The sequence below is a fragment of the Atlantibacter sp. MEI4A-1023 genome (assembly GCF_056155425.1).
The window spans coordinates 3,733,828-3,791,498 of record NZ_CM149568.1 but is presented as its reverse complement, the minus strand read 5'-3'; the positions used below and the strand labels follow the sequence as shown (position 1 = coordinate 3,791,498).

At 54.1% G+C, this 57,671-nt stretch carries 51 protein-coding genes, 3 tRNA genes and 3 rRNA genes (2 of these 57 only partly in view); 39 read left to right on the top strand and 18 right to left on the bottom strand.

Annotation, left to right across the window (positions count from 1 at the left end):
* From dgt to ACVV26_RS17970, 3 genes are all read left to right on the top strand, one after another.
* Positions 1 to 1,248, top strand: the 3' portion of a protein-coding gene (gene dgt / locus ACVV26_RS17980) for a dGTPase (RefSeq protein WP_474798571.1). Its footprint begins 267 nt before the window's first position; the window shows 1,248 of its 1,515 coding nt (coding positions 268-1,515); its start codon lies off the left edge, out of view; it ends in the stop codon at positions 1,246 to 1,248.
* Between the two features lie 138 nt (positions 1,249 to 1,386).
* Positions 1,387 to 2,817 carry a serine endoprotease DegP gene (gene degP / locus ACVV26_RS17975; RefSeq protein ID WP_474798570.1) on the top strand — a complete coding sequence of 477 codons (1,431 nt, stop codon included), beginning with the start codon at positions 1,387 to 1,389 and terminating at the stop codon, positions 2,815 to 2,817.
* Between the two features lie 126 nt (positions 2,818 to 2,943).
* Entirely contained in the window at positions 2,944 to 4,101 is a 1,158-nt protein-coding gene (locus ACVV26_RS17970) for a CdaR family transcriptional regulator (RefSeq protein ID WP_312984877.1), read from the top strand.
* 39 nt (positions 4,102 to 4,140) lie between these two features.
* On the opposite strand, the gene ACVV26_RS17965 is transcribed toward ACVV26_RS17970, so the two are convergent.
* From ACVV26_RS17965 to map, 4 genes are all read right to left on the bottom strand, one after another.
* Positions 4,141 to 4,527 carry a DUF3461 family protein gene (locus ACVV26_RS17965; protein ID WP_125293607.1) on the bottom strand — a complete coding sequence of 129 codons (387 nt, stop codon included), beginning with the start codon at positions 4,525 to 4,527 and terminating at the stop codon, positions 4,141 to 4,143.
* A gap of 108 nt (positions 4,528 to 4,635) precedes the next feature.
* A complete protein-coding gene (dapD, locus tag ACVV26_RS17960; RefSeq protein WP_161660827.1) occupies positions 4,636 to 5,460 on the bottom strand; it encodes a 2,3,4,5-tetrahydropyridine-2,6-dicarboxylate N-succinyltransferase in 825 nt (274 codons plus the stop codon).
* A gap of 31 nt (positions 5,461 to 5,491) precedes the next feature.
* Positions 5,492 to 8,167 carry a bifunctional uridylyltransferase/uridylyl-removing protein GlnD gene (gene glnD / locus ACVV26_RS17955; protein ID WP_474798568.1) on the bottom strand — a complete coding sequence of 892 codons (2,676 nt, stop codon included), beginning with the start codon at positions 8,165 to 8,167 and terminating at the stop codon, positions 5,492 to 5,494.
* Between the two features lie 177 nt (positions 8,168 to 8,344).
* Positions 8,345 to 9,139 (bottom strand): type I methionyl aminopeptidase, encoded by a 795-nt coding sequence (map, locus tag ACVV26_RS17950; protein ID WP_474798567.1) that lies wholly within the window; start codon positions 9,137 to 9,139, stop codon positions 8,345 to 8,347.
* A gap of 318 nt (positions 9,140 to 9,457) precedes the next feature.
* On the opposite strand from map, the gene rpsB reads away from it, so the two are divergent.
* The 21 genes from rpsB (at position 9,458) to ACVV26_RS17845 (ending at position 33,186) form a co-directional block, all read left to right on the top strand.
* Positions 9,458 to 10,183: a 30S ribosomal protein S2 gene (gene rpsB, locus ACVV26_RS17945; RefSeq protein ID WP_312984869.1), complete on the top strand. Its 726-nt coding sequence runs from the start codon at positions 9,458 to 9,460 to the stop codon at positions 10,181 to 10,183.
* A gap of 119 nt (positions 10,184 to 10,302) precedes the next feature.
* Positions 10,303 to 11,154 (top strand): translation elongation factor Ts, encoded by an 852-nt coding sequence (gene tsf / locus ACVV26_RS17940; protein WP_008501911.1) that lies wholly within the window; start codon positions 10,303 to 10,305, stop codon positions 11,152 to 11,154.
* A 138-nt stretch (positions 11,155 to 11,292) separates the two neighbouring features.
* Complete coding sequence (pyrH, locus tag ACVV26_RS17935) at positions 11,293 to 12,018, top strand: UMP kinase (RefSeq protein WP_125293603.1); 726 nt, start codon at positions 11,293 to 11,295, stop codon at positions 12,016 to 12,018.
* A 169-nt stretch (positions 12,019 to 12,187) separates the two neighbouring features.
* Positions 12,188 to 12,745 carry a ribosome recycling factor gene (gene frr, locus ACVV26_RS17930; RefSeq protein WP_002436957.1) on the top strand — a complete coding sequence of 186 codons (558 nt, stop codon included), beginning with the start codon at positions 12,188 to 12,190 and terminating at the stop codon, positions 12,743 to 12,745.
* A gap of 126 nt (positions 12,746 to 12,871) precedes the next feature.
* On the top strand, positions 12,872 to 14,068 hold the full coding sequence (gene ispC, locus ACVV26_RS17925; RefSeq protein WP_474798566.1) for a 1-deoxy-D-xylulose-5-phosphate reductoisomerase: 1,197 nt from the start codon (positions 12,872 to 12,874) through the stop codon (positions 14,066 to 14,068).
* A 188-nt stretch (positions 14,069 to 14,256) separates the two neighbouring features.
* Entirely contained in the window at positions 14,257 to 15,015 is a 759-nt protein-coding gene (gene ispU / locus ACVV26_RS17920; RefSeq protein WP_312984864.1) for a (2E,6E)-farnesyl-diphosphate-specific ditrans,polycis-undecaprenyl-diphosphate synthase, read from the top strand.
* A 12-nt stretch (positions 15,016 to 15,027) separates the two neighbouring features.
* Positions 15,028 to 15,885 carry a phosphatidate cytidylyltransferase gene (gene cdsA, locus ACVV26_RS17915; RefSeq protein ID WP_312984862.1) on the top strand — a complete coding sequence of 286 codons (858 nt, stop codon included), beginning with the start codon at positions 15,028 to 15,030 and terminating at the stop codon, positions 15,883 to 15,885.
* A gap of 11 nt (positions 15,886 to 15,896) precedes the next feature.
* Positions 15,897 to 17,249: a sigma E protease regulator RseP gene (rseP, locus tag ACVV26_RS17910; RefSeq protein ID WP_474798565.1), complete on the top strand. Its 1,353-nt coding sequence runs from the start codon at positions 15,897 to 15,899 to the stop codon at positions 17,247 to 17,249.
* 31 nt (positions 17,250 to 17,280) lie between these two features.
* Complete coding sequence (gene bamA, locus ACVV26_RS17905; protein ID WP_474798564.1) at positions 17,281 to 19,677, top strand: outer membrane protein assembly factor BamA; 2,397 nt, start codon at positions 17,281 to 17,283, stop codon at positions 19,675 to 19,677.
* A 119-nt stretch (positions 19,678 to 19,796) separates the two neighbouring features.
* Positions 19,797 to 20,291, top strand: coding sequence for a molecular chaperone Skp (skp, locus tag ACVV26_RS17900; protein ID WP_312984856.1), 495 nt, complete (start codon positions 19,797 to 19,799; stop codon positions 20,289 to 20,291).
* A 3-nt stretch (positions 20,292 to 20,294) separates the two neighbouring features.
* Positions 20,295 to 21,320, top strand: coding sequence for a UDP-3-O-(3-hydroxymyristoyl)glucosamine N-acyltransferase (lpxD, locus tag ACVV26_RS17895; RefSeq protein ID WP_474798562.1), 1,026 nt, complete (start codon positions 20,295 to 20,297; stop codon positions 21,318 to 21,320).
* Positions 21,321 to 21,434: 114 nt separating this feature from the next.
* Entirely contained in the window at positions 21,435 to 21,890 is a 456-nt protein-coding gene (fabZ, locus tag ACVV26_RS17890; protein WP_002436969.1) for a 3-hydroxyacyl-ACP dehydratase FabZ, read from the top strand.
* A 3-nt stretch (positions 21,891 to 21,893) separates the two neighbouring features.
* On the top strand, positions 21,894 to 22,682 hold the full coding sequence (gene lpxA / locus ACVV26_RS17885) for an acyl-ACP--UDP-N-acetylglucosamine O-acyltransferase (RefSeq protein WP_474798561.1): 789 nt from the start codon (positions 21,894 to 21,896) through the stop codon (positions 22,680 to 22,682).
* Positions 22,682 to 23,830: a lipid-A-disaccharide synthase gene (gene lpxB, locus ACVV26_RS17880; RefSeq protein WP_474798560.1), complete on the top strand. Its 1,149-nt coding sequence runs from the start codon at positions 22,682 to 22,684 to the stop codon at positions 23,828 to 23,830. Before lpxA ends, lpxB begins: the two co-directional genes overlap by 1 nt.
* The gene (gene rnhB, locus ACVV26_RS17875) at positions 23,827 to 24,423 is read left to right on the top strand and encodes a ribonuclease HII (RefSeq protein ID WP_312984848.1); all 597 of its coding nucleotides are present in this window, start codon (positions 23,827 to 23,829) and stop codon (positions 24,421 to 24,423) included. Before lpxB ends, rnhB begins: the two co-directional genes overlap by 4 nt.
* A 31-nt stretch (positions 24,424 to 24,454) precedes the next feature.
* Positions 24,455 to 27,937: a DNA polymerase III subunit alpha gene (gene dnaE, locus ACVV26_RS17870; RefSeq protein WP_474798559.1), complete on the top strand. Its 3,483-nt coding sequence runs from the start codon at positions 24,455 to 24,457 to the stop codon at positions 27,935 to 27,937.
* A 12-nt stretch (positions 27,938 to 27,949) separates the two neighbouring features.
* Entirely contained in the window at positions 27,950 to 28,909 is a 960-nt protein-coding gene (accA, locus tag ACVV26_RS17865) for an acetyl-CoA carboxylase carboxyl transferase subunit alpha (protein ID WP_125293592.1), read from the top strand.
* A 117-nt stretch (positions 28,910 to 29,026) separates the two neighbouring features.
* On the top strand, positions 29,027 to 31,162 hold the full coding sequence (locus ACVV26_RS17860) for a lysine decarboxylase LdcC (RefSeq protein ID WP_474798558.1): 2,136 nt from the start codon (positions 29,027 to 29,029) through the stop codon (positions 31,160 to 31,162).
* Positions 31,163 to 31,199: 37 nt separating this feature from the next.
* Positions 31,200 to 31,589: a VOC family protein gene (locus tag ACVV26_RS17855; RefSeq protein ID WP_312985922.1), complete on the top strand. Its 390-nt coding sequence runs from the start codon at positions 31,200 to 31,202 to the stop codon at positions 31,587 to 31,589.
* Positions 31,586 to 32,869: a tRNA lysidine(34) synthetase TilS gene (gene tilS / locus ACVV26_RS17850; RefSeq protein WP_474798557.1), complete on the top strand. Its 1,284-nt coding sequence runs from the start codon at positions 31,586 to 31,588 to the stop codon at positions 32,867 to 32,869. The genes ACVV26_RS17855 and tilS overlap by 4 nt, the downstream gene beginning before the upstream one ends.
* A gap of 2 nt (positions 32,870 to 32,871) precedes the next feature.
* Positions 32,872 to 33,186 carry a c-type cytochrome gene (locus tag ACVV26_RS17845; protein WP_409515075.1) on the top strand — a complete coding sequence of 105 codons (315 nt, stop codon included), beginning with the start codon at positions 32,872 to 32,874 and terminating at the stop codon, positions 33,184 to 33,186.
* Positions 33,187 to 33,229: 43 nt separating this feature from the next.
* Here the strand turns inward: ACVV26_RS17845 and rof are convergent, their stop codons facing one another.
* Both rof and ACVV26_RS17835 read right to left on the bottom strand, forming a co-directional pair.
* The gene (rof, locus tag ACVV26_RS17840; protein WP_165460344.1) at positions 33,230 to 33,490 is read right to left on the bottom strand and encodes a Rho-binding antiterminator; all 261 of its coding nucleotides are present in this window, start codon (positions 33,488 to 33,490) and stop codon (positions 33,230 to 33,232) included.
* Complete coding sequence (locus tag ACVV26_RS17835) at positions 33,477 to 33,677, bottom strand: YaeP family protein (protein ID WP_474798556.1); 201 nt, start codon at positions 33,675 to 33,677, stop codon at positions 33,477 to 33,479. Before ACVV26_RS17835 ends, rof begins: the two co-directional genes overlap by 14 nt.
* A 212-nt stretch (positions 33,678 to 33,889) precedes the next feature.
* Between ACVV26_RS17835 and ACVV26_RS17830 the strand changes: the two genes are divergently transcribed.
* Genes ACVV26_RS17830 through nlpE form a run of 3 tightly spaced genes read left to right on the top strand, consistent with a single transcriptional unit; the run spans position 33,890 to position 35,586 of the window.
* Positions 33,890 to 34,435: a YaeQ family protein gene (locus tag ACVV26_RS17830; protein ID WP_474798555.1), complete on the top strand. Its 546-nt coding sequence runs from the start codon at positions 33,890 to 33,892 to the stop codon at positions 34,433 to 34,435.
* On the top strand, positions 34,432 to 34,854 hold the full coding sequence (gene arfB, locus ACVV26_RS17825) for an alternative ribosome rescue aminoacyl-tRNA hydrolase ArfB (protein WP_474798554.1): 423 nt from the start codon (positions 34,432 to 34,434) through the stop codon (positions 34,852 to 34,854). The genes ACVV26_RS17830 and arfB overlap by 4 nt, the downstream gene beginning before the upstream one ends.
* A 33-nt stretch (positions 34,855 to 34,887) precedes the next feature.
* Complete coding sequence (gene nlpE, locus ACVV26_RS17820) at positions 34,888 to 35,586, top strand: envelope stress response activation lipoprotein NlpE (RefSeq protein ID WP_474801895.1); 699 nt, start codon at positions 34,888 to 34,890, stop codon at positions 35,584 to 35,586.
* A 41-nt stretch (positions 35,587 to 35,627) separates the two neighbouring features.
* Here nlpE and proS read toward each other — a convergent pair whose 3' ends face one another.
* The 6 genes from proS to metN all read right to left on the bottom strand — a co-directional run bounded on the left by proS (position 35,628) and on the right by metN (position 41,202).
* Positions 35,628 to 37,346 carry a proline--tRNA ligase gene (gene proS, locus ACVV26_RS17815; RefSeq protein WP_474798553.1) on the bottom strand — a complete coding sequence of 573 codons (1,719 nt, stop codon included), beginning with the start codon at positions 37,344 to 37,346 and terminating at the stop codon, positions 35,628 to 35,630.
* 106 nt (positions 37,347 to 37,452) lie between these two features.
* Positions 37,453 to 38,160 (bottom strand): tRNA (N6-threonylcarbamoyladenosine(37)-N6)-methyltransferase TrmO, encoded by a 708-nt coding sequence (gene tsaA, locus ACVV26_RS17810; protein WP_474798552.1) that lies wholly within the window; start codon positions 38,158 to 38,160, stop codon positions 37,453 to 37,455.
* A complete protein-coding gene (rcsF, locus tag ACVV26_RS17805) occupies positions 38,157 to 38,561 on the bottom strand; it encodes an Rcs stress response system protein RcsF (protein ID WP_474798551.1) in 405 nt (134 codons plus the stop codon). The genes tsaA and rcsF overlap by 4 nt, the downstream gene beginning before the upstream one ends.
* 115 nt (positions 38,562 to 38,676) lie before the next feature.
* The gene (metQ, locus tag ACVV26_RS17800) at positions 38,677 to 39,492 is read right to left on the bottom strand and encodes a methionine ABC transporter substrate-binding lipoprotein MetQ (RefSeq protein ID WP_474798549.1); all 816 of its coding nucleotides are present in this window, start codon (positions 39,490 to 39,492) and stop codon (positions 38,677 to 38,679) included.
* 32 nt (positions 39,493 to 39,524) lie between these two features.
* Positions 39,525 to 40,178 carry a methionine ABC transporter permease MetI gene (locus ACVV26_RS17795; RefSeq protein WP_002437008.1) on the bottom strand — a complete coding sequence of 218 codons (654 nt, stop codon included), beginning with the start codon at positions 40,176 to 40,178 and terminating at the stop codon, positions 39,525 to 39,527.
* Complete coding sequence (metN, locus tag ACVV26_RS17790) at positions 40,171 to 41,202, bottom strand: methionine ABC transporter ATP-binding protein MetN (protein WP_474798547.1); 1,032 nt, start codon at positions 41,200 to 41,202, stop codon at positions 40,171 to 40,173. The genes ACVV26_RS17795 and metN overlap by 8 nt, the downstream gene beginning before the upstream one ends.
* Before the next feature lie 188 nt (positions 41,203 to 41,390).
* Here metN and gmhB point away from each other — a divergent pair, with 188 nt between their 5' ends.
* The 6 genes from gmhB (at position 41,391) to ACVV26_RS17760 (ending at position 47,510) form a co-directional block, all read left to right on the top strand.
* Positions 41,391 to 41,963 (top strand): D-glycero-beta-D-manno-heptose 1,7-bisphosphate 7-phosphatase, encoded by a 573-nt coding sequence (gmhB, locus tag ACVV26_RS17785; RefSeq protein WP_474798545.1) that lies wholly within the window; start codon positions 41,391 to 41,393, stop codon positions 41,961 to 41,963.
* A 371-nt stretch (positions 41,964 to 42,334) separates the two neighbouring features.
* Positions 42,335 to 43,876, top strand: a 16S ribosomal RNA gene (locus ACVV26_RS17780).
* Between the two features lie 80 nt (positions 43,877 to 43,956).
* Positions 43,957 to 44,032, top strand: a tRNA-Glu gene (locus tag ACVV26_RS17775).
* A 210-nt stretch (positions 44,033 to 44,242) separates the two neighbouring features.
* Positions 44,243 to 47,151, top strand: a 23S ribosomal RNA gene (locus tag ACVV26_RS17770).
* Between the two features lie 112 nt (positions 47,152 to 47,263).
* Positions 47,264 to 47,379: ribosomal RNA gene (gene rrf / locus ACVV26_RS17765) — 5S ribosomal RNA — on the top strand.
* Together the 16S, 23S and 5S rRNA genes with 2 tRNA genes alongside form the textbook arrangement of a ribosomal RNA operon.
* A gap of 54 nt (positions 47,380 to 47,433) precedes the next feature.
* Positions 47,434 to 47,510 (top strand) — tRNA-Asp (locus ACVV26_RS17760).
* Positions 47,511 to 47,586: 76 nt separating this feature from the next.
* Here ACVV26_RS17760 and yafC read toward each other — a convergent pair.
* Complete coding sequence (yafC, locus tag ACVV26_RS17755) at positions 47,587 to 48,486, bottom strand: DNA-binding transcriptional regulator YafC (protein WP_474798544.1); 900 nt, start codon at positions 48,484 to 48,486, stop codon at positions 47,587 to 47,589.
* Positions 48,487 to 48,755: 269 nt separating this feature from the next.
* On the opposite strand from yafC, the gene ACVV26_RS17750 reads away from it, so the two are divergent.
* Positions 48,756 to 49,559 carry an endonuclease/exonuclease/phosphatase family protein gene (locus ACVV26_RS17750; protein ID WP_125295176.1) on the top strand — a complete coding sequence of 268 codons (804 nt, stop codon included), beginning with the start codon at positions 48,756 to 48,758 and terminating at the stop codon, positions 49,557 to 49,559.
* Between the two features lie 68 nt (positions 49,560 to 49,627).
* Positions 49,628 to 50,395: a class I SAM-dependent methyltransferase gene (locus ACVV26_RS17745; protein ID WP_474798543.1), complete on the top strand. Its 768-nt coding sequence runs from the start codon at positions 49,628 to 49,630 to the stop codon at positions 50,393 to 50,395.
* 51 nt (positions 50,396 to 50,446) lie between these two features.
* Here ACVV26_RS17745 and mltD read toward each other — a convergent pair whose 3' ends face one another.
* Together mltD and gloB are read right to left on the bottom strand one after the other, a co-directional pair.
* Positions 50,447 to 51,811 carry a murein transglycosylase D gene (mltD, locus tag ACVV26_RS17740; RefSeq protein ID WP_474798542.1) on the bottom strand — a complete coding sequence of 455 codons (1,365 nt, stop codon included), beginning with the start codon at positions 51,809 to 51,811 and terminating at the stop codon, positions 50,447 to 50,449.
* A 71-nt stretch (positions 51,812 to 51,882) separates the two neighbouring features.
* Complete coding sequence (gene gloB / locus ACVV26_RS17735; RefSeq protein WP_474798541.1) at positions 51,883 to 52,638, bottom strand: hydroxyacylglutathione hydrolase; 756 nt, start codon at positions 52,636 to 52,638, stop codon at positions 51,883 to 51,885.
* A 33-nt stretch (positions 52,639 to 52,671) separates the two neighbouring features.
* On the opposite strand from gloB, the gene ACVV26_RS17730 reads away from it, so the two are divergent.
* Positions 52,672 to 53,391, top strand: a complete 720-nt coding sequence (locus ACVV26_RS17730) for a class I SAM-dependent methyltransferase (RefSeq protein ID WP_312985827.1) — start codon at positions 52,672 to 52,674, stop codon at positions 53,389 to 53,391.
* On the opposite strand, the gene rnhA is transcribed toward ACVV26_RS17730, so the two are convergent.
* Positions 53,384 to 53,959, bottom strand: a complete 576-nt coding sequence (gene rnhA / locus ACVV26_RS17725) for a ribonuclease HI (protein ID WP_474798539.1) — start codon at positions 53,957 to 53,959, stop codon at positions 53,384 to 53,386. The genes ACVV26_RS17730 and rnhA overlap by 8 nt on opposite strands.
* Between rnhA and dnaQ the strand changes: the two genes are divergently transcribed.
* The 3 genes from dnaQ (at position 53,913) to ACVV26_RS17710 (ending at position 56,293) form a co-directional block, all read left to right on the top strand.
* A complete protein-coding gene (dnaQ, locus tag ACVV26_RS17720; RefSeq protein WP_474798538.1) occupies positions 53,913 to 54,644 on the top strand; it encodes a DNA polymerase III subunit epsilon in 732 nt (243 codons plus the stop codon). The genes rnhA and dnaQ overlap by 47 nt on opposite strands.
* Before the next feature lie 130 nt (positions 54,645 to 54,774).
* Positions 54,775 to 54,851 (top strand) — tRNA-Asp (locus tag ACVV26_RS17715).
* 179 nt (positions 54,852 to 55,030) lie between these two features.
* Complete coding sequence (locus ACVV26_RS17710; protein ID WP_474798536.1) at positions 55,031 to 56,293, top strand: pyridoxal-phosphate-dependent aminotransferase family protein; 1,263 nt, start codon at positions 55,031 to 55,033, stop codon at positions 56,291 to 56,293.
* On the opposite strand, the gene ACVV26_RS17705 is transcribed toward ACVV26_RS17710, so the two are convergent.
* Positions 56,290 to 57,063: an amidohydrolase gene (locus ACVV26_RS17705; protein ID WP_474798535.1), complete on the bottom strand. Its 774-nt coding sequence runs from the start codon at positions 57,061 to 57,063 to the stop codon at positions 56,290 to 56,292. The genes ACVV26_RS17710 and ACVV26_RS17705 overlap by 4 nt on opposite strands.
* A gap of 161 nt (positions 57,064 to 57,224) precedes the next feature.
* Positions 57,225 to 57,671, bottom strand: the 3' end of a protein-coding gene (gene fadE / locus ACVV26_RS17700) for an acyl-CoA dehydrogenase FadE (protein WP_474798534.1). 1,998 nt of this gene lie beyond the right edge of the window; 447 of the gene's 2,445 nt are visible here — the last part of the coding sequence; its start codon lies off the right edge, out of view; its stop codon occupies positions 57,225 to 57,227.

Here is a 57,671-nt window from a genome sequence, read left to right as displayed (position 1 = left end):
GAGCGCAGGCTGCTGGCGGAATATGGGCTTGATGAACTCACCGGCCCGTTCGAAAGTATTGTTGAAATGTCCTGTCTGATGCATGACATCGGCAATCCGCCGTTCGGGCATTTTGGCGAAGCGGCGATTAACGACTGGTTTCGCCAGCGCCTGGTGCCTGCCGATGCTACCAGCCAGCCGCTCAGCGGCGATCGCTGCCAGGTGGCGGTGCTGCAATTGCATGAAGGCGAAGAAGCGCTCAATACGCTGCGGCGCAAGGTGCGTAATGACATCTGCCAGTTTGAAGGCAACGCACAGGGCATTCGTCTGGTGCACACGCTGCTGCGCATGAACCTGACTTGGGCGCAGGTTGGCGGCATTTTAAAATATACCCGCCCGGCGTGGTTTACCGGCCCCACGCCGGAAAGCCACAGTTACTTAATGAAAAAACCGGGCTTTTACCTCTCGGAAGAAGAGTACATTGTACGGTTACGTAAAGAACTCTCACTGGACGACTATTGCCGCTTTCCATTGACGTGGATTATGGAAGCCGCTGACGACATCTCTTACTGCGTGGCGGATTTAGAAGATGCAGTAGAGAAACGCATCTTCAGCGCCGAACAGCTTTACCAGCATTTGCGCGATGCCTGGGGCGACCACCAACCCGGCGATCTGTTTGCCCAGGTGGTGCAAAACGCCTGGGATAAATCGATGACCAATTCCATGCAGCGCAGCGTTGAAGATCAGTTTTTTATGTATTTACGGGTGAATACGCTGAATAAACTGGTGCCTTACGCCGCCCAGCGTTTTATTGATAATTTGCCGACCATTTTCCCCGGCTGTTTTAATCACGCGCTGCTGGAAGATGACAGCCCATATAGCCGTCTTCTGAAACTTTATAAAAACGTCGCGATTCGCCATGTATTTAGCCATCCTGATGTTGAACAGCTCGAATTACAGGGTTACAGGGTGATTAAAGGGCTGTTAGATATATATCAGCCGCTGTTGCTGCTGGGCGCGGACGACTTCCGGCTATTAGTGGAAGAGGCCAATGGGCGACGGTTACCTATTGAAACCCGGCTATTTCATAAGTTGTCGGGTCGGCACCGCCTGGCCTATATTGAGGCGATGAGCCACGTTAATCGTAATGATGCTGATTTTCCGATTTGGGAATATTATTATCGCTGCCGTCTTATCCAGGATTATATTAGTGGTATGACCGATCTTTATGCATGGGATGAATACCGTAAGCTGATGGCGGTAGAATAATATCCGAAAGTTTTGTAAAGACGACCAATAAATTTTTACTTTTCAAGAAATTCAGGCGTGGAACTTCACGCGCTAAAATCACTCTGATAGTCACGATCACAGCAATTTTGCCTGACTAATTAATTGAGAATGAAACAGATGAAGAAAACCACGTTAGCATTGAGTGCGCTGGCTCTGAGCATGGGCCTGGCGCTGGGTCCTGTCTCCGCTGTCGCTGCTGAAACCGCTTCGGCGGCACCGGTTGTTCAACCGATGCCAAGCCTGGCGCCGATGCTTGAAAAAGTCATGCCTTCAGTGGTGAGCATTAATGTGGAAGGAACGACAGCGGTAAACAATCCGCGTCTGCCGCGTAACTTCCAGCAGTTCTTTGGCGATGATTCCCCGTTCTGCCAGGACGGTTCGCCGTTCCAGAGCTCGCCGTTCTGTCAGGGCGGCGGTGCCGGTCCGCAAGGCGGCCAGCAGCAGAAATTTATGGCGCTGGGTTCCGGGGTAATTATTGATGCCGCTAAAGGCTATGTGGTGACCAATAACCACGTGGTGGATAATGCCACCAGCATTAAAGTGCAGCTTAGCGATGGCCGTAAGCTGGACGCCAAAATGGTTGGTAAAGACCCGCGCTCTGATATCGCGCTGATCCAAATCCAGGATCCGAAAAATCTGACAGCGATTAAACTGGCCGATTCTGATGCCCTGCGTGTCGGTGACTATACCGTGGCGATCGGCAACCCGTTCGGCCTGGGGGAAACCGTAACGTCCGGGATTGTGTCGGCGCTGGGCCGTAGCGGCCTGAACGCTGAAAACTACGAAAACTTTATCCAGACCGATGCGGCGATTAACCGGGGTAACTCCGGCGGTGCGCTGGTCAACCTGAACGGCGAACTGATCGGGATTAACACCGCGATCCTCGCGCCGGACGGCGGCAACATCGGTATCGGCTTCGCCATCCCGAGCAATATGGTGAAAAACCTGACCAGCCAGATGGTGGAATATGGCCAGGTACGCCGCGGCGAACTGGGCATTATGGGGACTGAGCTGAACTCCGAACTGGCGAAAGCGATGAAAGTTGACGCCCAGCGCGGCGCATTCGTCAGCCAGGTAATGCCAAACTCTTCTGCGGCGAAAGCGGGCGTGAAAGCGGGCGACGTAATCGTCTCGCTGAACGATAAGCCCATTAACAGCTTTGCGGCGCTGCGTGCCCAGGTCGGCACCATGCCGGTGGGCAGCAAACTCACCCTGGGCCTGCTGCGCGACGGCAAGCCGACGTCAGTGACGCTGGAACTCCAGCAGAGCAGCCAGAATCAGGTCGACTCTTCTTCCATCTTCAACGGGATTGAAGGCGCGGAGATGAGCAACCAGACCGGAAGCAACGCGGGCGTGGTGGTGAATAGCGTGAAAACCGGTTCTCAGGCGGCGCGTATCGGCCTGAAAAAAGGCGATGTCATTCTGGGCGCTAACCAGCAGCCGGTGAAAAACATCGCTGAACTGCGCAAAATTCTCGACAGCAAGCCGTCTGTACTGGCGCTGAACGTGAAACGCGGCGATACCACGCTTTACCTGCTGATGCAGTAATTGTTGAAGGGTTTTTTGTGACCCTTCCCACAACTCCATAGTCTGACCCCGCGCATTGTGCAATTGCCCAATGCGCGGGTTTTTTTTGTGCCTTATTCTGAATCATTGATATGAGGAGGGGGCACAATGGCGGGTTGGCATCTTGATACCAAAATGGCGCAGGATATCGTGTCACGCACGATGCGGATCATTGATACCAATATCAACGTTATGGATGCCCGGGGACGGATTATCGGCAGCGGCGACCAGGAGCGTATTGGTGAATTGCACGAAGGCGCGCTGCTGGTGCTTTCGCAGGGCCGCGTGGTAGACATTGACGATGCGGTGGCCCGCAGCCTGCACGGCGTGCGCCAGGGGATTAACCTGCCGCTGCGTATTGAAGGTGAAATCGTCGGTGTGATCGGCCTGACGGGCGATCCGGTGCATTTGCGCAAGTACGGCGAGCTGGTGTGTATGACGGCGGAGATGATGCTCGAGCAGTCCCGTCTGATGCACATGCTGGCGCAGGATACGCGTCTGCGCGAAGAGCTGGTAATGAACCTGATCCAGACGGAAGAGCACACCCCGGCGCTGATGGAATGGGCACAGCGTTTAGGCATCGATCTGAATCAGCCGCGCGTGGTTGCTGTCGTCGAAGTGGACAGCGGGCAGCTCGGCGTCGACAGCGCGATGGCGGAACTGCAACAGTTGCAAACCGCGCTAACTACGCCTGAACGCAATAACCTGGTAGCCATCGTCTCGCTAACCGAAATGGTGGTGCTGAAGCCTGCGCTGAATGCGTTTGGCCGCTGGGATGCGGAAGACCACCGCCGCCGCGTTGAGCAGCTTATCGCCCGGATGAAAGAGAGCGGGCATTTGCGGTTTCGCGTGGCGCTCGGTAACTACTTTACCGGGCCAGGCAGCATTGCACGCTCCTGGCGTACCGCGCGCACCACCATGATGGTCGGCAAACAGCGTATGCCTGATGTGCGCAGCTATTTCTATCAAGATTTGATGCTGCCGGTGCTATTGGACAGTTTGCGCGGCGGCTGGCAGGCCAACGAGCTGGCGCGCCCGCTGGTCAAGCTGAAAGCGATGGACAACAATGGCCTGCTGCGCCGTACATTGACCGCGTGGTTTCGCCACAATGTGCAGCCGCTGGCGACCTCAAAGGCGCTGTTTATCCACCGTAATACCCTGGAATATCGCCTGAACCGGATATCGGAACTGACCGGGCTGGATTTGGGGAATTTTGACGACAGGCTGCTGCTGTATATTGCGTTACAGCTTGATGAGCAGCGCTAGACAAGAAAGCAGGGCGGGGGAGAGCCCGCCCTGAGAGAATTATTTACGGGTGAGTTTTTCCAGATCGGCTTCGATTTCGTTGATCTTATTGGTAACCACGCTTTCGAGATGACGCAAATCGTCGAGGATCTTACGTTTTAAATCCACTTCAGTACGGTCGCGCATGCAGATCTGATCCAGCTCATCGATCACGTAACGCAGATTTGGGCTGATCTCCTGTACTTCTTTGTAACCTTGCCCTACGCCATCAGCCACCACGGTTTTGCGCTGGCGTGGATATTTAAACTTCACGCTCTTGGCAAAAAACTCGCCTTTATCCTTACGAAAGTAGATTTTCAGGATGTCGTTGTTGGCTTCCTGCCGGAGGCTGTACCGGTCAATCTCTTCAGGATTGGTGATCCCCAGACTCTTCAGATTATCGTACATAGCGGTATCCTTAGCGAAACATTAACCCAGAAATAATTAATGAAATAATCCGTTAATGCCACAACCGGGTACAAAAAAGGCGGGTTATCCCGCCTTTTTTATTCATCTTTAGTCGATAGTGCGAAGCAGCTCATTAATGCCCACTTTGCCGCGCGTTTTGGCATCGACTTTTTTGACGATTACCGCACAGTATAGGCTGTATTTGCCGTCTTTCGAAGGCAGGTTGCCGGAAACCACCACGGAGCCCGCCGGTACGCGGCCATAATGCACTTCGCCGGTTTCACGGTCGTAAATACGGGTGCTCTGGCCGATGTACACGCCCATGGAAATCACTGAACCTTCTTCCACGATCACGCCTTCTACTACTTCTGAACGCGCGCCGATAAAGCAGTTGTCTTCGATGATGGTCGGGTTGGCCTGTAAAGGCTCCAGTACGCCGCCGATGCCCACGCCACCGGACAGGTGAACGTTTTTACCGATCTGCGCGCAAGAGCCCACAGTCGCCCAGGTGTCTACCATCGTGCCTTCATCCACATACGCCCCGATGTTGACATAAGACGGCATCAGCACGGTGTTGCGGGCAATAAACGCGCCCTGGCGCACCGCAGCGGGCGGCACCACGCGGAAACCTTCTTTCTGGAAACGCGCCTGGTCGTAATCCGCGAATTTCATCGGTACTTTATCAAAGTAGCGGCTTTCCGCGCCGTCGATCACCTGGTTGTCATTGATGCGGAAAGAAAGCAGCACCGCTTTTTTCAGCCATTGATGCGTCACCCACTGACCGTCGATCTTCTCCGCCACGCGCAGCGCGCCGGAGTCAAGAAGCGCGATCACTTGGTTCACCGCTTCACGGGTTACGGTATCCACATTCGCGGGTGTGATGTCGGCGCGACGCTCGAAAGCGGCTTCAATAACGTTTTGTAACTGCTGCATTGTCTCTATCCATATTGCGTAAAAAAATTCGTTACCCTTTATCGTTTGGATTGAGGGCGGCTGTCAACCGTTGTTGCACCTCTTGCTGCAGGGCATTATTAAGGGCACGCCGGTCCGCATTCGCGATTATAAATAAATCTTCTACTCGCTCGCCAATTGTCGTAATTCTCGCCCCGTGAAGCGAAATTCCCAGGTCCGCGAACACCTGGCCGACGCGCGCCAGAAGCCCTGGCTGATCGAGGGCGATCAATTCCAGAAACGATTTTCGGTCGGTATGGGTCGGCAGAAAATTAACCTCGGTATCCACGGTAAAGTGGCGCAATTTGGCCGCCTGGCGACGTGGCTGCGGTGGATGCCAGGTACGCTGGGTAATCGCCTGCTCCAGGCCGTAGCGAATCGCTTCGTGGCGATCTGCCGCCAGCGGTTTGCCGTCCGGCTCCAGCACAATAAAGGTATCCATCGCCATGCCGTCGCGGGTGGTGAAGATCTGCGCGTCGTGCACGCTGAGGTTGCGCCGGTCGAGTTCCGCACAGACGGCGGCAAACAGATAAGGACGGTCCGGGCTCCAGATGAATATTTCGGTGCCGCCGCGCGTGGCCTGCGGGCTCAGCAGGATTAACGGCTTGCTGAGATCGTGTTGCAACAGGTGGCGCGCGTGCCAGGCAAGCTGGTTTGGGCTGTGGCGAACAAAGTAGTTGGCCCGGCAGCGAGCCCAGATGCGGTGCAGCGCCTCTTCATCAATATTATCCATGCGCAGCAGCGCCAGCGCCTGAAGCTGGTGATGGCGCACCCGCTCGCGCATATCCGGCGTGTTCTGCATCCCGCGCCGCAGTTGTTTTTCAGTGGCGAAATAGAGTTCGCGCAGCAGGCTTTGCTTCCAGCTGTTCCACAGGGTTTCGTTGGTGGCGCAAATATCCGCCACCGTCAGGCAAACCAGGAAGCGCAGACGGTTTTCGGTTTGTACCTCTTCGGCAAATTGCTTGATCACTTCCGGATCCTGAATATCCCGGCGCTGGGCGGTAACCGACATCAGCAGATGATGACGTACCAGCCACGCCACCAGTTGCGTTTCCCGCGAGTTCAGGCCATGAAGTTCGGCAAACTTCAGCACGTCCTGCGCGCCCAGTACCGAATGGTCGCCGCCGCGGCCTTTGGCGATATCGTGGAACAGCGCGGCGATCAGGATCAGTTCCGGGTGCGTCAGGCGCGGCCAGAGCTCCACGCATAAAGGATGCTTCTGGCGCGTCGCTTCCAGCGCGAAGCTTTCCAGTTTTTGCATCACCCGGATGGTGTGTTCATCCACCGTATAGGCGTGGAACAGATCAAACTGCATCTGGCCGACGATATGCGACCACTGGGGCATATAGGCGCCGAGCACGCTGTGGCGGTGCATTGGCAGTAGTCCACGGCTCACCGCGCCCGGATGGCGCAGCATCGATAAAAACAGGCTGCGCGCCTCGGGGATATAACACAGCGGCTCCGTTAAATGACGGCGCGCGTGGCGCAGATGGCGCAGTGTGGTGGAGTAAATGCCGGTGATATCGCGGTTGCGCACCATGGCATAGAACATCCGCAAGATGGCCTGCGGCTCGCGGATAAACAGGCTTTCATCACGCAGATCGATAAGCGTGCCGCGTAACTGGAAATCATCATCCAGCGGACGCGGCTTTTCATCGGCGGGCAGCGCCAGAATTGCCTCATCAAACAGCTGCAACAGCATATGGTTCAACTCGCCGACCCGGCGCGTTACCCGGTAAAAATCTTTCATCATCTGCTCGACAGGCTCATTGCCGTCGCCCTGATAGTGCAGACGCTGGGCCACGCTCAGCTGGCGATCGAACAGCAGGCGGTTGTCATAGCGATTGAGTTCCAGATGCAGCGCGAAGCGAATGCGCCACAGCACGTGTTGGCACTCATCCAGCTCGTTGCGCTCGGCCTCGGTCAAAAAGCCGAAGCCAACCATTTCGCTAAGCGACGTCGCGCCGAAGTGCCGCCGCGCCACCCACTGTAAGGTGTGGATATCGCGCAGGCCGCCAGGGCTGCTTTTAATGTCGGGCTCAAGGTTGTAGCTGGTGCTGTGGTAGCGTTTGTGGCGCTCCTGCTGCTCGTCGACTTTGGCGGCAAAAAAGCGCTCGGAAGGCCAGAACCCTTCTGAAAAGATATGCTTATGAAGTTCAAGAAACAGCGCCACGTCGCCGGTTAACAGCCGGGATTCAATCAGATTAGTGGCGACGGTGAGATCGGACAGCCCTTCCAGCAGGCACTCTTCAAGGGTGCGCACGCTGTGACCTACTTCCAGTTTTACGTCCCATAGCAGGGTCAGTAGCTCGCCGACTTTCTGCGACTGCGCCTCGCTTAACCGCTTGCGGCTCAGGATCAGCAAATCGATATCGGATAAAGGATGCAGTTCGCCGCGCCCGTAGCCGCCCACCGCGACTAACGCCGCTTCGCTCAGTTCGCCGAAACCGTATTCAATCCACAGGCGCTGTAGCAACTGGTCAATGAATTCAGTACGCGCCTCAATCAGCGTTTCTGCGGATAGCCCGCTGTCGAAGGCGCTTGCCAACCACTGCTGGAATTCATCGATATGCGCTTTGATGGCCTGGCAGTGCAGGTCCGCCTGCGGCCAGACGCCAGGGTTATCAGGCTGACCGGGCAGGGTGGGGATAATGGTGCTGACAAAGGGTTCAGGTAAGGTATTACTCATGGCGCCACCCTAAAGAAAATAAGTTTGCCCAAGGGTTCAATGAACCCGGGTCTATGACAACAAAGTAAAAAAGTTACGCGAAAATAGAAAGGATCATTTTGTGATGGGCGAGGGCAACGGCGGAATACGGGGTTAAAGATAAAAAAATGGCCCTGAAACAGGGCCATTTTTGTGCGCTTACGCGTCGGCGGTCAGCACGGCTGGGATAGTGTCATCCTTACGCAGCGTCAGGATCTCACAACCGGTGTCGGTCACCACAATCGTGTGCTCATATTGTGCTGACAGGCTGCGGTCTTTGGTTTTCACCGTCCAGCCATCTTTCATCGTCCGAATGCGGTAATCGCCCGCGTTAACCATCGGTTCGATAGTAAACGTCATGCCGGCCTGCAATACCACGCCGCCGTCGTCAGCATCATAGTGCAGCACCTGCGGCTCTTCATGGAACACGCGGCCAATGCCGTGACCGCAATATTCGCGCACCACGGAGAAACCCTCCGCTTCGACGAATTTTTGGATCGCCGCGCCAAGGGTGCGCAGACGAATGCCCGGTTTCACCATGCGCAGCGCCAGGTAGAGGCTCTCCTGGGTGACGCGGCACAGGCGCTCGCCCAGAATGGTCGGTTTGCCGACGATAAACATTTTTGAGGTGTCGCCGTGGTATTCATCTTTGATCACGGTAACGTCGATGTTGACGATGTCGCCGTCTTTTAGCACTTTTTCATCGTCGGGAATGCCGTGGCACACCACTTCGTTAATCGAGATACAGACCGATTTCGGAAAACCGTGGTAATCGAGGCACGCGGAAACCGCATTTTGGGTGTTGACGATATAATCGTTGCAGATCCGGTCGAGTTCGCCGGTACTGATCCCTGGCTTAACGTGAGGTTCGATCATCTCCAGCACCTCGGCGGCGAGGCGGCCGGCGATGCGCATTTTTTCGATTTCGTCAGGGGTTTTAATAGAAATAGCCATGAATAAAGTCCGCTGTTGTCGTTGCATCGACAAGAATTATGCAAGTAATAGCAATGTTAACAGGGCGGCTGGGTTGAGCCAAATTCAGTTTATCGGGACTAACGCAGCGTGAACTACTGTTGGTGTCTTAACGGGTTTTATGGTATAAAGCGCGCCGGACTTCTGTTCCGCATTTACTACACGCTGCGGCGCAGAAGCGACACTCTCACTATGTGTAACAACACACACGTATCGGCACATATTCCGGGGTGCCCTTCGGGGTCGGTAATATGGGATACGTGGAGGCATAACCCCAACTTTTATATAGAGGTTTTAAACATGGCAACTGTTTCCATGCGCGACATGCTCAAGGCTGGTGTTCACTTCGGTCACCAGACCCGTTACTGGAACCCGAAAATGAAGCCGTTCATCTTCGGTGCGCGTAACAAAGTTCACATCATCAACCTTGAGCAAACTGTACCGATGTTCAACGACGCCCTGGCTGAGCTGAACAAAATTGCTGCTCGCAAAGGCAAAATCCTGTTCGTTGGTACTAAACGCGCTGCAAGCGAAGCTGTGAAAGAAGCTGCCGAAAGCTGCGACCAGTTCTTCGTAAACCACCGCTGGTTGGGTGGCATGCTGACTAACTGGAAAACCGTTCGTCAGTCCATCAAGCGCCTGAAAGATCTGGAAACTCAGTCTCAGGACGGTACTTTCGAAAAGCTGACCAAGAAAGAAGCGCTGATGCGCACCCGTGAGCTGGAAAAACTGGAAAACAGCCTGGGCGGTATTAAAGACATGGGTGGCCTGCCGGACGCTCTGTTTGTTATCGATGCTGACCACGAACACATCGCTATCAAAGAAGCAAACAACCTGGGTATCCCGGTATTTGCTATCGTTGATACCAACTCCGATCCGGATGGCGTTGATTTCGTTATCCCGGGTAACGACGATGCGATCCGTGCTGTTACCCTGTACCTGAACGCTGTAGCGACTACCGTTCGCGAAGCACGCTCTCAGGACCTGGCTTCTCAGGCTGAAGAAAGCTTTGTAGAAGCTGAATAATAAGGTTTTAGCCCTTATTTGACCGTGTATAGATAGGGGCCTTTTTATGGCCCCTTTTTCTCTTTTATATTTGCCTGGCGTTAGCCGCCGGGTAAATCAAATCTCCCGAGGATTTTAGAATGGCTGAAATTACCGCATCCCTGGTAAAAGAGCTGCGTGAGCGTACTGGCGCAGGCATGATGGATTGCAAAAAAGCGCTGACTGAAGCTAACGGCGACATCGAGCTGGCAATCGAAAACATGCGTAAATCCGGCGCGATCAAAGCGGCGAAAAAAGCAGGTAACGTTGCCGCTGACGGCGTGATCATCACTAAGATCGACGGCAACTACGGTATCATTCTGGAAGTTAACTGCCAGACTGACTTCGTTGCTAAAGACGGTGGTTTCCAGGCGTTCGCGAACAAAGTTCTGGACGCAGCGGTTGCAGGCAAAATCACTGACGTTGAAGTTCTGAAAGCACAGTTCGAAGAAGAGCGTGTTGCCCTGGTTGCTAAAATCGGTGAGAACATCAACATCCGTCGCGTTGCTTCCCTGGAAGGCGACGTTCTGGGTTCTTACCAGCACGGCGCGCGTATCGGCGTTCTGGTTGCTGCTAAAGGCGCTGACGAAGAGCTGGTTAAACAGCTGGCTATGCACATCGCTGCAAGCAAGCCGGAATTCGTTAAGCCGGAAGACGTGTCTGCTGAAGTGGTAGAAAAAGAGTACCAGGTTCAGCTGGACATCGCCATGCAGTCTGGCAAGCCGAAAGAAATCGCAGAGAAAATGGTTGAAGGCCGCATGAAGAAATTCACCGGCGAAGTTTCTCTGACTGGCCAGCCTTTCGTTATGGATCCGAGCAAATCCGTTGCCCAGCTGCTGAAAGAGCACAACGCTGACGTAACTGGCTTCATCCGCTTTGAAGTGGGCGAAGGCATCGAGAAAGTTGAAACTGACTTCGCAGCAGAAGTTGCTGCAATGTCCAAGCAGTCTTAATGCAGTAAGGAGCCGCCTGAGGGCGGCTCTGTTTTATCAGTAGAATATTCAGTTTGCTCCCAATGCGCGCGAACTGAAAAGCGGCATATCATGTCGCCTCCAAACCATCCCATTCGTTGACAGTTCCAGGAAAGAAACATGGCTACCAATGCAAAACCCGTCTATAAACGCATTCTGCTCAAGCTGAGTGGCGAAGCACTGCAAGGGGCAGAGGGCTTCGGTATTGATGCGAGCATACTGGATCGCATGGCGCAGGAAGTTAAAGAGCTGGTTGAGCTCGGCGTCCAGGTCGGTGTGGTGATCGGCGGCGGTAACCTGTTCCGTGGAGCAGGGCTGGCGAAAGCGGGCATGAACCGTGTGGTTGGCGATCATATGGGTATGTTGGCGACTGTGATGAATGGCCTGGCGATGCGCGACGCGCTGCACCGCGCCTATGTTAACGCGCGCCTGATGTCCGCCATTCCGCTGAACGGCGTATGCGATAATTACAGCTGGGCGGAAGCCATCAGCCTGTTGCGCAACAACCGCGTGGTGATCCTGTCTGCGGGCACCGGCAATCCGTTCTTTACCACCGACTCCGCAGCCTGCCTACGCGGCATCGAAATCGAAGCCGATGTGGTACTGAAAGCCACCAAAGTGGACGGCGTGTTCTCCGCCGACCCGATGAAAGATCCAGCGGCGACTCTGTACGATCAGTTGAGCTATCAGGAAGTGCTGGAAAAAGAACTGAAAGTCATGGATTTAGCAGCGTTTACGCTGGCCCGTGACCACAAAATGCCAATCCGCGTGTTCAATATGAACAAGCCGGGCGCGCTGCGCCGGGTGGTGATGGGCGAAAAAGAAGGCACATTAATCACGGAATAATTTCCGTAAGCGACAATTCCGGGTAAAATTCCGTTTCATTGTCGGTTCAGTTGGCGGATTATCTGCCGGGTGCCATGAATTAATCGGGCTATACTTATCACACTGCGTTTCACGTCGTCAGGCGAGCGTGTGTGGCCTGCCCAACTATCAGTTTTCAAGGACTCGTAACGTGATTAGCGAAATCAAAAAAGATGCTGAAGTGCGTATGGAAAAATGCGTCGAAGCATTCAAAAACCAAATCAGCAAAATCCGTACTGGCCGTGCTTCCCCAAGCCTGCTGGATGGTATCATCGTAGAATACTACGGCACGCCAACGCCTTTGCGTCAGCTGGCGAGCGTTACTGTAGAAGACACCCGTACACTGAAGATCAACGTTTTTGATCGTTCAATGGGGCCTGCAGTTGAGAAAGCGATTATGGCGTCTGACCTCGGTCTGAATCCAAGTTCTGCAGGTTCTGATATCCGTGTTCCGTTGCCTCCGCTGACCGAAGAGCGTCGTAAAGACCTGATTAAAGTGGTGCGCGGCGAAGCCGAGCAGGCGCGTGTTGCGGTACGTAACGTGCGTCGTGACGCCAACGATAAAGTGAAAGCGCTGCTGAAAGATAAAGAGATCAGTGAAGACGACGATCGCCGTTCCCAGGACGACGTTCAGAAAGCTACTGATGCCGCTATCAAGAAAGTAGATGCCGCGCTGGCAGAGAAAGAAACTGAGCTAATGCAGTTCTAATTTCTCGCCTTGCGAATGTGAACGCCGTACAGGAAAGCCGCTTAGCGGTGTTTTCTTACGGCGTTTTGCATTTAATCCACGCCTAAAACGCGTGATGACTTTTCCCTTTTCCTCACCGAGCGCCTGATGAAGCATTTGACCATTCTTGGCTCTACCGGATCTATCGGTTGCAGCACTCTTGACGTTGTTCGCCACAATCCACAACAGTTTGCCGTTACCGCGCTGGTGGCGGGTAAAAACGTAACGCGTATGGCCGAGCAGTGCCTGGAATTCACCCCGCGCTTTGCGGTAATGGATGATGACGCCAGCGCGATGGCGCTGAAATCGTTGCTGCGTGAGAAGGGGAGTGCGACCGAGGTGCTGTCCGGGCGGCAGGCGGCCTGCGATATGGCCGCGCTCGATGACGTCGATCAGGTGATGGCGGCGATTGTCGGCGCGGCGGGATTATTGCCCACGCTGGCGGCGATCCGTGCCGGTAAAGCGATCTTATTGGCGAATAAAGAATCGCTCGTTACCTGTGGCCGATTGTTCATGGATGCCGTTAAGCAGAGCGGCGCCCGCCTTCTGCCGGTAGACAGCGAGCATAACGCCATTTTTCAGAGTTTACCGGAAACAATCCAGCGCCAGCTGGGGTACGCTGACCTTGAGGAAAATGGCATTTCGTCGATTATCCTTACCGGGTCGGGCGGGCCTTTTCGCGAAACCGCACTGGCTGAACTGGCAGGTATGACGCCGGATCAAGCCTGTCGGCATCCGAACTGGTCAATGGGGCGTAAAATCTCCGTTGATTCCGCCACGATGATGAACAAAGGTCTCGAATATATTGAAGCCCGCTGGTTATTCAATGCGCCAGCCAGCCGTATGGAAGTGCTGATCCATCCGCAGTCTGTGATTCATTCGATGGTTCGCTACGTGGATGGCAGCGTGCTTGCACAACTGGGGGAACCGGATATGCGCACCCCTATCGCCCATACCATGGCCTGGCCGGCGCGCGTCAGTTCCGGCGTGAAACCGTTGGATTTCTGCAAAGCGGGCCCGTTAAGTTTCATTGAGCCTGACTACCAGCGTTACCCGTGCTTAAAACTGGCGATGGATGCATTTGAGCAAGGCCAGGCGGCAACCACCGCCCTGAACGCCGCGAATGAAATTACCGTGCAGGCTTTCCTCGAACAGCAGATTCGCTTCACTGACATCGCTGCGCTTAACGCCCAGGTTTTGGGCATGATGGCGTTGTCAGAACCCACCTCGGTGGACGCGGTATTAAGCGTTGATGAGGAAGCGCGCAAGGTTGCGCATCAGGAAGTGATGCGCTTCGCAAGCTGATGATTATTCATCCCACAAAGGCCGTGCTATTTGTTAGCGTCTGGCTTCAGTGATATAGTCTGCGCCACCCTAATAGGGGGTAAAAGGCTGTAAAGGCCGGGTTCGCCGTGGTAAACACGGCGTTTTTGTGTAGAGGCTTCAGTATTTCTGAGTACCGTTTACTCCTTATCGGGAAATAAGAACGCGTTATGTTGTCTGCGAATCAACCAGTAAACGAAAATCTGCCTGCTTCAGGGGCCCGCCACGTCGCTATTATTATGGATGGCAACGGGCGCTGGGCGAAACGGCAAGGAAAAATCCGCGCCTTTGGCCATAAAGCGGGGGCGAAGTCGGTTCGCCGCGCCGTTTCGTTTGCTGCGAATCATGGTATCGATGCGCTGACTCTGTATGCATTCAGCAGTGAAAACTGGAATCGACCGGCTCAGGAAGTGAGCGCCTTGATGGAGCTTTTTGTCTGGGCGTTAGACAGTGAAGTGAAGAACTTACATCGTCATAACGTTCGCCTGCGCATTATTGGCGATACCCGTCGATTCAACACCCGTTTGCAAGAGCGAATTCATAAAGCCGAAGCCTTAACCAGTAAAAATACCGGCCTTACGCTCAACATCGCCGCGAATTATGGCGGACGTTGGGATATTATTCAGGGAGTGCAGCGTTTAGCTGAGCAAGTGCAGGAAGGGCTGTTACGCCCCGATCAGATTAGTGAGGATTTGCTCAGCGAGCAGATCTGCATGCATGAGCTGGCTCCCGTTGATTTAGTGATTAGGACAGGGGGAGAGCATCGTATCAGTAACTTTCTGATTTGGCAGATTGCCTATGCGGAACTTTATTTTACCGATGTTCTTTGGCCTGATTTTGATGAACAAGACTTTGAAGGTGCATTGAATGCCTTTGCCAATCGTGAGCGTCGGTTTGGTGGGACTGTGTCCGGTGACAATGAAGCCTGATGGGGGTAGCTTTTGCTGAAGTATCGCCTGATTTCTGCTTTCATTTTAATTCCGGTCGTCATTGCCGCACTTTTCTTATTGCCGCTGATTGGCTTTGCTATCACCACGCTGGTGGTGTGCATGCTGGCGGCATGGGAGTGGGGGCAACTGAGCGGGTTTGTTAACCGTACGCAACGGGTATGGCTAGCGGTGCTTTGTGGCCTCTTGCTTTCATTGATGTTGTTCACACTGCCTGAGTATTCCCATGGGGTCGACCTCGCGGTGGTACAGGGTTCCTTGTGGCTTTCGCTTTTCTGGTGGGTTGCTGCTTTACTGTTGGTGCTTTTTTATCCAGCCTCTGCCGCCTTCTGGCGTAACTCTAAAGCCTTGCGACTCGCTTTCGGATTAATGACCATCGTGCCTTTCTTCTGGGGTATGGTGGCGTTGCGCGGCTGGCATTACGATACCAATCATTACTATGGCGCAGTATGGCTACTGTACGTGATGATCCTGGTATGGGGTGCGGATTCCGGCGCGTATATGTTTGGTAAATTGTTCGGCAAACATAAGCTTGCACCCAAAGTTTCCCCGGGGAAAACCTGGCAAGGCTTTATCGGCGGGCTGTTTACTGCAGCGGTGATCTCCTGGATTTACGGCATGGTGTTCAATCTTGAAGTCACGCTGTCTACCCTGCTTATCTGCTCGGTGGTTGCCGCGCTGGCTTCGGTATTGGGCGATTTAACGGAAAGCATGTTCAAGCGCGAAGCCGGGATTAAAGACAGTGGAAATCTGATCCCCGGCCACGGCGGTATTCTCGATCGTATTGATAGCCTGACGGCTGCCGTACCGGTGTTCGCGTGTCTGATGCTGTTAGTTTTCAGAACGATTTAACGGAATAATCTATGCTGAGCATTCTCTGGAATTTGGCCGCTTTCATCATCGCACTGGGTGTTCTGATTACCGTGCATGAGTTTGGTCATTTCTGGGTGGCTCGCAAAGCGGGCGTACGTGTTGAACGCTTCTCTATCGGCTTCGGTAAAGCCCTGTGGCGCCGTACCGACCGCCAGGGCACAGAATACGTTATTGCCGTTATCCCTCTCGGGGGATATGTCAAAATGCTGGATGAGCGCGTTGAAACGGTTATTCCGGAAATGCGCCACCAGGCTTTCAACAACAAAACCGTCGGTCAGCGCGCAGCGATTATCGCAGCAGGTCCGATAGCGAACTTCCTGTTTGCTATCTTCGCTTACTGGTTGGTTTTCATGATCGGCATTCCCAGCGTTAAACCGGTAATTGGCGAAATAACACCCAACTCCATCGCGGCCCAGGCACAAATTACGCCTGGCATGGAACTTAAATCCGTTGAGGGTATCGAAACGCCTGATTGGGATAGCGTTCGTCTTGAACTGGTGGCAAAAATCGGCGATGACAGCGTTAAGTTAGGCGTAGGGCCGTTTGGCAGCCACCAACAAACCGACAAAACGCTGGATTTGAAGAACTGGCATTTTGAGCCCGATAAAGAAGATCCGGTGGCTTCTTTAGGCATTCGTCCCTACGGGCCGAAGATTGAACCAGTGCTGGCTGAAGTCCAACAGGATTCCGCTGCCAGCAAAGCGGGTTTGCAAGCGGGCGACAGGATCGTTAAAGTCGATGGTCAGCCGCTGGCGAACTGGATGGCTTTCGTCACGTTGGTGCGCGATAACCCCGCGCAGAAGCTGGTGGTAGAGATTGAACGGCAGGGGAGTCCCTTGTCGTTAACCCTGATCCCGGAAACAAAAGCCGGTGATGGGAAGGCAGAAGGGTTTGCCGGCGTGGTGCCGAAAGTGATCCCGCTGCCAGAAGAGTATAAAACAGTGCGCCAGTATGGGCCGTTTGCCGCTATTATCGAAGCCACGGACAAAACCTGGCAGTTGATGAAGCTGACGGTCAATATGCTGGGGAAATTGATAACCGGTGATGTCAAACTGAACAACCTCAGTGGGCCAATTTCGATTGCTCAAGGGGCAGGGATGTCAGCGGAGTATGGGTTGATCTATTACCTGATGTTCTTAGCGCTGATTAGCGTGAACTTAGGGATAATCAATCTGTTCCCGTTACCCGTTTTGGACGGTGGGCATTTGCTCTTTTTAGCGATAGAGAAGCTGAAGGGCGGGCCGGTTTCCGAGCGAGTTCAAGACTTTAGTTATCGCATTGGCTCTATTTTGCTGGTGCTGTTAATGGGGCTTGCACTTTTCAATGATTTCTCTCGGTTATAGAGAGCCAGGTTAGGAAGAGCGCATTACAACGATGGCGATTAAAAAATTGCTCATAGCGTCGCTGCTGTTCAGCAGCGCTACTGTATACGGTGCAGACGGTTTCGTAGTGAGAGATATTCATTTCGAAGGGCTGCAGCGAGTCGCCGTTGGTGCGGCCCTCCTCAGCATGCCGGTCCGCGTCGGTGATACGGTTAATGATGAAGACATCAGTAACACGATCCGTTCGCTCTTTGCCACAGGCAACTTTGAAGACGTTCGCGTACTGCGCGACGGCGATACGCTGCTTGTCCAGGTAAAGGAACGGCCTACCATTGCCAGCATCACGTTCTCCGGCAACAAGTCGGTTAAAGACGACATGCTGAAGCAGAACCTGGAGGCTTCCGGTGTGCGCGTCGGCGAATCTCTTGACCGCACTACCCTTGCCGACATCGAAAAGGGCCTGGAAGATTTCTACTACAGCGTGGGTAAATACAGCGCCAGCGTAAAAGCCGTTGTCACTCCGCTGCCGCGTAACCGCGTGGACTTGAAACTGGTCTTCCAGGAAGGCGTTTCCGCTACCATCCAGCAAATCAACATCGTGGGTAACCACGCGTTCACCACCGAAGAACTGATTTCTCACTTCCAGTTGCGCGACGAAGTGCCGTGGTGGAACGTGGTGGGCGACCGTAAATACCAGAAGCAAAAACTCCAGGGCGACCTTGAAACCCTGCGCAGTTACTATCTGGATCGCGGCTATGCGCGTTTCAACATTGATTCGACCCAGGTTAGCCTGACGCCGGACAAGAAGAGCATCTACGTGACCGTTAACGTCACCGAAGGCGATCAGTACAAAATTGCCGGCGTTGAAGTGAGCGGTAACCTGGCCGGTCACTCCGCTGAAATCGAAACGCTGACCAAAATGCAGCCGGGCGAGCTCTATAACGGCACCAAAGTGACTAAAATGGAAGATGACATTAAAAAGCTTCTTGGTCGCTATGGTTACGCCTACCCGCGCGTGCAAACCCAGCCTGAAATTAACGAGAATGATAAAACGGTTAAACTGCATGTGAACGTCGATTCGGGCAACCGCTTCTACGTGCGCAAAATCCGTTTTGAAGGTAACGACACGTCTAAAGATGAAGTTCTGCGCCGCGAAATGCGCCAGATGGAAGGCGCATGGTTGGGCAGCGATTTGGTCGACCAGGGTAAAGAGCGTTTGAACCGTCTGGGCTACTTTGAAACCGTGGATACCGACACCCAACGTGTGCCGGGCCAGCCGGACCAGGTAGACGTGGTCTATAAAGTGAAAGAGCGTAACACCGGTAGCTTCAACTTTGGTGTGGGCTACGGTACCGAAAGCGGCGTCAGCTTCCAGGTGGGCGTGCAGCAGGATAACTGGTTAGGTACGGGCTATTCTGTCGGCATTAACGGCACCAAAAACGACTATCAGACCTATTCTGAATTCTCCGTCACTAACCCGTACTTCACGGTAGATGGTGTTAGTCTTGGCGGACGTATTTTCTATAATGACTTTAAAGCGGACGACGCCGATCTGTCCTCCTACACCAACAAAAGTTATGGTGTGGATGGCACGCTGGGCTTCCCGATCAACGAATACAACACGTTGCGTGCAGGTGTAGGCTACGTCCATAACGACCTGTCCAACATGCAGCCGCAGGTTGCGATGGATCGTTATCTTGATTCGCTTGGCCAGAAAGACGGTAGCGATCGCGGCTTTACCGCCGATGATTTCACCTTCAACTACGGTTGGACCTATAACAAGCTGGACCGCGGCTTCTTCCCGACCGAGGGTTCGCGCGTTAACCTGAACGGTAAAGTTACGATCCCGGGCTCGGATAATGAGTTCTATAAGCTTACTCTCGATACGGCGACCTATGTGCCGATTGACGATGACCACAAGTGGGTGGTTCTGGGCCGTACCCGTTGGGGCTATGGCGATGGACTGGGCGGCAAAGAGATGCCGTTCTATGAAAACTTCTATGCGGGTGGTTCCAGCACCGTACGTGGCTTCCAGTCTAACAACATCGGTCCTAAAGCGGTTTATAAAGGCCCGAACGAAGATAACTGCGAAAATAGCGCATACTGTTCATCTGACGATGCGGTAGGTGGGAACGCGATGGGTGTCGCCAGCCTCGAATTCATCACCCCGACGCCGTTCCTCAGCGATAAATATGCGAACTCGGTACGCACTTCGCTGTTTGTTGATGCGGGTACCGTGTGGGATACCAACTGGGATAACACCGCTGATATGCGTGCGGCAGGCGTCCCGGACTACAGCGATCCCGCCAACATCCGTATGTCTGCAGGTATTGCCTTGCAGTGGATGTCACCATTGGGTCCGTTGGTGTTCTCTTACGCGCAGCCGTTTAAAAAGTATGATGGAGACAGTGCAGAACAGTTCCAGTTTAACATCGGTAAAACCTGGTAATTGTTTGTTGCGAAGGAATGCATTAGCAGTGTAGCGATGACTTGAGACGGGTGTTTCACCCGTCAAGCCACGCAAAGAACGGTACCTTCGGGTACTAATGGGATGGTAAGGAGTTTATTGTGAAAAAGTGGTTATGTGCTGCAGGTCTCGGTTTAGCAATGGCAGCGTCCGCTCAGGCGGCAGATAAAGTTGCTGTTGTGAACATGCAAAGTCTGTTTCAGCAGGTTGCTCAAAACACTGGCGTATCTAAAACGCTGGAAAATGAGTTCAAAAGCCGCGGAAGCGAACTGCAACGTCAAGAAAGCGATCTGCAGACCAAAATGCAGCGTTTACAGCGTGACGGTTCCACGATGAAAGCGAGCGATCGTACCAAGCTGGAAAAAGACATCATGTCTCAGCGCCAGGCTTTCGGTACTAAAGCCCAGCAGTTTGAGCAGGACCGTGCGCGCCGTTCTAACGAAGAACGTGGCAAGCTGGTTTCCCGTATTCAGGCAGCAGTGAAAAAAGTTGCAGCCGACCAGGATGTCGATTTGGTGCTGGACGCCAATACCGTTGTGTATAACGGTAGCGATGTAAAAGACATCACCGCTGATGTACTGAAACAGGTTAAATAAGTAATGCCTTCAATTCGACTGGCTGATTTAGCCCAACAGTTGGATGCAGAACTGCACGGTGATGGCGATATCGCCATCACCGGCGTTGCTTCAATGCAATCTGCGGGTGAGGGGCAAATCACCTTCATGGTAAACCCCCGTTACCGTGAACATCTGGCTGCATGCCAGGCGTCTGCCGTTGTGATGACCGCAGACGATCTTCCTTTCGCCAAAAGCGCGGCGCTGGTAGTAAAAAATCCCTACCTGACCTATGCGCGCATGGCCCAAATTCTTGATACCACGCCTCAGCCTGCGCAGAATATTGCGCCCAGCGCAGTCATTGACGCCAGCGCGAAGCTGGGCAACAACGTCTCCGTTGGCGCGAATGCGGTTATCGAATCCGGCGTAGAGCTGGGCGATAACGTGATTATTGGTGCGGGTTGCTTCGTGGGTAAAAATACACGCATTGGCGCGGGTTCGCGTCTGTGGGCGAATGTCAGCATCTATCATGAGATCCAGATCGGTGAACAGTGCCTGATCCAGTCCAGCACCGTGATCGGCGCGGATGGCTTTGGCTACGCTAACGATCGCGGCAACTGGATTAAGATCCCGCAGCTTGGCCGGGTAATCATCGGCGATCGCGTTGAGATCGGCGCATGCACCACCATTGACCGTGGCGCGCTGGATGACACCATTATCGGCAACGGCGTGATCATTGATAACCAGTGCCAGATTGCGCATAACGTCGTGATTGGCGACAATACCGCGGTTGCGGGTGGCGTCATTATGGCGGGTAGCCTGAAAATTGGTCGTTACTGCATGATTGGCGGTGCCAGCGTAATCAACGGTCATATGGAAATTTGCGACAAAGTTACCGTGACCGGTATGGGCATGGTGATGCGTCCTATTTCTGAGCCTGGCGTGTATTCTTCAGGTATTCCGCTACAGCCTAATAAGGTTTGGCGTAAAACAGCAGCGTTGGTAATGAACATTGATGAAATGAATAAACGCCTGAAAGCTGTTGAGCGGAAAGTCATTAAAGAAGACTGACCCTCTCTGGCTAACGCCTGCATACGACAAAGTTAAGCGGCCTGTTGGCATTCTCTGGATTGCCGCAGGCCGTGTTATTATTGCCATTTAGTATATTTAGACAGGACCAGTATCTTGACTACTGACACTCATACTCTGCACATCGAAGAGATTTTAGAGCTTCTGCCGCACCGTTTTCCGTTCCTTTTAGTGGATCGCGTGCTGGATTTTGAAGAAGGTCGCTTCCTGCGGGCAGTCAAAAACGTTACGGTAAACGAACCGTTTTTCCAGGGCCATTTCCCTGGTAAACCGATTTTCCCAGGTGTGCTGATTCTGGAAGCGATGGCGCAGGCCACCGGTATCCTGGCATTTAAAAGCGTGGGTAAACTGGAACCGGGCGAGCTTTACTACTTTGCGGGTATCGATGAAGCACGTTTTAAACGTCCGGTAGTGCCGGGCGACCAGATGATTATGGAAGTCACCTTTGAGAAAACCCGCCGTGGCCTGACGCGCTTTAAAGGCGTCGCTCTGGTCGATGGCAAAGTTGTCTGCGAAGCGACGATGATGTGCGCGCGCAGCCGGGAGAGCTGATACGTGATTGATAAAACTGCCTTTGTTCATCCCTCTGCCATTGTGGAAGACGGTGCCGTTCTCGGCGCTAACGTTCACATTGGTCCGTTTTGCATCGTCGGTCCACACGTTGAGATCGGTGAAGGTACTGTTCTGAAGTCTCATGTCGTCGTTAACGGCCATACCAAAATTGGTCGTGATAATGAGATCTATCAGTTCGCATCCATTGGCGAAGTAAACCAGGATTTAAAATACGCTGGCGAACCAACCCGTGTGGAGATCGGCGACCGTAACCGCATCCGCGAAAGCGTAACCATTCATCGTGGAACCGAGCAAGGCGGCGGCCTGACGAAGGTAGGCAGCGATAACCTGTTGATGATCAACGCACACGTTGCGCATGATTGTACTGTAGGTAACCGCTGTATCCTGGCTAACAATGCGACGCTGGCCGGGCACGTATCGTTGGGTGATTTCGCTATCATCGGCGGCATGACAGCGGTGCATCAGTTCTGCATCATTGGCGCCCACGTGATGGTCGGCGGCTGCTCCGGCGTTGCCCAGGACGTCCCGCCGTATGTGATTGCCCAGGGTAACCACGCGACGCCGTTTGGCGTCAACATTGAGGGGCTTAAGCGCCGCGGCTTTAGCCGTGAAGCAATTATCGCGATCCGCAACGCGTATAAACTGCTGTACCGCAGCGGGAAAACGCTGGATGAAGCAAAACCGGAGATCGCCGCGCTGGCGGGGCAACATCCCGAAGTGCAGGCGTTCACCGAGTTCTTTGAACGTTCAACGCGCGGTCTGATTCGTTAATGGCTGTAAAACGACCCTTAACGATTGCCCTCGTCGCCGGAGAAACCTCCGGCGATATTCTTGGTGCTGGCCTGATCCGCGCATTAAAAGCGCGCGTTCCGGATGCGCGCTTTGTCGGTGTTGCGGGTCCCCGTATGCAGGCAGAAGGCTGTGAAGCCTGGTACGAAATGGAAGAGCTGGCCGTGATGGGCGTGGTGGAAGTATTAGGCCGCCTGCGCCGCCTGCTGCATATTCGTGCCGATCTCACTCGCCGTTTCACCGAGCTTAAGCCGGACGTGTTTGTCGGCATTGATGCGCCGGATTTCAATATTACCCTTGAAGGGAACCTGAAAAAGCAGGGCATCAAAACCATTCATTACGTCAGCCCATCAGTGTGGGCGTGGCGTCAAAAACGGGTTTTCAAAATCGGCAGAGCAACCGACCTGGTGCTGGCGTTTCTGCCTTTCGAAAAAGCGTTTTACGATCGCTTCAATGTGCCGTGCCGTTTTATTGGTCATACTATGGCTGATGCGATGCCGTTGGACCCGGATAAACAGGCGGCCCGCGCGGTGTTGGGCATTCCTGAGGATGCTCACTGTCTGGCGCTGTTACCGGGTAGCCGTGGCGCAGAAGTGGAAATGCTTAGCGCTGATTTTCTGAAAACGGCGCTGCTGCTGCGCGAACGCTTCCCCGATTTGCAGGTGGTCGTTCCGCTGGTCAATGCGAAGCGCCGCGAGCAGTTTGAAAAAATTAAGCAAGACGTCGCGCCAGATATGCAAATCCATTTGCTGGATGGCAAGGGGCGCGAAGCGATGATCGCCAGCGATGCCGCGTTGCTGGCATCCGGCACCGCCGCGCTGGAGTGTATGCTGGCGAAGTGCCCGATGGTGGTGGGCTATCGCATGAAGCCGTTCACCTTCTGGCTGGCGAAGCGCCTGGTCAAAACCGATTATGTCTCGCTGCCTAATCTGCTGGCGCGGCGCGAACTGGTTAAAGAACTGCTTCAGGATGAATGTACCCCGCAAAATCTGTACGCCGCGTTGCTGCCATTATTAGACCGCGGCGCGAAGAGCGAACAGATGCATGAAACCTTCCGCCAGTTGCATCAGCAAATTCGTTGCAATGCCGACGAGCAGGCAGCGGATGCGGTACTGGAGCTAGCCCAATGATCGAATTTATCTATCCGCATACCCAACTTGTAGCGGGTGTGGATGAAGTCGGACGCGGCCCGCTGGTGGGCGCAGTGGTTACGGCGGCGGTGATTTTAGATCCCAGCCGGCCGATCCCCGGGCTGGCCGACTCCAAAAAGTTATCTGAAAAGCGTCGTTTGGCGCTGTTTGATGAAATCACAGAAAAAGCGCTGTGCTGGAGCCTGGGCCGGGCTGAACCGCATGAAATCGACGAGCTGAATATTCTGCACGCTACCATGCTGGCGATGCAGCGCGCGGTTGCCGGGCTGTCGGTTACGCCGGAGTATGTGCTGATCGACGGAAACCGTTGCCCGCAACTGCCGATGCCGTCAATGGCAGTAGTGAAAGGCGATAGCCGGGTGGCGGAAATCAGTGCAGCATCAATACTTGCCAAAGTCACGCGCGATGCGGAAATGGCGGCGTTGGATATCAGCTTTCCGCAATACGGTTTTGCTCAACACAAGGGCTACCCTACCGCCTTCCATCTGGAAAGGCTGGCTGAGCACGGCGCGACAGAACATCATCGCCGCAGTTTCGCGCCGGTGAAACGCGCTCTCAATCTGGTGTCTTAAGCACCACGCACAGAATTATTCGGATACTGAGATGGCTGAACCTCGTTTTGTGCACCTGCGAGTGCACAGTGACTATTCCATGATCGATGGGCTTGCCAAGACGGGGCCGCTGGTGAAAAAGGCGGCCTCTCTGGGGATGCCTGCGCTGGCGATCACCGACTTCACCAACCTGTGCGGTCTGGTTAAGTTTTACGGGGGCGCACATGGCGCGGGCATGAAGCCGATTATCGGCGCGGATTTCAACGTTCATAACCCAATCATGGGCGATGAGCTTAATGAAATTACCGTCCTGGCCGCCAACAATGACGGCTACCAAAATCTTACGTTACTTATCTCGCGCGCTTACCAGCGCGGCTATGGTGCCGCCGGGCCGTTTATCGACATCGACTGGCTGGCGGAACTTAATCATGGCCTGATCCTGCTCTCTGGGGCGCGCAACGGCGACGTCGGGAAAAGTTTGCTGCGCGGCAATATGGCGCTGGTGGATCAGTGCCTGGGTTTCTATCAGCAGCATTTTGCCGACCGGTTTTATCTGGAGCTGATCCGCACCGGGCGTACCGATGAAGAGCGCTACCTGCACGCCGCCGTCGCGCTGGCGGAAGAGAAGGGCGTGCCGGTTGTCGCCACTAACGATGTGCGTTTTATCGATGCCGGTGATTTTGACGCCCATGAAATTCGCGTCGCCATTCATGACGGTTTTACCCTTGATGACCCTAAACGCCCGCGCAACTACTCAACGCAGCAATATATGCGCAGCGAAGAGGAAATGTGCGAGCTGTTCGCGGATATCCCGGAAGCACTGGAAAACAGCGTAGAGATTGCCCGGCGCTGTAACGTCACGGTGCGCCTCGGCGAGTATTTCTTGCCGCAGTTCCCCACCGGCGACATGACCACCGAAGATTTCCTGGTGGCGAAGTCAAAAGAAGGTCTGGAAGAACGTCTGGAATTCCTGTTCCCGGACCCGGAAGAACGAGCGAAGCGCCGTCCTGAATACGATGAACGTCTGGACATTGAACTCCAGGTGATCAACCAGATGGGTTTCCCTGGCTACTTCCTGATCGTGATGGAGTTTATCCAGTGGTCGAAAGATAACGGCGTGCCGGTTGGCCCTGGCCGTGGCTCCGGCGCAGGTTCGCTGGTGGCCTATGCGCTGAAAATCACCGACCTCGACCCGCTGGAATTCGACCTGCTGTTCGAGCGCTTCCTGAACCCGGAACGTGTCTCGATGCCCGACTTCGACGTCGACTTCTGTATGGAGAAGCGCGATCAGGTTATCGATCACGTAGCGGAGATGTACGGGCGCGAGGCGGTATCGCAGATTATCACCTTCGGAACCATGGCCGCGAAAGCGGTGATCCGCGACGTGGGCCGCGTACTGGGCCACCCGTACGGCTTCGTTGACCGCATTTCCAAGCTGGTGCCGCCCGATCCGGGTATGACGCTGGCGAAAGCGTTTGAGGCCGAGCCGCAGCTGCCTGAAATTTATGAAGCCGACGAAGAGGTCCGGGCGCTGATCGACATGGCGCGCAAGCTGGAAGGGGTCACCCGTAACGCCGGTAAACACGCGGGCGGCGTGGTGATTGCGCCGACCAAAATTACCGACTTCGCGCCGCTGTATTGCGACGAAATGGGCCAGCATCCGGTCACCCAGTTCGATAAAAATGACGTGGAATACGCGGGCCTGGTGAAGTTCGACTTCCTGGGGCTGCGCACGCTGACCATCATCGACTGGGCGTTGAAGATGATCAACCCGCGCCGGGCGAAGCAGGGCCTGGAGCCCATCGATATCGCCGCCATCCCGCTGGATGACAAGAAAAGCTTCGACATGCTGCAACGCTCGGAAACCACGGCGGTATTCCAGCTTGAATCGCGCGGCATGAAAGATCTGATTAAGCGTCTTCAGCCTGACTGCTTTGAAGATATGATCGCACTGGTGGCGCTGTTCCGTCCGGGGCCGCTGCAATCGGGTATGGTGGATAACTTTATCGACCGTAAACATGGCCGTGAAGCCATCTCCTACCCGGATATCCAGTGGCAGCATGAAAGCCTGAAGCCAGTTCTGGAGCCGACCTACGGCATCATCCTGTACCAGGAACAGGTGATGCAGATTGCTCAGGTGCTGTCGGGTTATACCCTGGGCGGCGCGGATATGCTGCGTCGCGCCATGGGTAAAAAGAAACCCGAAGAGATGGCCAAACAGCGCTCGGTATTTGAAGACGGTGCGAAAAATAACGGCGTTGACGGCGAACTGGCGATGAAAATCTTCGACCTGGTGGAGAAATTCGCGGGTTATGGATTTAACAAATCGCACTCGGCGGCCTATGCTCTGGTATCCTACCAAACGCTTTGGCTGAAGGCGCATTACCCGGCGGAGTTTATGGCGGCGGTAATGACGGCGGATATGGATAACACCGACAAAGTGGTGGGACTGGTGGATGAGTGCTGGCGCATGGGGCTCAAAATCCTGCCGCCGGACATCAACTCCGGACTGTATCATTTCCACGTTAACGATGACGGGGAGATTGTTTACGGCATCGGCGCGATTAAAGGCGTGGGCGAGGGGCCGATTGAGGCCATCATCGAGGCGCGTAACAAGGACGGTTATTTCCGCGAACTGTTTGACCTGTGCGCGCGTACCGACACCAAAAAGCTCAACCGCCGGGTGCTGGAAAAGCTGATTATGTCCGGGGCATTTGACCGTCTGGGCCCGCACCGTGCCGCGCTGATGAATTCATTGGGCGACGCGTTAAAAGCGGCGGATCAGCACGCTAAAGCCGAAGCCATCGGTCAGGCGGATATGTTTGGCGTTCTGGCGGAAGAGCCGGAACAGATTGAAAAATCTTACGCTAACTGCCAGCCGTGGCCGGAGCAAACGGTACTGGACGGCGAGCGGGAAACCCTGGGTCTTTACCTGACCGGGCACCCCATCAACCAGTATCTGAAAGAGATCGAACGCTATGTCGGTGGCATGCGTCTGAAAGATATGCACCCGACAGAGCGTGGTAAAGTTATCACGGCTGCGGGGCTTGTGATTGCTTCGCGGGTTATGGTCACCAAGCGCGGCAATCGTATCGGCATCTGTACCCTGGATGACCGCTCCGGGCGTCTTGAGGTGATGTTATTCACCGATGCGCTGGAGAAATACCAGCATCTGCTGGAACAAGACCGGATCCTAATCGTCAGCGGACAGGTCAGCTTTGATGACTTCAGCGGAGGCCTTAAAATGACCGCCCGCGAAGTGATGGACATTGCAGACGCCCGCGAAAAGTATGCGCGTGGGCTTGCTATCTCGCTGACGGACAGGCAAATTGATGACCAGCTTTTAAACCGACTCCGTCAGTCTCTGGAACCCCATCGTTCGGGAACCATTCCAGTACATCTCTACTATCAGAGGGCGGATGCGCGCGCGAGGTTGCGTTTTGGCGCAACGTGGCGTGTCTCTCCGAGCGATCGTTTACTTAACGATTTGCGTGGCCTGATAGGTTCGGAGCAGGTGGAACTGGAGTTTGACTAATACAGGAATATTATGAGTCTGAATTTCCTTGATTTCGAACAGCCGATTGCCGAGCTGGAAGCGAAAATCGATTCCCTGACTGCGGTGAGCCGTCAGGATGAAAAACTGGATATTAACATCGACGAAGAAGTGCATCGTCTGCGTGAAAAAAGCGTAGAGCTGACGCGTAAAATCTTCGCCGATCTGGGGGCATGGCAGGTTGCGCAGCTGGCGCGCCATCCACAACGTCCGTATACCCTCGATTATCTGCGTTTAGCTTTCGACGATTTCGACGAACTGGCTGGCGACCGTGCCTATGCGGATGACAAAGCCATCGTCGGCGGTATTGCGCGTCTGGACGATCGTCCGGTGATGGTCATCGGCCATCAGAAAGGCCGTGAAACCAAAGAGAAGATCCGTCGTAACTTTGGTATGCCGGCACCGGAAGGTTATCGCAAAGCGCTGCGTCTGATGGAAATGGCTGAACGGTTTAACATGCCGATTATCACCTTCATCGACACCCCTGGCGCGTATCCAGGCGTGGGCGCGGAAGAGCGCGGCCAGTCTGAAGCTATCGCACGTAACCTGCGTGAAATGTCGCGTCTTAAAGTGCCGGTCATCTGCACCGTTATCGGTGAAGGCGGTTCCGGCGGCGCACTGGCGATTGGCGTGGGCGACAAAGTCAACATGCTGCAATACAGCACCTATTCGGTGATTTCGCCGGAAGGCTGCGCGTCCATTCTGTGGAAAAGCGCCGATAAAGCGCCGATTGCCGCAGACGCCATGGGCATTATTGCGCCGCGTCTGAAAGAGCTGAAGCTGATTGATACCGTGATCCCGGAACCGCTTGGCGGCGCACACCGTAATCCGGAAGTGATGGCGGAATCTCTGAAAGCACAGCTGCTGGCCGATCTGGCCGATCTCGACGTGCTGAGCAAAGACGAACTGCTGGATCGTCGCTATCAGCGTCTGATGAGCTACGGTTACGCATAATCTGCGGGTCACACATTCTGAAAAGGGTCGCGTAAGCGGCCCTTTTTTTATTCGCCGCCCGGCGGGCAGGTTGCGTAAACTATGCTTAAGGATGAATTTTTTGCCAGGAGGTGAGCGTTGAATATTATTGCCATTATGGGGCCGCAAGGGGTTTTTTATAAAGATGAGCCGATGCAGGAACTGGAGCAGGCGCTGCGAAGTCAGGGCTTCCAGCTTATATGGCCGAAAAACAGTCTCGATCTCCTGAAGCTGATTGAACATAACCCGCGCATCTGCGGCGTGATTTTCGACTGGGACGAACACGGCATCGAGCTGTGCGGCGATATCAATCAACTCAATGAATACCTGCCGCTGTATGCCTTTATCAATACCCACTCGACGATGGACGTCAGCGCCCACGAGATGCGCATGGCGATTTGGTTTTTTGAATATGGCCTGGGGGCGGCAGAGGATATTGGCCAGCGCATCCGCCAGTACACCGATGAATATATTGATAACATCACACCGCCGTTAACCCGGGCGCTGTTTAAATACGTCCATGAGGGAAAATATACCTTCTGTACGCCAGGGCACATGGCCGGGACCGCTTACCAAAAAAGCCCGGTGGGCTGCCTGTTTTACGACTTCTTTGGCGGCAATACGCTGAAATCCGATGTGTCGATTTCCGTTACCGAGCTGGGGTCGCTGCTCGACCACACCGGCCCGCATCTGGAAGCCGAAGAGTATATCGCCCGAACGTTTGGCGCTGAACAAAGCTATATGGTGACCAACGGCACCTCCACCTCGAATAAAATTGTTGGCATGTACGCTGCCCCGGCGGGCAGCACCATGCTGGTGGATCGCAACTGCCATAAGTCGCTGACCCATCTGCTGATGATGAGCGATATTGTTCCCCTGTGGATGAAGCCGACGCGTAACGCGCTGGGCATTCTTGGCGGCATTCCGCAGCAGGAGTTTTCCTGTGAATCCATCGCCCAAAAAGTGCGTGATACGCCCAACGCCCAGTGGCCGGTTCACGCGGTGATCACCAACTCAACCTATGACGGCCTGCTGTACAACACCAACTGGATTAAGCAGACCCTCGACGTGCCGTCGATTCATTTCGATTCCGCTTGGGTGCCGTATACCCATTTTCATCCCATCTATAGCGGTAAAGGCGGCATGAGCGGCGAACGCACGCCGGGTAAAGTGATCTTTGAAACCCAGTCGACCCACAAGATGCTGGCGGCTTTTTCCCAGGCGTCAATGATCCATATTAAAGGTGACTACGACGAAGAGACGTTCAACGAAGCCTATATGATGCATACCACCACGTCGCCGAGCTATCCGCTGGTGGCCTCCATTGAAACCGCTGCGGCGATGCTGCGCGGCAACCCGGGCAAACGGCTGATTAATCGCTCCGTGGAGCGCGCGCTGCATTTCCGCAAAGAAGTCCAGCGGCTGCGCGAAGAGGCTGACGGCTGGTTTTACGATATCTGGCAGCCGGAAGCGATTGAAGAAGCCGACTGCTGGCCGATTGCGCCCGGTGAGGACTGGCACGGTTTTACCCATGCCGATGAAAACCATATGTTCCTCGACCCGGTGAAAGTCACCATCCTGACGCCGGGCATGGATGAGCATGGCAATATGGCGGAAGAGGGCATACCCGCCGCGCTGGTGGCGAAGTTTCTTGATGAGCGCGGTGTGGTGGTGGAGAAAACCGGCCCGTACAATCTGCTGTTTCTGTTCAGCATCGGCATCGATAAAACCCGCGCCATGGGTTTGCTGCGCGGGCTGATGGAATTCAAGCGCGCCTACGATCTGAATCTGCGGGTGAAAAACATGCTGCCGGACCTGTATGCTGAAGATCCTGACTTTTACCGCAATATGCGCATTCAGGATCTGGCGCAGGGCATCCATCGGCTGATCAAACATCACGACCTGCCGCAGTTAATGCTTAAAGCCTTCGACGTACTGCCGGAAATGCAGCTTACGCCGCACCAGATGTATCAACAGCAGGTGAAAGGCAATATTGAAACCGTTGAGTTGGATAATCTGATTAATCGGGTTTCCGCCAATATGATCCTGCCGTATCCTCCGGGCGTACCGCTGGTGATGCCGGGCGAGCGGGTCACTCAGGAAAGCCGCGCGGTACTCGATTTCCTGCTGATGCTGTGCTCGATTGGCCGCCACTATCCCGGTTTTGAAACCGATATTCACGGCGCGAAGCGCGGGGAAGATGGCGTTTACCGGGTCAGAGTTTTAAAACAGTAGCGATGGCGCGAAGGCTTAACGCCAACAAGGAGAATGTATGCTGGGTTTAAAAAAGGTTCATCACATCGCTATTATCGCGACCGACTACGCGCGCAGTAAGGCGTTTTACTGTGACATTCTGGGCTTCACGCTACAGTTCGAAACATATCGCGAGGCACGGGATTCGTGGAAAGGGGATTTAGCGCTTAAGGGTGATTACGTCATCGAGCTGTTTTCGTTTCCCTTCCCCCCGGAGCGCCCAAGCCGCCCGGAAGCCTGCGGGCTGCGCCATTTGGCCTTTAGCGTCGCGAGTCTGGATGACGCGGTAGCGCATCTCGAAAAGCACGGCGTTCCCTGCGAACCGATCCGTGTCGATCCTTTCACGGATAAGCGTTTCACCTTTTTCAACGATCCCGATGGATTGCCGCTGGAGCTGTATGAGGAATGATCCAGTGGGAGAGTCACTACCGTAAAGTGCTGGTGGCGTTCAGCGGCGGGCTGGACTCCACCGTGCTGCTTCACCAGATGGCGGCGCTACGCCAGCAGTACGATCTACAGTTGAGGGCCGTACATATCCATCACGGGATCAGCGCCTTTGCCGATGAGTGGGTGGCGCATTGCCAGGCGATTTGCGAGCGCTGGGCGGTGTCGCTTGAGGTGGTACGGGTCACATTGCAAAACGATGGCTCGGGCATTGAGGCGCAGGCCCGCTCCGCCCGCTATGCCGCCTTTGCGCAGATTATCCAGCCGGATGAAGCGCTGGTCACCGCGCAGCATCTTGACGATCAGTGCGAAACGGTGCTGCTGGCCCTGAAGCGCGGCAGTGGGCCCGCTGGCCTGGCGGCAATGCCGGAAACGCTGCCGTTTGGCGATAACATCCTGCTGCGCCCGCTGTTAAATACGTCTCGTGAAGCGCTGGAGGCCTATGCCCAGGCGCATCAGCTCACGTGGATCGATGACGACAGCAATCAGGACGATCGTTACGATCGCAACTTCCTGCGCTTGCGCGTCCTTCCGCTGCTTCAGGCGCGCTGGCCGCATTTTGCCCGCAGCGCGGCCCGTAGCGCAGCGCTGTGCGGCGAGCAGGAAGCGCTGCTTGATGAGCTTTTAGCCGACGAATTAATGTCGCTGACAACGCCGGAAGGCAGCCTGACGATTGCGCCTTTGCATGAGGTGAGCCAGGTCCGTCGCAATGCGCTGCTGCGCCGCTGGTTAACTCAGCTTGATGCGCCGCCGCCGTCGCGCGACATGCTGGGGCGGATCTGGCAGGAAGTGGCGTTGAGCCGGGAAGATGCCGCGCCGCGCCTGCAAATCGGTGCCTTTGACGTGCGGCGCTATCAGGGACAACTCTGGTGGATCAAACGGCAGGCCGCGCCGGGTAGACAGGCCGTTATCTGGGAGCCGCCTTACTCGCCATTAAAGCTCCCACTCGAATTAGGGATATTACGCCTGGCGCAGACAGGCTATGCTGTGCGGGCTCCTTATCAGGATGAACAGGTATCGGTACGTTTTCATGCGCCAGGCAACTGGCAAATCGTCGGACGTGAACGTAGCCGAAACCTCAAAAAGCTGTGGCAGGAGCTGTCCGTGCCGCCCTGGCGACGGGATACCACGCCGCTGCTGTTTTACGGTGAGCAATTAATCGCCGCTCCAGGCATCTTTGTTACGCGTCAGGGGCAGGCTCAGGATCATGCATGCTGGCATATCGACTGGCAGAAAGGAGAATAACGATGACGATGCGTAGTGCGGTTTTAATAGGATTACTGGCCTGTAGTTTGCCGGTTTTAGCCAAAGGCGACCCGAAGGCGGGCGAGCAAAAAGCGATGATGTGCGTAGCCTGCCACGGTGCGACGGGCAATGTTTCCGTACCGCTTTACCCCAACCTGGCGGGGCAGCATGAAGAGTATCTGGCGCATTCCCTGCACGCCTACAAAAAAGGCGAGCGCAGCGGCGGTCAGGCCGAAGTGATGAAAGCCTACGTGAGCGGCTTGTCTGACGAAGATATTGATAATCTGGCGGCGTACTACGCCAGCCAGAAGCCATAAAAAAGGGCAGCCAACAGGCTGCCCTCATTGTTTCGGTTGTTAACTAGCCTTCGCTGACCACCACGGTGCCTATTTCCGGATGGCTGAAGCTGGCAATTTTATCGAGACGAACTTCGCGTGAGGCTCCGGCTTCATCGATGATCAAATATTCGACGTTTTTGCGAGAAACCAGATCGTTGGCTTGCGCCTTCAGTACTTCCCCACTCTTCAATTCCAGCGTTAATACCAGGTGGTGCTGGCAGGCGAGTTCGAGATTGTCATAATCATCACAATTGATGGGTTGATAGGTTTCATTCATTGACATAATCGCTCACCAGTAAGTTCGCGGCGGCATAGGCCGCCTTTTCCCGGACCGACTCAGAAAGGGCTTCATCTGAGGCCATTTCATTCAATACTTTCAATACGCAACCCAGCGCGTCGGGGATGTACCCCAGGTCGCCGCTGGCTATCTCGGCATATCGCTTGCGTATTAACGCACAATACTTTTCCACATGCCCTCCTGTCAGAGTCTGACTACAGACTGAATCGTGGGATGCAAGTCTAAGCCTACGAATATTAACTCTGTTTAGCAAGGTGACTATACCATACTCACTCTGGCGGCATTAACAGTCATAGCAGGGAATTCTGTACGAAGCGGCGGGTGAGGCGGGCGCGGGCGCGCTAATTTCGCTACAATAGCCGCCGATTGTCTTTCGGGGGACCTATGGCTTTAAAAGCAACGATTTATAAAGCAACCGTGAATGTTGCCGACATGGACAGAAACCAGTTTCTGGACGCCAACCTGACGCTGGCGCGCCATCCGTCGGAAACCGAAGAGCGTTTGATGCTGCGCCTGCTGGCGTGGACCAAATACGCCGATGAGCGGCTGCAGTTTACCCGTGGGCTCAGCGCTGAAGAAGAGCCCGAACTGTGGCTGCGTAATGATTATTTGGGTATCGATCTGTGGATCGAGCTTGGCCTGCCGGATGAGCGACGCCTGAAAAAAGCCTGTAGCCAGGCGGCCCAGGTCGCGCTGTTTACCTACAACAGCCGGGCGGCGGAAATCTGGCGCCAGCAGAACCAGAGTAAATTTCGCGCTTACGATAATCTGACCATCTGGTATCTGGATGACGCGCAGCTGGCAAAGCTGAGCGCACTGGCTTCACGAAGTATGACGATACAGGCCACGCTTCAGGACGGCCTAATCTGGCTGTCGGAAGGCGAGAATAATCTGGAAATTACTCTGGACAACTGGCACACGTCCGAATGATTATTTTTTCGCGTACCGTTTCTATTCCCGAGGACGAAGTCACCTTCACTGCCATCCGTGCCCAGGGTGCAGGCGGGCAGCATGTAAATAAAGCCTCGACGGCGATCCATTTGCGCTTCGATATCGCCGCTTCCAGCCTGCCAGAAAGCTATAAAGCGCGCCTGCTGGCGGCGAGCCACCATTTGATTACCGCGGAAGGGCTGGTGATCATCAAAGCGCAGGAATACCGCAGCCAGGAGATGAATCGCGAAGCGGCGCTTGCCCGCTTTATTACGCTGGTACGGGAACTTACTGCGGAACAAAAGCATCGAAAAGCAACAAGACCCACACGTGCGTCGAAAGAGAGACGCCTGACGTCAAAAGCGCAAAAGTCTACCACCAAATCACTACGCGCGAAGATCCGCCGCACGTCAGACTAACTGAGGCAAAGAACATTGAAAATCAGGGATATGATGTCAAAAACTCCGCTTATCTCCGCCGCTATCGCCTGCGGGGTATTTTTATTGATCGGCTGTAATCACCGCAGCGAAGTCCAGGGGCTCCAGGCCGTCCAGCCGCTGGAAGCCAAAGCGATGCAGCAAAGCTTTCGCGGCCTGCTGCCTTGCGCCGACTGCGACGGTATCGACACCGCGCTGTTTCTGGAAAAAGACGGCACCTGGGTGATGAACCAGCGCTATCAGGGCGCGCCGCAACCGACGCAGTTTGCGTCATGGGGCAAATGGGCGCGTACGGCAGACAAGCTGGTGCTCACCGACACCAATGGGGAAAAGCGCTATTTTCGCGTAAAAGGTGAAAACCTGGAGATGCTCGACCGCGAGGGCAACCCGATTGCGTCGCAACTGAACTATACGCTTAAGCCATCCAAAGCCGCGCTGCCCGCCACGCCGATGGCGATGAAAGGCATGTACTTCTATATGGCCGATGCGGCGGTATTCACGGATTGCGTTACCGGCAAGCGTTTCCCGGTAGTGAATAACGCGCAGCTGGAGCGGGGATTTTCTGCCGCACAGCAGGGAGAAATGAAACCAGTATTGCTGCATATTGAAGCGCACTTCGTGTTGCAGGCTAACCCGGATAGCGGCGATATGCAGAAAACGCTGGTGGCGGATAACACGGGCGCGTTCAAGCCCGGTGCAGATTGCGATGAGTAATCGCCGCTAAAAAAACGCCCTGCGGGTGCAGGGCGTGAGCGTTACTTCTTAATCTGGCTAACCAGGTAATCCACAATATCCCCGGTTTTAATCATTTTCTTCTCGCCTTCACGACGATACTTATATTCGATCTCGTCGCTATCGAGGTTGCGGTCGCCAATCACCACGGTGTGCGGGATACCAATCAATTCCATATCGGCAAACATTACCCCCGGACGCTCTTTGCGATCGTCCATCAGCACGTCAATGCCGTGCGCACGCAGTTCGCTATAAAGTTTCTCAGCCAGCTCCTGAACGCGGAAAGACTTGTGCATGTTCATCGGCAGGATCGCCACCTGGAACGGCGCGATGGCGTCAGGCCACACGATGCCACGGTCGTCATGATGCTGTTCGATCGCAGCGGCAACCACGCGGGTTACACCGATACCGTAGCAGCCCATGGTCAGCGTCTGGTTGCGGCCATCTTCACCCTGAACGGAGGCTTTCAGCGCTTCAGAATACTTAGTACCTAACTGGAAGATATGGCCCACTTCGATACCGCGTTTGATCAGCAGCGTACCCTGGCCGTCCGGGCTCGGATCGCCTGCGACCACGTTGCGAATATCCGCCACTTCCGGGGTCGCCACATCGCGGTCCCAGTTAATGCCGAAGTAGTGTTTACCGTCGATATTGGCACCTGCGGCGAAATCGCTCATTGCGGCCACGGAACGGTCAATCACAACCGGGATCGGCATGTTCACCGGGCCAAGAGAGCCAGGACCGACGTTAATCACGGCGCGGATTTCCGCTTCGGTTGCGAAAGTCAGCGGGCTCGCGACCTGCGCCAGTTTCTCGGCCTTCACTTCATTCAGTTCATGATCGCCGCGCACTAACAGCGCGACCAGCGGGTAAGCGCTGCCGTCTACGGCTTTCACCAGCAGGGTTTTCACCGTTTTCTCAATCGGCAGGCTATGCTGCTCAACCAGTTCAGCGATGGTTTTGGCGTTCGGCGTATCGACCAGATGCATTTCCTGAGTCGCTGGCGCGCGTGGCGCTTTCGGCGCAACGGCTTCGGCCAGTTCGATATTGGCAGCGTAATCAGAGGTATCGGAGAAAATGATATCGTCTTCGCCGCTCTGCGCCAGTACCTGGAATTCGTGCGATGCGCTACCGCCGATAGAACCGGTATCCGCCTGAACTGGACGGAAATCTAATCCCATACGGGTAAAGATTTTGCTGTACGCCTCGTACATGGCGTCATAAGTCGCCTGCAGGGATTCCTGGGACGTATGGAAAGAGTAAGCGTCTTTCATCAGGAACTCGCGCGAACGCATCACGCCGAAACGTGGGCGAACTTCGTCACGGAATTTGGTCTGGATCTGGAAGAAGTTGAGCGGCAACTGCTTATAGGAGCTCAGTTCGTTACGGATCAGATCGGTAATGACTTCTTCGTGAGTCGGGCCGAGCACGAACGGGCGCTCGCCGCGATCGACAAAACGCAATAATTCCGGGCCGTACTGCTCCCAGCGCCCGCTCTCCTGCCACAGGTCGGCTGGCTGAACCACTGGCATGGACACCTCGATAGCACCGGCGTTATTCATCTCTTCACGCACGATGTTTTCGACTTTTTTCAGGACGCGCAGGCCAGTCGGCAGCCAGGTGTATAACCCGGAGGCGAGCTTGCGGATCATCCCGGCGCGCAGCATCAGCTGGTGGCTGATAACCTCGGCGTCGGCGGGTGTCTCCTTCAGGGTGGAGAGCAAATATTGGCTAGTACGCATTATTACGATTCCATTAGATGGTTCAGATACAGGCAAATGGCCTGACTTAAGTAAAGTGAATTAGTTTACCAGCGAGGCCGGATTGCCAAAAGAGAAGGGTGCGAAATTAACGCGCTTCGAGAGCAAACACTTCGCAGCCTGTTTCGGTTACGCGCCAGCGCACGTTGAAATCCAGCAGCCAGACGGCGTAGGTTTTACCGGGATCTTCCGTTTTACGGTAGGCCGGACGCGGGTCCTGGGCCAGCACCTCGCGGATAAACTGTTCGAGGCGAGGATAGCGCGCATGGAGTTGGCGCATTTGGTGTTGCACGTCATCGGTAAAATACACCGCCATCGCGGCGTTGGGTGCCTGTTGGGCGTAACCTGCGCGGGCGTCCGGCAGCGCTTCTGCGAAAGGCAGATAGGGTTTGATATCGATAACCGGCGTACCGTCAACCAGATCCAGCCCGCCTAATTGCAGCACCACTTCATCTTTATGGCAGCGAACTCCTTCCAGCGCAACCAGCGACATGCCCACCGGATTAGGGCGAAACGTGGAACGGGTCGCGAAAACACCCATCCGCGCGTTGCCGCCAAGCCGGGGAGGGCGAACGGTAGGGTGCCAGCCGCCTTCCATGGTTTGATGGAAAATGAAGACTATCCAGATGTGGCTGAAGTCTTCCAGACCACGCACCGCGTCAGGGTTATTGTAGGGTGGAAGAAGATGAAGCTCGCCGCCCCCGCTGGTGACAAGGCCTGGCTGGCGGGGGACCGCGAATTTTTCTTTATAGGGCGAACGGATAACGCCTATCTGCTCAAGGCAGAACTGACTCATTTGGCAGTGACTTTTAACGCTGAACCCACGCAAACGGCCTGACGGTAGCAACCTGGCGTACCGCTGGTCACTTCACAGCTGTGCAGCAATACGGCATTGGCTTTCATTTTTGAGGCATTAATCTGCATACGCTTGCGTGCGGTGGGGATATTCGGCGGAGAGTCCTGATTCGACGCCTGGCACGATTCACCGCTCACTTCACCTAAATCGCGGAACGGCTTACCAACCAGATCTTCCGCGTTGGTATAAATTCTGACGGGGGCAGGGCGCGGGGCCTGCGGTTTCGCGGGCTCGACTTTAGCCGGTGCTGCCGTGCTTTTGACAGGTTCTACAGGGGATCTGCTTATCATTGAACAGCCGCTCACCATGAGTGCCAGCAAACAGATCGGTAAAGCACGCATAATTTATCCTCAATCATGATTAAATCGTAGGTTATTGAATCAGGTGCCTGCACAAATAACAAGACGGGCGTGCGCCCGTCCTGAATATTTATGTTGTACTTATTGAAGAAACGAATTACCAGCCTTTAACAGCACCACCGTTAAAGGTTTTGTTCGCGGCTTCGTTCACTTCGTCAGACTGGTAAGCCTGGACGAATTTCTTCACGTTTTCCGCGTCTTTATTGTCTTCGCGTGCCACGATCAGGTTCACGTACGGGGAGTCTTTATCTTCCACGAAGATACCGTCTTTCGCCGGCGTCAGGTTAATCTGGCTGGCGTAGGTGGTGTTGATAACGGCCAGGGCAATCTGCGCATCGTCCAGGGAGCGCGGCAGCTGCGGTGCTTCCAGTTCAACAATTTTCAGGTTTTTCGGGTTCTCAGTGACGTCCAGCACGGTCGGCAGCAGGCCCACGCCGTCTTTCAGTTTGATCAGGCCCACTTTCTGCAGCAGCAGCAGGGAGCGGCCCAGATTGGTCGGGTCGTTAGGAACCGCGATCTGTGCGCCTTCCTGGAGCTCATCCAGAGATTTGATTTTTTTGGAGTAGCCGGCAATCGGGTAAACGAAGGTGTTGCCAACGGAAACCAGTTTGTAACCACGGTCTTTGATCTGCTGATCGAGGTACGGTTTGTGCTGGAAGGCGTTAGCGTCGATATCACCTTTGTTCAGCGCTTCGTTCGGCAGAACGTAATCGTTGAACGTCACCAGCTCAACGTCCAGGCCGTATTTCTCTTTCGCGACTTTCTGAGCGACTTCAGCAACCTGCTGTTCCGCACCGACAATCACGCCCACTTTGATGTGGTTCGGATCTTTTTCTTCCTGACCACAGCCAACCAGCGCCAGAGAACCAATCAACGCACCGACTGCTGCGAAAGTTTTTAATTTGAAAGACATAGCGATTCCTTACTCTTTAGATGTTGTGTTTGTTACTTATGCGTGACAGCCCGGACGATGCGATCGCCGGAGATTTGAATGAGATACACCAGAACGACCAGTAATACTAATACTGTATTCATCACCGTAGCGTTATAACCAATATAACCGTACTGATAGCCAATCTGCCCCAGGCCGCCAGCGCCTACCGCGCCGCCCATGGCGGAGTAACCAACCAGAGTGATCAGCGTAATGGTGGCGGCGTTAACCAGCCCCGGCAACGCTTCTGGCAACAAGACCTTGCGCACGATCTGCATCGGCGTTGCGCCCATCGCGCGTGACGCTTCGATAAGCCCCGACGGGATTTCCAGCAGGGCGTTTTCTACCATACGGGCGATAAACGGCGCAGCGCCGACCGTCAGCGGGACAATCGCCGCCTGCAGGCCGATAGACGTGCCGACAATGGCGCGGGTAAACGGGATCATCCACACCAGTAAGATAATGAACGGGATGGAACGGAAGATGTTCACTAACGCGGACAGCACGCGATAAACGCTGGCGTTCTCATTGATCTGCCCCGGACGGGTAACATATAGCAGTACGCCTGCCGGCAGGCCCAGCACAAAGCCGAAGAAACCGGAAACGAAGGTCATCGCCAGCGTTTCCCATACGCCGCGAACCAGCAACCACATCATTGCTTCAGACATAACCCAGAACCTCTACTTTTACATGATGTTGTTGCAAATACGCGATAGCCGCCTGTGTCTCTTCGTAAGAGCCGTGCATTTCAGCCAGCATAATCCCGAACTTCACGCCGCCGGCGTAATCCATCTGGGCGCTAATAATGTTGTTGTTCACGTTGTAACGACGTGCGGTTTCGGAAAGCAGCGGCGCATCCACAGACTGGCCGGTGAATTCCAGGCGCAATAGCGGCACCGAGTCTGCCTGCGCGGTAGGCTGCAAACGCTGAGCGTAGTCTTCCGGAATATCCAGATGCAGAGTGGACTGAATAAACTGCTGAGCCAATGGCGTTTTGGGATGGGAGAACACTTCGCTCACCGTATCCTGTTCAATCAGCTCGCCATTGCTGATCACGGCGACGCAATCACAAATGCGCTTCACCACGTCCATTTCATGCGTGATTAACAGAATGGTTAAACCGAGGCGGCGGTTGATATCTTTCAGCAGTTCAAGGATAGAACGGGTGGTTGCCGGGTCCAGCGCGCTGGTGGCTTCATCACACAACAGCACCTTTGGATTGCTGGCCAGCGCGCGAGCAATAGCAACACGCTGCTTTTGGCCGCCGGACAGGTTAGCCGGATAGACATCGTGCTTCTCAGACAGACCAACCAGATCCAACAGTTCGGTGACGCGGCGCTTTACTTCATCACGCGGGACGTTATCCAGTTCCAACGGCAGCGCAACGTTACCGTAAACGGTACGGGAAGAGAGCAAATTAAAGTGCTGGAAAATCATGCCTATCTGGCGGCGGGCTTTGGTCAGTTGTGACTCGGAAAGCGCCGTAAGATCTTGTCCATCAACCAGAACGCTGCCCTGAGTCGGGCGCTCCAGTAAATTCACGCAGCGAATTAGCGTACTTTTACCTGCGCCGGATGCGCCAATCACGCCATAAATTTGCCCGGCAGGAACATCCAGACTGACGTTATTCAACGCCTGAATGGTGCGGTTCCCTTGCTGGAACACTTTGGTGATATTCGAAAGTTTGATCATTAGCTATTTATTATCGTATGAGAGTGAGCCGTGGCATTTTGTTTTGCCAGATACGGCGGATGACCGTACATGAAATGGATGTTAAGGCATCCAGACGTCTAAATCAATCTGCTGTGCGTGATGAGTTGTTTCTCACAGAGGGAAACATGCGATACTACGCGCATTACTTATATGCAGGAGTTCTACCGGTGGCTAAATCGATGCCCGCTATTTTTCTCGATCGTGACGGCACTATTAATGTCGATCATGGTTATGTACATGAGATTGACCAGTTCGAATTTATCGATGGTGTGATTGACGCCATGCGCGAATTAAAAGAAATGGGTTTTGCGCTGGTGCTGGTGACTAACCAGTCAGGCATCGCCCGCGGTAAATTTACCGAAGCGCAATTTGAAACCCTCACCGAGTGGATGGACTGGTCGCTGGCCGATCGTGGCGTGGACCTGGATGGCATCTACTATTGCCCGCATCACCCGGAAGGGGCGGTGGACGAGTTTCGTCAGAGCTGCGATTGCCGCAAACCCCAGCCGGGGATGCTGATCTCTGCGCGTGACTATCTGGACATTGATATGGCCGCTTCTTACATGATCGGCGATAAGCTGGAAGATATGCAGGCGGCGCAGGCGGCAGGCGTAGGAACAAAAGTGCTGGTGCGTTCCGGCAAACCGGTGACGGAAGAGGCCGAAAAAGCAGCAGACTGGGTGGTGGATAGCCTTGCAAAGCTGCCGGAAGCCATCAAAACGCGGCAAAAAACGGCGTAATGATTAAAAGGTGAGCAGTCAGGAATTATTTTGAAAAATAGGCTTGTCAGATTCTGATTACTCCCTATAATGCGCCACCACTGACACGGAACAACGGCGAATGAGCCGGCCGGTCAGCGAAGTCCCTCCGGGGAGTTCGGCAGGGAAAAGCGAAAATTAACGCTTGACTCTGAAGCGGGAAGTCGTAATATACGCACCCCGCGCCGCTGAGAAAAAGCGAAGCGGCATTGCTCTTTAACAATTTATCAGACAATCTGTGTGGGCACTCGCAGGATTGATATCTCAGCATCTTCGGATGCACATAGAATTATCAAGTCTCTGAGTGAACACGTAATTCATTACGAAGTTTAATTCACGAGCATCAAACTTTTAAATTGAAGAGTTTGATCATGGCTCAGATTGAACGCTGGCGGCAGGCCTAACACATGCAAGTCGAACGGTAACAGGAAGCAGCTTGCTGCTTTGCTGACGAGTGGCGGACGGGTGAGTAATGTCTGGGGATCTGCCTGATGGAGGGGGATAACTACTGGAAACGGTAGCTAATACCGCATAACGTCGCAAGACCAAAGAGGGGGACCTTCGGGCCTCTTGCCATCAGATGAACCCAGATGGGATTAGCTAGTAGGTGGGGTAACGGCTCACCTAGGCGACGATCCCTAGCTGGTCTGAGAGGATGACCAGCCACACTGGAACTGAGACACGGTCCAGACTCCTACGGGAGGCAGCAGTGGGGAATATTGCACAATGGGCGCAAGCCTGATGCAGCCATGCCGCGTGTATGAAGAAGGCCTTCGGGTTGTAAAGTACTTTCAGCGGGGAGGAAGGGAGAGTGGTTAATAACCGCTTTCATTGACGTTACCCGCAGAAGAAGCACCGGCTAACTCCGTGCCAGCAGCCGCGGTAATACGGAGGGTGCAAGCGTTAATCGGAATTACTGGGCGTAAAGCGCACGCAGGCGGTCTGTCAAGTCGGATGTGAAATCCCCGGGCTCAACCTGGGAACTGCATCCGAAACTGGCAGGCTTGAGTCTTGTAGAGGGGGGTAGAATTCCAGGTGTAGCGGTGAAATGCGTAGAGATCTGGAGGAATACCGGTGGCGAAGGCGGCCCCCTGGACAAAGACTGACGCTCAGGTGCGAAAGCGTGGGGAGCAAACAGGATTAGATACCCTGGTAGTCCACGCCGTAAACGATGTCGACTTGGAGGTTGTGCCCTTGAGGCGTGGCTTCCGGAGCTAACGCGTTAAGTCGACCGCCTGGGGAGTACGGCCGCAAGGTTAAAACTCAAATGAATTGACGGGGGCCCGCACAAGCGGTGGAGCATGTGGTTTAATTCGATGCAACGCGAAGAACCTTACCTGGTCTTGACATCCACAGAATTCTGCAGAGATGCGGAAGTGCCTTCGGGAACTGTGAGACAGGTGCTGCATGGCTGTCGTCAGCTCGTGTTGTGAAATGTTGGGTTAAGTCCCGCAACGAGCGCAACCCTTATCCTTTGTTGCCAGCGGTCCGGCCGGGAACTCAAAGGAGACTGCCAGTGATAAACTGGAGGAAGGTGGGGATGACGTCAAGTCATCATGGCCCTTACGACCAGGGCTACACACGTGCTACAATGGCGCATACAAAGAGAAGCGACCTCGCGAGAGCAAGCGGACCTCATAAAGTGCGTCGTAGTCCGGATTGGAGTCTGCAACTCGACTCCATGAAGTCGGAATCGCTAGTAATCGTGGATCAGAATGCCACGGTGAATACGTTCCCGGGCCTTGTACACACCGCCCGTCACACCATGGGAGTGGGTTGCAAAAGAAGTAGGTAGCTTAACCTCCGGGAGGGCGCTTACCACTTTGTGATTCATGACTGGGGTGAAGTCGTAACAAGGTAACCGTAGGGGAACCTGCGGTTGGATCACCTCCTTACCTTAAAGATACCACCCGCGCAGTGCTCACACAGATTGTCTGATAGAAAGTAAGAAGCAGGGTGTCTGCGAAAGATGTATGTCCCTTTCGTCTAGAGGCCCAGGACACCGCCCTTTCACGGCGGTAACAGGGGTTCGAATCCCCTAAGGGACGCCACCTGCTTGGTACGCAAGTGAAAGGTGCGCGCCCGTGATACTTCAGAATACACCCTGTGTGTATTGCGAAGTATTTGCTCTTTAACAATCCGGAACAAGCTGAAAATTGAAACGGCATGCCGTCGCATTTCTCCGTAATAAGGAATGACGATGCCATGCCAGAGTCTCTCAAACACTTGCAGCACGAAGCAGAAACTGCTCCGGGTTGTGAGGTTAAGCGACCAAGCGTACACGGTGGATGCCCTGGCAGTCAGAGGCGATGAAGGACGTGCTAATCTGCGAAAAGCGTCGGTAAGGTGATATGAACCGCTATAACCGACGATGTCCGAATGGGGAAACCCAGTGCAATTCGTTGCACTATCGTTAACTGAATACATAGGTTAACGAGGCGAACCGGGGGAACTGAAACATCTAAGTACCCCGAGGAAAAGAAATCAACCGAGATTCCCCCAGTAGCGGCGAGCGAACGGGGAGCAGCCCAGAGTCTGAATCAGCATGTGTGTTAGTGGAACGGTCTGGAAAGTCCGACGGTACAGGGTGATAGTCCCGTACACAAAAGCGCATGTGCTGTGAACTCGATGAGTAGGGCGGGACACGTGACATCCTGTCTGAATACGGGGGGACCATCCTCCAAGGCTAAATACTCCTGACTGACCGATAGTGAACCAGTACCGTGAGGGAAAGGCGAAAAGAACCCCGGCGAGGGGAGTGAAAAAGAACCTGAAACCGTGTACGTACAAGCAGTGGGAGCCTCATTTATGGGGTGACTGCGTACCTTTTGTATAATGGGTCAGCGACTTATATTCTGTAGCAAGGTTAACCGTATAGGGGAGCCGCAGGGAAACCGAGTCTTAACTGGGCGTTAAGTTGCAGGGTATAGACCCGAAACCCGGTGATCTAGCCATGGGCAGGTTGAAGGTTGGGTAACACTAACTGGAGGACCGAACCGACTAATGTTGAAAAATTAGCGGATGACCTGTGGCTGGGGGTGAAAGGCCAATCAAACCGGGAGATAGCTGGTTCTCCCCGAAAGCTATTTAGGTAGCGCCTCGTGAATTCATCTGTGGGGGTAGAGCACTGTTTCGGCTAGGGGGCCATCCCGGCTTACCAACCCGATGCAAACTACGAATACCACAGAATGTTATCACGGGAGACACACGGCGGGTGCTAACGTCCGTCGTGAAGAGGGAAACAACCCAGACCGCCAGCTAAGGTCCCAAAGTCATGGTTAAGTGGGAAACGATGTGGGAAGGCCCAGACAGCCAGGATGTTGGCTTAGAAGCAGCCATCATTTAAAGAAAGCGTAATAGCTCACTGGTCGAGTCGGCCTGCGCGGAAGATGTAACGGGGCTAAACCATGCACCGAAGCTGCGGCAGCGACGCTTATGCGTTGTTGGGTAGGGGAGCGTTCTGTAAGCCGTCGAAGGTGGACTGTGAGGTCTGCTGGAGGTATCAGAAGTGCGAATGCTGACATAAGTAACGATAAAGCGGGTGAAAAGCCCGCTCGCCGGAAGACCAAGGGTTCCTGTCCAACGTTAATCGGGGCAGGGTGAGTCGACCCCTAAGGCGAGGCCGAAAGGCGTAGTCGATGGGAAACAGGTTAATATTCCTGTACTTGGTGTTACTGCGAAGGGGGGACGGAGAAGGCTATGTTGGCCGGGCGACGGTTGTCCCGGTTTAAGCGTGTAGGTGGGTGTTCCAGGTAAATCCGGAATGCTGTTAACACTGAGGCGTGATGACGAGGCACCACGGTGCTGAAGTAACAAATGCCCTGCTTCCAGGAAAAGCCTCTAAGCATCAGGTAACACGAAATCGTACCCCAAACCGACACAGGTGGTCAGGTAGAGAATACCAAGGCGCTTGAGAGAACTCGGGTGAAGGAACTAGGCAAAATGGTGCCGTAACTTCGGGAGAAGGCACGCTGGCATGTAGGTGAAGCGGTTTACCCGTGGAGCTGAAGCCAGTCGAAGATACCAGCTGGCTGCAACTGTTTATTAAAAACACAGCACTGTGCAAACACGAAAGTGGACGTATACGGTGTGACGCCTGCCCGGTGCCGGAAGGTTAATTGATGGGGTTATCCGCGAGGAGAAGCTCCTGATCGAAGCCCCGGTAAACGGCGGCCGTAACTATAACGGTCCTAAGGTAGCGAAATTCCTTGTCGGGTAAGTTCCGACCTGCACGAATGGCGTAATGATGGCCAGGCTGTCTCCACCCGAGACTCAGTGAAATTGAAATCGCTGTGAAGATGCAGTGTACCCGCGGCAAGACGGAAAGACCCCGTGAACCTTTACTATAGCTTGACACTGAACACTGGTCCTTGATGTGCAGGATAGGTGGGAGGCTTTGAAGCGTGGACGCCAGTCTGCGTGGAGCCATCCTTGAAATACCACCCTTTAATGGCTGGTGTTCTAACGTGGACCCGTGATCCGGGTTGCGGACAGTGTCTGGTGGGTAGTTTGACTGGGGCGGTCTCCTCCTAAAGCGTAACGGAGGAGCACGAAGGTTGGCTAATCCTGGTCGGACATCAGGAGGTTAGTGCAATGGCATAAGCCAGCTTGACTGCGAGCGTGACGGCGCGAGCAGGTGCGAAAGCAGGTCATAGTGATCCGGTGGTTCTGAATGGAAGGGCCATCGCTCAACGGATAAAAGGTACTCCGGGGATAACAGGCTGATACCGCCCAAGAGTTCATATCGACGGCGGTGTTTGGCACCTCGATGTCGGCTCATCACATCCTGGGGCTGAAGTAGGTCCCAAGGGTATGGCTGTTCGCCATTTAAAGTGGTACGCGAGCTGGGTTTAGAACGTCGTGAGACAGTTCGGTCCCTATCTGCCGTGGGCGCTGGAGAATTGAGGGGGGCTGCTCCTAGTACGAGAGGACCGGAGTGGACGCATCACTGGTGTTCGGGTTGTCATGCCAATGGCACTGCCCGGTAGCTACATGCGGAAGAGATAAGTGCTGAAAGCATCTAAGCACGAAACTTGCCCCGAGATGAGTTCTCCCTGAGACTTTAAGTCTCCTGAAGGAACGTTGAAGACGACGACGTTGATAGGCCGGGTGTGTAAGCGCAGCGATGCGTTGAGCTAACCGGTACTAATGAGCCGTGAGGCTTAACCTTACAACGCCAGAGTGGTTTTGGTGCTGGGTGATTGAGAGAGATTTTCAGCTTAACCGGATTAATACCTGCGGCCCTGGGAGAAATAACCAGTGCGGCAGGTGAACAGAATTTGCCTGGCGGCAAGAGCGCGGTGGTCCCACCTGACCCCATGCCGAACTCAGAAGTGAAACGCCGTAGCGCCGATGGTAGTGTGGGGTCTCCCCATGCGAGAGTAGGGAACTGCCAGGCATCAAATTAAGCAGTAAACCGGGGCAATAAACCGGTGTTGTGGAAAAATTCGGTGGAGCGGTAGTTCAGTCGGTTAGAATACCTGCCTGTCACGCAGGGGGTCGCGGGTTCGAGTCCCGTCCGTTCCGCCACTTAATTAAACCCTGAGTCTCTGACTCAGGGTTTTTTTTCGTCTTTATTTTCCCTTATCTGACAAGGGGAGCCTCTCTATTGAGCTGCATGTTCCGGGATCTGATCGCTAAGAAAATCAATAAAGGCCCGAATTCGCGTACTCACAGCGCGATCGCTGTAATAAACCGCGCTGAAAGGCATGGCGACGGGCAAGCGAATATCAGTCATGATCTCAACCAGAGTGCCATTCGCTATCTCCTTATTAATCATGTAGTCAGATAAACACGCAATGCCGTTCCCATTAAGGCAAAGTTGTTTTAACGTCTCGCCGCTGTTTGACGATAAACCCGCGTTAATTTCATAAATTTGCCCGTCAGGTTGTGCCACGGGCCAGTTATTGAGTGATGCTGGCTCGGTGAAACCCAGGCAAAGATGATGCGCCAGGTCATCAACGGATTGTGGCGTCCCGTATTTTTCGAGATATTCTGGCGCAGCAATGATTTTCCGGTAGCTACTGAACAATGGCCTCGCCCGCAGGCTGGAATCACTTAACGTCCCAACGCGGATCGCCACGTCGACCTTACGCTCAATAAGATTGATAAAAGTTTCTGAAGAGACAAGAGAAAGAGTGATTTCAGGATACTTTTCACGAAAGGGTTTAATCAGCGGCGTCAGGTAATGCAGGATCACTGGCGTTGCCGCATCGATCCTCAACAGGCCACGCGGCGTCTGCTTTGTTTCCATAATCTCATTTTCCGCTGCGGCGATGTCCTGCAATATCTGCTGCACGCGTCGAAAATAACGCTCACCTTCCTCGGTCAGGCTTAACTGACGAGTCGTGCGATTAAGCAGACTCACACCCAGCTTCATTTCCAGTTTCTTCACGGCCCGGCTCACCGCCGAGTTGGCTAGTGCGAGCTGTTCAGCAGCACGGCTGAAGCTGCCGCTTTCCACCACAGCAACAAATATCATTAACTCTTCTGATGTGGCTTTCATTATTGCTCCCTACGCAAAACTCTAATGGTATTAAACCCATATTTGTTATTTAACCATCTCTCAGCGGTAGCGTCATGCTCCTGTGTCAGCTTACAACGGCGATCGAAGAAGATCGTGTTAACGAAGCGCAGATAACTCGCCAGATACGTCCTGAAATAGCGGATACGCTTGTTTCTCGCCCTGCACGTTGAAAGTGTGAGCTAAAATCCCTATAACAGATAAGCCGCTCCTGTTTTGCGGGCATCCCTATGAGAGGAATTAAGTCGAAAGTGCGTAAATCTACCTATGCAATGCGATATGTCGCCGGACAGCCTGCAGAGCGCATCCTGGCGCCGGGCTCGTTTGCGACCATAGGTCAGGCATTACCGGCGGGAGAACCGCTTCCCGGCCACGATCGCCTTCGGGTGCTGGTCTGGAATATCTTTAAGCAGCAGCGCGCTGAATGGCTCTCAGTTTTGAAAAACTTCGGTAAGGACGCGCATCTGGTGTTGCTGCAGGAAGCGCAAACCACGCCGGAATTAGTGAATTTTGCCACCACCAATTATCTGGCCGCCGATCAGGTCCCTGCATTTGTATTGCCTCAGCACCCCTCAGGGGTGATGACGCTGTCGGCAGCGCATCCGGTTTACTGTTGCCCGTTACGCGAGCGTGAGCCTATCCTGCGGCTGTCTAAGTCTGCGCTGGTCACCGTCTATCCCTTGCCAGACACCCGCATGCTGATGGTGATTAACATCCATGCTGTGAACTTTAGCCTTGGCGTGGATGTATACAGTAAACAATTAGGTCCCATTGGCGATCAAATCGCCCATCACAGCGGCCCGATTATTATGGCGGGGGATTTTAATGCCTGGAGCCGCCCGCGGATGAACGCGCTGTACCGTTTCGCGCGTGAAATGTCGCTGCGCGAAGTGCGCTTTACCGACGATCACCGCCGGCGCGCGTTTGGTCGTCCGCTTGATTTTGTGTTCTATCGTGGTTTGGCCGTACACGAAGCCTCCGTTCTGGTGACGCGTGCCTCTGACCATAATCCGCTACTCGTTGAATTCACACCCGGCAAACCTGCTAAGCGTTAAGGTATGTCAGGTCTGCCGTAGGGCAGATCAGACGTTCTGCCCTTCATTCACTCAAAAAGGGCAACGTAATGACAACACACTCGCACCACGACAACATTGATAAGCAGTTCGGCTCCCAGGCCTCGGCCTATTTGACCAGCCAGGTTCACGCCAGCGGGCGGGATTTAGAACGATTAAAAACGCGCCTTGCCTCTTTCCCGCACGCACATCTGCTGGATGTCGGCTGTGGGGCAGGGCATGCGAGTTTTATTGCTGCCTCCCAGGTAAAAGACGTTATTGCCTACGATTTATCAGCCAGCATGCTGGAAACCGTGAACAGCGCCGCGCGTGAGCGTGGGCTGGCCAATCTCCATACTCAGCAAGGTTATGCGGAGTCTTTGCCTTTCGCTGATCAATGCTTCGATATTGTTATTAGCCGCTATTCCGCCCATCACTGGCAGGACGTAGGCCAGGCACTGCGGGAAATTAAGCGCGTGTTACGTCCCGGCGGGAAAGCTATTGTGATGGACGTGATGTCGCCCGGTAATGCGGTGCTGGATATCTGGTTACAGACCGTTGAAGCGCTGCGCGACACCTCGCACGTCAGAAATTACTCCAGCGGTGAATGGGCGGCCATGTTCAGTGAGGCAGGTTTGCTGACCACTTCTGTTATCACTGACCGTCTGGTACTGGAATTTGATAGCTGGATAGCCCGTATGCGCACGCCAGAGGCGTTATCTACGGCGATTCGGTTATATCAGAAGAGTGCATCTGCGATGGTACAACGTTACTTTAAGCTGAAAGAAGAGGGCTCCTTCACCAGCGATACCATCATGATCGAAGTTTATAAGCCTTAATAAACGAAAAAGGCACCGGGGGAATCGGTGCCTTTTTGACTATCTTTAGAGTTACGACTCGCTGTTTACGCTGTTTTTAACAAACAGGGTAATTTGGTCGCCAGGCTGCAAATTATCAGTCCCGCTGTTCCAGCGCATCACATCTTTGATGTTTACGCCATGACGCTTAGCAATGCTGGAGAGCGAATCTCCTTTGCGAACCTTATAGGTAATGCTGTCGTCGTTACTGGCCAGCCGCGTACTGCTTTCAACCGCGCCTACGGTGAGCGTTTGCCCGACTTTAATCTGCGCGCCTTTCAGGTTATTCCAGCGCTGCAGATCTTTGGCCGACACGTTTAAACGTGATGCGATGCCCGATAACGAGTCGCCTGAGCGAACTTTATACGAGCGCGCTGTACTACCGTTATCCGCAACCAGCGTCGGCTGTACCGCAGCAATTTCACCTGCAGCGAGCGAGCTACGCAGCTGATCGGCATGCTTTTGCGGCACCAGTACATATTGCGGGCCACTTGCGCCTAACGTCGATCCTTTAACACCGGCATTAAAGGTTTTCAGTTTACTTACTGAAATCCCGGCCATATCGGCCAGTTGCGCCACCTCAACGGGGTTATTGAGTTTGACGCGTGCCAGTGCGCGACTTTCGTCCGAGGTCGGCAACCTTACGCCGTACTTCTTGCTGTTTTTGAGAATATCGCTCAACGCCAGCATTTTCGGTACGTAGATTTTGGTTTCCTGTGGCAGTGAAAGCGACCAAAAATCCGTGGGTTTACCCCGTGCTTTATTCGCTTTCATTGCCTTCATTACACGACCTTCGCCGCTGTTATAGGCTGCGACAGTCAAGAGCCAGTCGCCGTCAAACATGCGGTTTAAGCGCTGCATCATATCGAGTGCCGCAGTGGTGGAAGCCACTACGTCGCGACGTGCATCGTAACTCCGGGTCTGCTTAAGACCATAATTTCGCCCCGTGCTCGGAATGATCTGCCAGATGCCTGCGGCATTAGCACCACTCGTTGCGTGAGGGTCAAAAGCGCTCTCCACTATGGGTAGTAGTACCAGTTCCATGGGCATGTTACGTTTCTTAACTTGCCCTGCTATCCAGTACATATACGGCTCTGCCCGTAAAGTTACATCGTGGAGATAGCTCTTATTTCTCAAATACTTCTGTTTTTGATCGCGAATCCGGCTGTTTTCCGGAATTCCCATCTTTAGCTCGTCGCCAATGAAAGCCCACAAGTCTTGATCCTGAGCGAATGACGTCCCATCGTCCATCCATCGCTCTGAACTTGTAAACTTCCCTGCTTCCCCTTGACCAGCTGCAGAAAGGCTCTGTGCGTGCTGTTGGACGGTGGCATCATGCTTTGACGCCTGGCAGCCCACAAGCAGGACAGAGGCGAGTAATATCGCTTTTGCCTTCATGTGTGTGTCAATAGTTGCTTAAAAGACGAGCGATGATAACGGCGAATGACCCTAATGACAAGCATGAATTATTAGAACTTGTCTTTCATGGCCCTTAACCAGGCAAAACGCTGCTCAGGTTGTTGCAAAGTTGTTTCTTTATTAATTGTATTAATAATATCAATATCTTGTGTTCTTAAAAAAACATTGATTTTACGCTCTTCCGCCAGGGTTGTTGGCAAGGTAATTTGATTTTTTGCACGTAACTCCTTAACTTTTCGATAGTATTCGTTTAAGTCACGATCATGGGGCAACAGGCTGACCGCAAACTTTAAATTGCTTAATGTATATTCATGGGCGCAACAAACGAGAGTATCTTCTGGCAAGGCATTAAGCTTATTAAATGATTGATACATCTGGGTCGCCGAGCCTTCAAACAACCGACCGCAGCCGCCTGAAAACATCGTGTCGCCGCAAAATAAGTAAGGGTAACTAAAGTAACAGAGATGTCCTAAAGTGTGACCCGGCGTGGCAATAACGGCGAATTCATGCCCCAGTAGATTGATTTTATCGCCTTCATTGACTACGAGATTTGCGCCTTTATTTGCGGTTTCCTGAGGGCCATAAACCGGCAGCGAAGGGAATTTTTGCAGCAGGGCCGGTACGCCGCCCACATGATCGTTATGGTGATGCGTCAGCAATATGGCTTCCGGCTGCCACCCGTACTGTTCAATCGCTTTAAGTATGGGCTCGGCTTCGCCCGGATCGACAATCAGGCATTTGCCGCTGTTGTCACTCAGCACCCAGATGTAGTTATCCTGATAAGCGGGAATACTGATAAGATTCATAAAACACCTCTCAATGCGTGATAGAAGGTAGCGATGAAACCGGCAAGGATACCCAAGACGTACCACACGCCAGGGCACTGGGCTGAGCTCCCCTGGGGCGAGTATTATCGCGATGCCCTTGAATACCAGATGCGCCCCTGGCTTGCAAAAATGTTTGGTTTTCACTTACTTAAGATTGGCAATCTCAGCGCGGAAATCAACACCGAGAGTTGTGCAATTTCCCATCAGGTCAACGTGGCTATCCAGGGCGAGCAGCTTCAGGTTAGAGCCGATCCGCTTGCGCTGCCGTTCGCGCCTCGTGCTATTGACGCTTGTCTGTTAGCACACACTATCTCCTGGAGTGCTGATCCGCATGGATTACTGCGCGAAGTCGATCGTGTTCTGGTGGATGATGGGTGGTTAATTATGAGCAGTTTTAACCCGTTCAGCCTGATTGGCATCGGCAAGCTAATGCCGTTTCGCCGTAAGCGCATTCCCTATAATAGCCGTATGTTTACTTTAGGCCGCCAGTTGGACTGGCTCGCACTGCTTAATTTTGAAGTGCTGTATCAAACGAATTTCCAGGTGCTTCCCTGGAATAAGCAAGGTGGGAAGTTACTAAGTACTCACTTACCTGCATTAGGCTGTATGCAGGTCATCGTTGCGCGCAAGCGGACGATTCCCTTGACCCTGAACCCGCTTAAGCAACGCAGTGCTAAAACGCAGTTACGCCCGGCGGTGGGCGCAACGCGGCAATACCGTAAACCTAACTGACGGTGTTTTCCGCCTGATAGCCAACGTCCACATGAACGGGATTGTTGGCCGCCGCGCGCGCCAGTTCGTCGCAGCGTTCGTTTTCAGGATGACCGGCATGGCCTTTGACCCATTCCCAACTGATTTTGTGCTGGCTTAATGCCTTATCCAGCCGCTGCCACAAATCGACGTTTTTGACTGGCTTTTTATCGGCGGTTTTCCAGCCGCGCTTTTTCCAGTTATGGATCCACTGAGTGATGCCCTGCCGGACGTACTGGCTGTCGGTACTGAGCGTGACGTCGCAATGTTCGCGCAGCGCTTCCAGCGCCACGATGGCCGCCATCAGCTCCATACGATTGTTGGTTGTCAGCACATACCCTTCGCTAAAGGTTTTTTCGTGCTGCTTATAGCGTAAAATCGCACCGTATCCGCCCGGTCCTGGATTACCCAGGCATGAACCATCGGTGAAAATTTCTACCTGTTTGCGCATCTCTGGTAGACTTCCTGTGATCAAAAAACCAAGTCTGACATAAACGAGCCCTATGAGCACAGCAATTACACGACAGATCGTCCTCGATACTGAAACCACCGGTATGAACCAGATTGGCGCCCATTACGAAGGGCACTGCATCATTGAGATTGGTGCTGTCGAGGTAATCAACCGCCGGTTAACGGGCAACAACTTCCACGTTTATATCAAACCCGATCGCCTGATCGACCCCGATGCGTTCAACGTACACGGCATCGCGGATGAGTTTTTGCTTAATAAACCGGTATTCGGCGATATAGCGGATGATTTCATTGACTACATTCGCGGCGCCGAACTCATCATCCATAACGCATCGTTTGATATCGGCTTTATGGATTATGAATTCAGCAAGCTTAACCGTGGCATTCCGAAAACCGACACGTTTTGCAAAATTACCGATAGCCTGGCGCTGGCGCGGCGGTTATTCCCCGGCAAACGTAACAGCCTCGATGCGCTGTGCTCGCGTTATGAAATCGATAACAGCAAACGTACGCTGCACGGGGCATTACTTGACTCCCAAATCCTGGCGGATGTCTGGCTAACCATGACCGGTGGGCAGACGTCAATGACGTTTGCCATGGAAGGGGAAACCCAGAACGTGCAGGATTCGACGGGTATTCAGCGGCTGGTGCGCCAGGCGTCTCGTTTGAAGGTGATTACCGCCACCGATGAAGAGTGTGCCGCCCATGAATCACGTCTTGATTTGGTACAAAAGAAGGGCGGCAGCTGCCTGTGGCGTGCATAACATCCTGAAATTTGCATGATTTGTCGTCAGCTGGGCGAAATTTGCAGCAAACGAGTATAATTATGAGAAAAAGCGTTGACGCTTAGAGAGGCTCCCCGTAATATTCGCCTCGTTCCCACGGGAACAACGCGGAGCGGTAGTTCAGTCGGTTAGAATACCTGCCTGTCACGCAGGGGGTCGCGGGTTCGAGTCCCGTCCGTTCCGCCAACATTTATACTTTGGAGAATAAACGCTTCAAAGTTCGAAAAAACCGTATCACCGTAAGGGATACGGTTTTTTTGTTTTTGTTGCCTGTCAGCACGACATATTTCCGCCATAGCCAAACCGCTTTCCATCTGGCACATTGATTTCCTTCAAATTACTTTCTCCTGTGCCCGGAGTGCGTCATGTCTGCTTTCGTTTTGCCCACCCAAATCAATCCGCCGTCTCGTTTACTGATGGGGCCAGGGCCGATTAACGCCGATCCGCGTGTTTTGCGCGCCATGGCGAGCCAGCTTATCGGACAGTACGATCCGGCGATGACGGGCTATATGAACGAAACCATGGGGCTCTACCGCCAGGTGTTCAATACCCAAAACCGCTGGACGCTGTTGATAGACGGCACCTCGCGCGCAGGTATTGAAGCCTTGCTGGTCTCGGCCATTCGTCCTGGCGATCGGGTGCTGGTGCCGGTGTTTGGTCGTTTCGGCCATCTGCTGTGTGAAATTGCCCGCCGCTGCCGGGCAGAGGTGCATACTATTGAGGTGCCTTGGGGCGAGGTGTTTACCCCGGATCGCATTGAAGATGCCATTAAGCGTGTCAAACCCCGCCTGCTGCTCACAGTTCATGGCGACACCTCAACCACTATGCTGCAACCGCTGGCAGAACTGGGTGAGATTTGCCGCCGTCACGATGTGCTGTTTTACACCGACGCTACCGCGTCACTGGGCGGAAACGCCTTAAAAACCGACGACTGGGGGCTGGATGCGGTCTCGGCAGGATTGCAAAAATGCCTCGGCGGCCCGTCGGGAAGCGCTCCGGTAACGCTCAGTGCAAAAATGGAAGCAGCGATCCGGGCGCGAAAATGCGTGGAGGCAGGGATCCGTACTCTGGCTCATCAGGACGGTAACGACGAGATGATCTACTCCAATTATTTCGATCTCGGCATGATCATGGATTACTGGGGGCCGGAGCGCCTGAATCATCACACCGAAGCCACCAGTATGTTGTTCGCCGCCCGCGAATGCGCCCGCATCATGCTGGAAGAGGGGATGGATAACCGCATCGCCCGGCATGCCCTGCACGGGGAGGCGATGCTGGCAGGAATTCAGGGCATGGGGCTGGAAACCTTCGGCGATCTCAGCCACAAGATGAATAACGTGCTTGGCGTGGTTATCCCGGACGGTATCAACGGCGAAGCGATACGCCAACAGCTGCTGGAAGACTTCCATATTGAGATCGGCACGTCGTTCGGCCCGCTACAGGGCAAAATCTGGCGAATCGGCACCATGGGCTATAACGCGCGCAAAGATTGCGTGCTGCAAACGCTCACGGCGCTGGAAGCGGTATTAAACCGACACGGAGTAAGCACGGTGCAGGGCGAAGCCATGCAGGCGGCATGGAAAGTGTATGAATCGGTGCGGTCGGCGACCGCACCGGAGAAGGATTAAGCGTTCAGCATAAAGTCATCGGAATCGCGCCAGGCAGGGAATTTTTCCCGGTACTCCTTCAGCGCGTTTAACGACAGCTCTGCATCCAGACGCGTTGCCTGGTGGGCATCGGCGCTGGCAAGAATTTCTCCCTGCGGATTGATGATGCGGCTGTCGCCCCGGTAATGGTGCCCGTTACCGTCGGTCCCGACCCGGTTGCAGCCGGCTACATAGCACTGGTTTTCAATGGCGCGGGCAGTCAGTAATGCCTGCCAGTGCAGAGAGCGCGGCGCGGGCCAGTTGGCGACATACAGCGCCAGATCGTAATCATTGGCGTTGCGCGACCACACCGGGAAGCGCAGGTCGTAACAGACCAGCGGCAGAATGCGCCAGCCTCGCCACTCGATAATCAGCCGCTGCTCGCCCGCCACATAGTGATGATGCTCATCGGCCATGCGAAACAGATGGCGTTTATCGTAGTAATGCACTTTGCCTTCCGGCTCGACGAGCAGGAAACGGTTCACCGGGCCGCGTTCGGTCTGTAACGCGGCGCTGCCGCCGATCATCGCGCCCAACTGGCTGGCTTTGATCTGCATCCAGTTGATGACTTCTTCTTCGGCCATCGACTGTTTGGCCGCTTCCATCGCAAAGCCCGTCGTGAACATTTCAGGTAGCAGGATAAGGTCCCGCCCGGTTAGCTCATCCAGCAACACATCAAAATGGCGCAGGTTGGCAGGGCCATCCATCCACACCAGCGGTTGTTGTAACAACGATACTTTTAACCCAGGCACAATCTCATTCTCCTCGTTAACGGGGCTTTTCACTCTAGCATGACCTTTTAACAAAAGGCGGAGAAGATTGCAGATTAACGTGGCAAACCCGGACAGGTCACATTTAGCCAAAAAAAAGACCGGCTATGGCAACCGGTCTTTTAATTATGAAGCGTTGAGGGTTAGGCCGCTTCAGGTTTACGCAGTTTTTCCAGCATCTTTACCGGCTGAGTCGCCAGTTCCTCCGGTTCAAACTCGTCCACATTAATGCTGCGCAGACGGCTTTCTTCCGCTTTGATCAGAATATCCGCCTCTTCCTGGGTGATCTGTCCTTTCTCCAGCGCCTGTTGCGCCAGCACGTCGAGACGGGTGAAGGAGAGGTTTTTACCCAGCGCTTTGCAGATGCGCTCATGGATGGGCTCGGCGGCAATCACATCCTGCAGCGCTTCTTCCAGCAGGCCCACCGGGTTGTACTCACTTGGCGTCAGGTACTGACCGCGACCAATACGCGAACGGGTTGCCGACGGGGTTTGCAGGATCTTCGCCACTTTATGGTCCAGCTTATCGGACGGTGCATCGTAACGGCGTCCCAGCGGGAAGATCACAACGCGCAGCAGACCGGCGACAGC

Bases quoted from the DNA above. Each gene is read 5' to 3' on its own strand.
- degP (WP_474798570.1), top strand. From the start codon at position 1,387: ATGAAGAAAACCACGTTAGCATTGAGTGCGCTGGCTCTGAGCATGGGC.
- ACVV26_RS17970 (WP_312984877.1), top strand. From the start codon at position 2,944: ATGGCGGGTTGGCATCTTGATACCAAAATGGCGCAGGATATCGTGTCA.
- ACVV26_RS17965 (WP_125293607.1), bottom strand. From the start codon at position 4,527: ATGTACGATAATCTGAAGAGTCTGGGGATCACCAATCCTGAAGAGATT.
- dapD (WP_161660827.1), bottom strand. From the start codon at position 5,460: ATGCAGCAGTTACAAAACGTTATTGAAGCCGCTTTCGAGCGTCGCGCC.
- glnD (WP_474798568.1), bottom strand. From the start codon at position 8,167: ATGAGTAATACCTTACCTGAACCCTTTGTCAGCACCATTATCCCCACC.
- map (WP_474798567.1), bottom strand. From the start codon at position 9,139: ATGGCTATTTCTATTAAAACCCCTGACGAAATCGAAAAAATGCGCATC.
- rpsB (WP_312984869.1), top strand. From the start codon at position 9,458: ATGGCAACTGTTTCCATGCGCGACATGCTCAAGGCTGGTGTTCACTTC.
- tsf (WP_008501911.1), top strand. From the start codon at position 10,303: ATGGCTGAAATTACCGCATCCCTGGTAAAAGAGCTGCGTGAGCGTACT.
- pyrH (WP_125293603.1), top strand. From the start codon at position 11,293: ATGGCTACCAATGCAAAACCCGTCTATAAACGCATTCTGCTCAAGCTG.
- ispC (WP_474798566.1), top strand. From the start codon at position 12,872: ATGAAGCATTTGACCATTCTTGGCTCTACCGGATCTATCGGTTGCAGC.
- ispU (WP_312984864.1), top strand. From the start codon at position 14,257: ATGTTGTCTGCGAATCAACCAGTAAACGAAAATCTGCCTGCTTCAGGG.
- rseP (WP_474798565.1), top strand. From the start codon at position 15,897: ATGCTGAGCATTCTCTGGAATTTGGCCGCTTTCATCATCGCACTGGGT.
- bamA (WP_474798564.1), top strand. From the start codon at position 17,281: ATGGCGATTAAAAAATTGCTCATAGCGTCGCTGCTGTTCAGCAGCGCT.
- lpxD (WP_474798562.1), top strand. From the start codon at position 20,295: ATGCCTTCAATTCGACTGGCTGATTTAGCCCAACAGTTGGATGCAGAA.
- lpxB (WP_474798560.1), top strand. From the start codon at position 22,682: ATGGCTGTAAAACGACCCTTAACGATTGCCCTCGTCGCCGGAGAAACC.
- rnhB (WP_312984848.1), top strand. From the start codon at position 23,827: ATGATCGAATTTATCTATCCGCATACCCAACTTGTAGCGGGTGTGGAT.
- dnaE (WP_474798559.1), top strand. From the start codon at position 24,455: ATGGCTGAACCTCGTTTTGTGCACCTGCGAGTGCACAGTGACTATTCC.
- accA (WP_125293592.1), top strand. From the start codon at position 27,950: ATGAGTCTGAATTTCCTTGATTTCGAACAGCCGATTGCCGAGCTGGAA.
- ACVV26_RS17855 (WP_312985922.1), top strand. From the start codon at position 31,200: ATGCTGGGTTTAAAAAAGGTTCATCACATCGCTATTATCGCGACCGAC.
- tilS (WP_474798557.1), top strand. From the start codon at position 31,586: ATGATCCAGTGGGAGAGTCACTACCGTAAAGTGCTGGTGGCGTTCAGC.
- ACVV26_RS17845 (WP_409515075.1), top strand. From the start codon at position 32,872: ATGACGATGCGTAGTGCGGTTTTAATAGGATTACTGGCCTGTAGTTTG.
- rof (WP_165460344.1), bottom strand. From the start codon at position 33,490: ATGTCAATGAATGAAACCTATCAACCCATCAATTGTGATGATTATGAC.
- ACVV26_RS17830 (WP_474798555.1), top strand. From the start codon at position 33,890: ATGGCTTTAAAAGCAACGATTTATAAAGCAACCGTGAATGTTGCCGAC.
- arfB (WP_474798554.1), top strand. From the start codon at position 34,432: ATGATTATTTTTTCGCGTACCGTTTCTATTCCCGAGGACGAAGTCACC.
- nlpE (WP_474801895.1), top strand. From the start codon at position 34,888: ATGTCAAAAACTCCGCTTATCTCCGCCGCTATCGCCTGCGGGGTATTT.
- proS (WP_474798553.1), bottom strand. From the start codon at position 37,346: ATGCGTACTAGCCAATATTTGCTCTCCACCCTGAAGGAGACACCCGCC.
- tsaA (WP_474798552.1), bottom strand. From the start codon at position 38,160: ATGAGTCAGTTCTGCCTTGAGCAGATAGGCGTTATCCGTTCGCCCTAT.
- rcsF (WP_474798551.1), bottom strand. From the start codon at position 38,561: ATGCGTGCTTTACCGATCTGTTTGCTGGCACTCATGGTGAGCGGCTGT.
- metQ (WP_474798549.1), bottom strand. From the start codon at position 39,492: ATGTCTTTCAAATTAAAAACTTTCGCAGCAGTCGGTGCGTTGATTGGT.
- ACVV26_RS17795 (WP_002437008.1), bottom strand. From the start codon at position 40,178: ATGTCTGAAGCAATGATGTGGTTGCTGGTTCGCGGCGTATGGGAAACG.
- metN (WP_474798547.1), bottom strand. From the start codon at position 41,202: ATGATCAAACTTTCGAATATCACCAAAGTGTTCCAGCAAGGGAACCGC.
- yafC (WP_474798544.1), bottom strand. From the start codon at position 48,486: ATGAAAGCCACATCAGAAGAGTTAATGATATTTGTTGCTGTGGTGGAA.
- ACVV26_RS17745 (WP_474798543.1), top strand. From the start codon at position 49,628: ATGACAACACACTCGCACCACGACAACATTGATAAGCAGTTCGGCTCC.
- mltD (WP_474798542.1), bottom strand. From the start codon at position 51,811: ATGAAGGCAAAAGCGATATTACTCGCCTCTGTCCTGCTTGTGGGCTGC.
- gloB (WP_474798541.1), bottom strand. From the start codon at position 52,638: ATGAATCTTATCAGTATTCCCGCTTATCAGGATAACTACATCTGGGTG.
- ACVV26_RS17730 (WP_312985827.1), top strand. From the start codon at position 52,672: ATGAAACCGGCAAGGATACCCAAGACGTACCACACGCCAGGGCACTGG.
- dnaQ (WP_474798538.1), top strand. From the start codon at position 53,913: ATGAGCACAGCAATTACACGACAGATCGTCCTCGATACTGAAACCACC.
- ACVV26_RS17710 (WP_474798536.1), top strand. From the start codon at position 55,031: ATGTCTGCTTTCGTTTTGCCCACCCAAATCAATCCGCCGTCTCGTTTA.